We start from the raw sequence: 57,671 nt of genomic DNA, 5'->3' as shown, positions 1-57,671 counted from the left end.
TAAGGCGAGCAAGCTGAATATCAGCTTGCTCGCCTTTTTTTGTTGTCGTTAGCGCGACTATCGAACCGATTCAAGCTGTCTTCTTCTTTGACGTTTTGCTTTTCTAGCATGCAAAAGCTCATAAACCGTAGGCACCATAATCAGCGTGAAGAGAGTTGCTGAGGTCAGACCGCCGATAACTACGACAGCTAAGCCTCGAGAAACGATACTCCCTTCTTCGGCTTTGGCAAGGACAAGCGGCACCATCGCACAAATGGTTGCGACTGCAGTCATTAAGATTGGACGCATCCGGGTAGCCGCGGCTTCAAGCAAGGATTCACGAATGGTCATGTGCTCTTCATTCTGTTTCACACGGTCGATTAACACGATGGCATTCGTGACGACGATACCGATCAACATCAAGAACCCGAAGATCGAAGTTACGTCGAACGACGTTTTCGTGATCATCATACCGACAATCGCACCAACCGCTGCGAAAGGTAGGGATACCATGCTCGCAATCGGTGCGCGGAACGATTTAAACGTGATGACCATGATCAGTAGGACGATTCCAATGGAAATCCCCATGGTCATGAACAAGTCGGCAAAATCACTGGATTGCTCAGCGGAAGCTCCGCCAACGATCAAAGCAACGCCTGCTGGAAGCTTGAGATCCTTCGTATTTTTCGTGATTTCTGTGTTGATTTTAGATAATTTAGTTGAGTCTACAAGCGCTGTCACACGCAAGAATTGTTGACTATTCTTATGAAGAATCGTGTTGGACTCATTGGTTTTTTCGATCTTTGCAACCGAAGTCAACGCCGCTGGACCTGTAGCTGTCATGATTTGAATATTCGATAAGTCTGAAACAGTCGATGGATTAATCAAAGCATCTAACACGACAGGAATTTCTTTATTCTCCAGCTTCATGGAACCAATCGGTGTTGGGTTCATCAGGGAGCGGATTGTACCTGCAATTTCCTGAGGTTTAGCCAGTGCAGGATCAACTGTAATCGAATAGCCTGGTTTGGTTACATTTTGATTACTCGTGACTTTCTCAACGCCTTCGATACCTTTTATTGCCGCAATCACATCCGCAGCAGCCTGATCTAAGCTCTTGGCGGAATCGCCCGTTAAATCAACTGTAATCGCTGAACCTGTGCCGCCATCAAAGCCACCGCCACCAGCCTGCAAATCAGCATCTGGATATTTAGGCTTTTGACTAATGACTTGATCGATAAAATGCTGCGTATCCACATCTTTCTTCATGAATACTTGGAAAGTGGCAATCGTTGGAGGCGCTACACTGCCCCATTTGGCATTATCTTCGGTGTTCCCTTGTTGAAGAATAAGATGATCAAGCTCATTTTGTTCTAGCATAAATTTCTCTAATTCCATTGCTTTCTCACGTACAGTTGAAATCGGAGTTTCAGGTGTGTAGGAAAGTGTGACACTCAACTGGCTTGCCGTGGAACCGCCAACTGCACCTTTAGGCATGACGAAGTACAGAGCAATTGAACCGCCAAAAAGGATAAGGGAAACCAGAATGGAGATGAATTTATGATTCAAGCTCCAAGATAAAATGTTTCTAAGACCTTTCGACTCTTTATGCTCTTTTAATTTTGTATTGCGAAGCAACCAAGCGCTCATCACAGGCACGACAGTTAGTGCAACTAGGAGGGACGAAAGCAAGGAATACGTCACCGTTAATGCAAAAGGTAGGAGAAACGCCTGCAGCGAGCCTTTCAATAGGCCAAGAGGCAGGAACACCGCAACGGTTGTTAAGGTAGAAGCGGTAATTGCTCTAGCAACCTCACGGGTTGCATCAATGATTAATTCCTTGGAGAACTCGGCCTTCTGAGTTCTTCGGAAAATATTCTCGATAACAACGATACTATCATCGACGAGTCGACCTACGGCCACGGCGACCCCGCCTAGCGTCAAGATATTCAACGTTACGCCGGATTGGGAAAGCAGGAATAACGTTAACCCAAGTGATAAGGGAATGGAAACAATCGTAATGAACGTGGAACGAACGTTTCTTAGGAAGATCAGAATTACGATTGTTGCAAATAATGCGCCTAGTAACACTTCTCTCATCATGCTGTTAACGGAAGTGACGACGGATTCTGCTGTAGAGTAGATGACTTCTGCTGTCGCATTTGGATATTTTGTTGCGATCTCATCTGAGATTTTATCAACTTCCTTGCTGATATCAACCGCGTTGGAACTTGTGTCCTTCGTAACGACCAACGTTAGAGAGTCTTTGCCGTTAATCCGTGTCAATGTATCTTTGTTTGCGGCTACCTCAACAGTAGCAACATCCTTCAATTTAATTCCTGGCGCTACCGTTAAATTATTGAGTGTATTGAGATCATCTAGGTTCCCAACGACCTTAATGGCACTCGTTTTGCCATCGATGGGTCTTTCCCCAACATTGACGGTCACATTTTGACCCTGTAGAACCCCCATTAGAACTTGAACTGGCAATTGAGCTTTCGCTAATTTATCTTTGTCGGGGTGGATAATCACTTGAGATACAGAAGTACCACCAAGCACCACGCTAGCAAGACCTCTGATTTTCTGGAACTCAGGTAAAATTTTCTCTTGCGCAAGCTCGATATTTTGTTTGGTTATGCCATCTTTAAAATTGAGGGCTACCCACGAGAGTGGAATCATCGAAGTGTTTAAACGAATGACGAAGGGCTTTGACATGCCTGCAGGCAGAACAACCGAGGAGATCGCTTCTTGAACGCTTGCTTGGGCATCCTTCATTTTAATATCCGAATCAAATGTCATATCAATTTTCATAAAGCCGTCGGATGATGTGGAGAATACTTCCTTCTTACCGGGCACACTGGAGATAGCTTTCTCTATAGGTGTAGTTGCACTATCAAGCATGGATTTGGCATCGTAACCTTGACCGACGACCGTAACACTGATTTGTGGAAAATCTGCACTTGGCAGAAATTCCATTGGCAATTTAAAATAACTACCGATTCCTGTTCCTAAAATTAATATTACCAAAAAAATTACTGCTGCTTTGTTACTAAAAGCCCATTTCGTAAACCATGTCACACGTCTCGCTCCCTTTCATTATCTATCTCTATATTTCTCTAGTCTCAAGTATAGCAATATCAATCTTTACGCGAATATGGCTTGGGTATGGTTTCATCTCGGTCTAGAGTCTGAGAAATCCTCACTTGGATATAGAATTCCATCTTAAGTGTGTTCTATGTAAAAGGAATCATAAGTGGATGCATTTTTGATTTGAATAAAAGATATCCTTGCAGGAAATGCTACCCTTATCGTCCATAGTGTGGCGAAGATACTGAAGACGACGGGAAGTGAACGTAACGCATGTTACAAGGCAAAAAGAGGTTGATCTGGATAGCCCTCATCTGTGTGGTCTTGTTCAGTGCTTCCACAACGACTGTATTTGCGTATGGCAAAGGAGCAAAAGGGCCCGATGTCTACGCGGTCCAAGGGATGTTAAAATCTCTTGGTTACTACTCAGGACCGATTACAGGCTATTATGGTAATCAAACTCAAGCTGGGGTTAAAGCATTTCAAAGTAGATATGGTTTGGCAGTAACGGGAAATGTAGACGATCAAACCTTACAATCCATTCTCTGGGCTTATGGTAATCTGAAGATTCCGAAGAAGGTGACGCCAACGCCAACGCCTGTGCCAACACCAGCACCGACGCCATATACCCCAAGTCCAACACCTGCACCGCAGGTTCCATCAACGTCAGGCTTAACGGTGGAAGAGCAGCAAATGCTGGATCTTGTGAATAAAGAGCGCGCGAATGCTGGACTCTCAGCGCTTACAGCAGACCTGGAGCTCACCAAAACAGCTCGTCTCAAAAGCCAAGATATGGTGGACAACAAATATTTCTCCCATGATTCGCCGACATATGGTTCGCCATTCGATATGATGGAGAAATTCGGAATAACGTATAATGCAGCAGGGGAGAACATTGCCTGCAACCAAGGTGTTCAAGCGGCACATGAAGCACTAATGAACTCACCGGGACATAAAGCCAATATTCTGAGTAAAGATTATACGCATATTGGCATCGGCATTGTGGACGGTGGGCCTTGCGGTAAAATGTTTACCCAACAATTTATTGGTAAATAAGAAGTGATAAGGAGCTAAGCGGCGTTTGCGCTTAGCTCCTTTTGCTTTTGTAAATATGATGAGCTCCTTGGGGGATAATTGGGGACCTCTAAGTCGAAAAAATCGACTTAACCATTCCTCCGGGCGCGATTGGTCGAAAAAATCGACTTAACCGATCCCACCAGGCTTCATTGTTCTTTCGCATTTTTCACAGCTGTAATCACAATAAAAAGGGTGCCCCCGCCACATACATGGCTTTGGGGCACCCTCATTCGATTATGATATATGAATTATGTCGTTGATACAGGTTTGATGGCTTCGGTCCATTCGTTATACTTCTGAAGTGCAGTGCCTTGCTCAATCGCATGGCGGGTCATATAGATGCCTTCTTCGATGGAACCTGCTTTCTGAGAAACCCACAAACGCACAGCGCTGTTGAGCAACACCATATTTAAGTAAGGGAGTGCAGCGTCGCCGCGAAGGACGGAAAGTGCGGTTTCGGCTTGCAGTTCAGCCGTCCATTCCACAGCTGGAACCTCAACCATAAGCTCATAAATCTCAGGATCTACAATGAATAATTCACTTGTTTCCCCTTGAATAAGATAGGTTCTTGTACGTTTATCGACGCCTAAATCCTCTGACCCTTCCATACCTTGCACCACAATACCGCGAGAAACACCCAATTCAATGAGCAAATTCGTGATCTTCTCAAAAACCGTACCATGGAACACACCGACAGCCATGTAAGGAGCTTCTGTGAAGCGCAGCAGTTTCTCTGCGGTATTGAACACAGTTCTCAAACCAAGTTCTTTACGCAGCTCGCGCAGTTCACCAAGCGGAGCACACCAGCTTTCAGTCGGAGTGAACAGGAATCCTGTCCGCGCTGCAGCGGAAATCAAGGCTTCGCGTGAAGCTTCCAGCGCATTTACGCCCATCGCAGCAAGCACATCGGATAAGGTGATGCCCCATTTGGGTGGCATGCTCGGGCTGCCATGCAAGGTTGTTGGCAATCCGCAGGCTGCGAGCACGAAAGCAGTTGGCAACGTCGCAATAAACGTACGTGTGCGACCATCATACGGACCGGCACAGTCAATACTTCCTGCCATGGGATAAGTGCTTACACGCTGGCGCAACGCATTAATGAAGGCTTTGATTTCATCAGGTGATTCCATTTTAATTCGTTCTGCTACAAGAAAAGCACCGATTTGGGCTTGCGTAGCTTCACCGGTTAAAATGAGTTCGGCTGCTTGAGCAGCTTCCTCATAGGTTAAGTCTCTGGCTCCGCGTTTACCGCGGCCTACTTCTTTTAATAAGGATATCATCGTTTGCGGCCCCCTTTGTTCTGATCCTGTAGTATCTGATATACCTTGACGATGGAGGTTGCGACGTCGACCATACGCTTACGTTCATTCATAGCTTGTTTACGGAGAAAATCATAAGCTTCAGCTTCTGAGATGCCTTTGATTTCGCATAAAATTCGCTTCGCCTGATCAACCCACTTGCGTTCTTCGAGTTTAGAATGCAGTTGTTCGCGTTCTTGCTGCCACTCGGTACGTTGGAAATAATGGTTCACACCCAATATCAAAGCACAATGAATTTCCAATGGGCTCATCCTGGGGCCGATTAAGCCATCAATACCTGCATCCATTTTGCATTCATTAGAAGGAAATGTATGTGTATCACACCACCAGAACATTGGAAGACTCCGCTGTGCGAGCAAGCGTACACGCCAATCCGTTACTTGTTCAGGTCCTACCGATAATAATACCGCATCGACCTTGGGGAGGATAAAGGAAATTTCTTTCATATTAGATGTAGAATAAATGCGAAAACCTAAATCTTTCATAATTTCATCAGGCAAAGACTTATTTCCATGAATGTCTTCCGTTCGAACAGCATGTGCGGGCTCAGAGGAGGTAGCTGAGCGAGTTGACATAAACTCGTCGACCAATATGAATGATTGTAACATGGGAATACCTCCATCTTGAATTACTTTTTCATGATAAGTTCATGTTAGGTTTTGTTGCTAATTGGTATTATTATACGGCAATACTATAGCATATGCACCTAAAATTTGTCGATATGTTACTCGAATTATCATGTATAATATTTTTGTGTTATGTTTATTGACATGTCGTTGAGCGCATCGTATAATCAAGTTAAGAAATCGGCACAATGATGTGCCACCTAACGAAGGCAATGGCGCCTATCCCCTTACAAGTACGTAAATGGATAGGCTTTTTATGTTCACTTTTATGCAAGGAATAAAATAATCAATCATGCTGATCACGAAGAAGTGACGGCAGTGGCAATGAGGCCGATGAACATCCCACAATTGATGGGGTATGTTTGTCGGCCTTTTCTGTTAATGTACAGTCACACAAGGTAGGGTAGGAAAAAAAGAAGGCGAAAAGCCTCAAAAAAGGAGAGGGAATACATGGTTGATCGGAAAAGTTTTATGCAAGTGGGGCACAAAGGCTCTTTGTTCAGTTCATTCTTGTATTTCGACATGAGCTTCATGGTATGGGTTCTTTTGGGACCGCTAGCTGTCATTCTTGCCAAAGATTTTGGGTTGGATGCCGCACAGAAAGCAAACTTAGTTGCTTTACCAACTTTGGGGGGGGCGGTCCTACGACTAGTGCTTGGCGTACTTACAGATAAAATTGGTCCTAAACTAACAGGACAGATTGGACTTTCTCTTACCTTAATACCTTTATTCTGGGGATGGCAGTTCGCTAACACGATGGGAGATATGTATTTCGTAGCTCTGATGCTTGGTATTGCAGGAGCAAGCTTTGCTGCAGCACTGCCGCTCGCTAGCAGCTGGTACCCGCCGCAGTATCAAGGTTTAGCAATGGGCATTGCAGGGGCAGGAAATAGTGGAACGATCTTCGCTACTTTGTTTGCCAATCGTATAGCACAACATTATGGAGACTGGCACGTTGTTTTCGGTATTGCCATGATTCCAATCGCGATAACGCTAGTCATATTTAGTCTATTGGCAAAGGATAGTCCCAATAAACCGGCACCAAAAACGATTGCAGAGTACGGCAAAGTATTGAAGCAAAAGGATTCTTGGTTGTTCTGCATTTTCTATAGTGTAACTTTCGGTGGTTTTGTAGGAATGGCTTCTTATTTAACGATCTTCTTCAATACACAATATGGACTTTCTCCTGTACGTGCTGCAGATTTTACAACTCTTTGCGTCATCGGTGGTAGCTTCTTCCGTCCCGTTGGTGGATGGCTCGCAGATAAGCTTGGTGGAATTCGCATGTTAATGGTTCTTTACGGTGTCGTTGGTCTAATGATGGCAGGTATCTCGACACTCCCTGCACTTTCATTGACAACAGTCATGCTCTTCGTTGCTATGATGGCTTTCGGAATGGGAAATGGTTCGGTGTTCCAACTAGTGCCGCAGCGGTTCAAATCGGAAATTGGGGTAATGACAGGAATCGTAGGAGCAGCAGGGGGACTAGGTGGTTACTTCTTACCTAAAATTCTCGGAAATCTGAAGCTATCCACAGGTTCATTCACTCCAGGATTCCTGATTCTAAGTGGAATTGCACTCTCCTGTATCGTGATCATTGCAGTTGTTCAAGGGCAATGGAAACGCACATGGATTGGTGAAGGCGGAAAGGTGAAAGTAGCACCAGCAAGCATGGATACGGTTCAAGCATAAAGCAGAAGAATATCGCCGCTGGCTATATGTGGCCAGCGGCAATCTGTAAAGTTTTTGCTCATGTAGCTTGCTCATTCAGGCTGTATGGGCAAAGACGTTACGACTAGCGTCTTTGCCAGTTCAATCGAACTGCTCAAGCTCCATATCCCAATTCGTCATTTGGGGGCTTTGCTCCTAAATGACCCTTTTTTACAACTACTCAAATTCAAATGAAAGCCATAGTAAATGGATGGAAGGATGATCACAATGACAGTCAAAAAAGAGAAGTTAGTCCTGGTCGGAAACGGAATGGCGGGCGTAAACGCCGTTGAACATTTACTAAAGCTGACACCAGATAAATATGAGGTTACGATTTTCGGCAGTGAACCGCACCCCAACTACAATAGAATCTTGTTGTCATATGTGCTCTCCGGTGATTCTAAAGTCGAAGATATCGTGATACATCCCTATGAATGGTATACGAACAATAACATTACCTTATATACGAATCAAACGATCACGAACATCGACACGCTGACACAAACCGTTACAAGTGATAAAGGCATGACGGTTTCCTACGATAAATTAATTCTAGCCACCGGCTCTAATCCATTCATGATTCCTATGCCTGGTGCAGACAAAGAAGGCGTCATGGCCTACAGAACGATCCGTGATTGTGAAATCATGATTGAGTCCGCTAAAAAGTATAAAAAAGCGATTGTCATCGGCGGTGGCTTGCTTGGTTTAGAAGCAGCACGCGGATTCCTCAATCTTGGTATGAAAGTTGATGTCGTTCATATCGTCGATACGATTATGGAACGCCAGCTGGATCGTACGGCTTCCAAAATGCTGCAAGCTGCTCTCGAAGAGCAAGGCATTAACTTCTTGCTTGAGAAGCAATCGGCAGAAATTATAGGTGACAAGCGTGTGACGGGCTTGAAGTTCAAGGATGGCTCTGTTGCTGAAGCGGATCTGATTGTTATGGCAGTAGGCATCAGGCCGAATGTGGCGCTTGCGAAAGAATCCGGCATCGAATGCAATCCTGGGATTATCGTCAATGATTATTTGCAAACGAACGTTCCGAATGTGTACGCCGTTGGTGAATGTGCGATGCACAGAGGGATTGCCTATGGTCTAGTAGCGCCGCTCTATGAGCAAGGTGCCGTACTGGCGAAGCATTTGGCTGGCGTAGAAACGGGCCCGTATGAAGGATCCATTTTGTATACGAAGCTCAAAGTATCTGGTGTTGATGTATTTTCTGGTGGTAAATTCGTGGATGCCGAAGGAACCAAAGCGATTCGCATTCATGATGAGTTCACAGGTGTTTATAAGAAAGTCGTGATTCAGGACAATAAAATTATCGGAGCTGTGCTCTTTGGCGATACGGCTGATGGCACGAGACTGATGCAAATGATCCGTGAAGAAACGGACATTAGTGGGATGGCGAAAACGGCGATTCTGACGGATGGTTCGAGTGGCGGTGGTGGAGCGGCTTCCGGCGTAGCGGATATGAAAGATGATGCAATTATTTGTGGATGTAATGGTGTCACGAAAGGGACGATTTGTTCTGCGATTAAGGATCAAGGCTTAACAACGGTTGATGAAGTGAAAAACTGTACAACAGCGTCTCGTTCCTGTGGAGGATGTAAGCCGTTAGTTAGTGATCTACTGGCCTTTACCCTAGGCGCTTCTTATGACAAAAATGCTGCAAAAGAAACAATCTGTGGTTGTACGACGCATACGCGTGATGAAGTCGTTACTGCGATTCGGGAAAAAGGATTATCTCATGTGCGTGAAGTGATGAACGTGCTTGAATGGAAAAATGAAGAGGGCTGCTCCAAGTGCCGTCCAGCATTGAATTATTATTTGGGTATGATCAGTCCTGAAACGTATAAAGATGACAGCACGTCTCGTTTCGTCAATGAACGTATGCATGCCAATATTCAAAAGGATGGTACGTACTCCGTTGTTCCGCGGATCTATGGCGGTGTTACGAATCCAACGGAGCTCAAGCGCATTGCAGAGGTTGCAGAACAATTCAACGTTCCAACAGTGAAATTTACCGGAGGACAACGACTCGACTTACTAGGTGTGAAAAAAGAAGACCTGACCGCGATGTGGGAAGCTTTGGATATGCCATCGGGTTACGCCTACGGGAAAGCCTTACGGACAGTCAAAACATGTGTCGGCGAAACCTTCTGCCGCTTCGGTACTGGGGATGCAATGGGTGTCGGTATCGAACTGGAGAAACGGTTCGAGCGTCTAAATACGCCGGCCAAAGTGAAACTTGCAGTATCGGGCTGCCCGCGAAATTGCGCAGAATCAGGCATTAAAGATTTAGGTGTCGTGTCCGTCGATGGTGGCTGGGAGTTATATGCTGGAGGCAACGGTGGCGTCAAGGTTCGCGTTGGCGATCTGCTAAGTACAATCAAGACGGAACAAGAGATTATTGAATATACCGAAGCGTATTTGCAATATTACCGTGAGACAGGGAAATACGGTGAGCGCACGAGTGAGTGGGTACACCGTCTAGGCATCGAACATATCCGTGATGTTGTCGAGAATGAAGCTGAGCGTAAACAATTGTGTGAACGTATGGATCTGGCGCTTTCAGTTACCCAAGATCCATGGAAACAAGCCATTGATAGCAAGAAAATCCAACGTGATCTCTATGAGGTTGTTGAGCTGAAGTAGTAATAGAGAGATAAACCGGGAGGAGCAGAGAACATGATAACACAAAATGAGCAAATGATTTGGGTGCAAGCCGTTTCCTACGAGGATTTAGCATTTAATACGGGGAAGACGATTCGATATCAAGGAGAAGAGGTTGCCCTATTCAAATTGAAAAGCGGGAAGCTTCAAGCGATTCAGAATCGTTGTCCGCATAAAGAAGGCGTTCTTGCCGAAGGCATTGTCTGTGATGACCATGTATTCTGCCCCATGCATGATCGCAAGATCCATTTGCCTTCCGGACTCGTGCAAGCTCCTGATACTGGCTGTGTGAAAACGTACCTCACCAAAGTGGATGATGGAACGGTCTACATCGGGTTTCCGATTGGTAAGGAAATGGCGAGTTAATTCTTTTTCTTCTATAAAAGAGATTGATCAGCGGGGGTGGGGTGCGTGAAATCAGCACTGGTCACATTATTGGATGAACAACCCTCCTCCCATTGTTGCTTTTGCAGTATGCAGTGTGGATTGGAGATCTTACCAAGTGAGAAGACAGAAGTGCTCACGATTAAACCGAGCGCGAATTTCCCTGTTGCGACAGGCCGACTATGTCAGAAAGGTTTAAACGCATTGGAGCATGTCGTTCATTCGGAACGCATTCTGGAGCCGCTTCATAGGGAGATAGTTAGAGTAGGTCAGTGGCAGCCTGTGTCTTGGACGCATGCGTATTCGGATATTGCGAAGAGGATTCAAGCTTTGCAGGCTGAACATGGGCGTGATGCCATCGGCGTCTATGGTGGCGGATCCTTAACGAATGAAGTAAGTTACTTACTTGGTAAGTTTACGCGAGTGGCTCTGAGGTCAAAATATATTGATTATAATGGCCGTTATTGTATGTCATCGGCTGCTGCGGCGAGTAATCAAGCCTTCGGTATCGATCGTGGAATGACGATGCCTTTATCGGAAATTCCCAATGCGAAATATATCATTCTAGCTGGCACGAATATTGCGGAGTGCCAACCTACGATGATGCCCTATCTATTAGAAGCAAAGAAAAAAGGCGCAGTGATCGTCACGATCGATCCTCGCAATACGATGACCTCCAAAACAGCAGATATTCATGTTCGTCTTCAGCCAGGCTTCGACTCCGTATTCATCAATGGACTTCTTCATGTGATGATTGAGGAGAACCTCGTTGATCAGAAGTTCATTCAATCGCGTACGAGTGGCTTCGAACAAGTGAAAGAAGCTGTCAAATCCTTCACACCGGCTCGCGTTGAGTATTTAACAGGCGTACTTGAAGCTGTAATTCGTACAATTGCACGTGGCTTTGCGAAGGCGGAGACGGGTATCGTACTCACTGCAAGAGGTTTGGAGCAGCAAGTGAATGGCGTTGAAAACACACTCAATTACATTAACTTGGCGCTGCTCACGGGGAAAATAGGGCGTTCAGGCTGCGGCTATGGGGCTGTGACCGGTCAAGCGAATGGTCAAGGAGGTCGCGAGCATGGGCAAAAAGCCGACCAACTCCCAGGCTATCGCTTGATCGAAGATCCTGCTGCGCGTGAGCATGTGGCGAAGGTATGGGGCATCGATCCAAGCGAGCTGCCAGGTAAAGGTGTTTCTGCCTATGAGCTGCTGCAAAAAATCGATGAAGGTGAAATAAAAGCTTTGATCGTGTTGGGATCCAATCCGCTCGTTTCCAGTCCAAATAATAAGATGGTAGAGCGTGCTTTACAAAAGCTAGATTTACTTGTAGTTGTTGATATGTTTGAGACCGAAACCGCGCGGTATGCGCATTATATTCTGCCAGCATCCTCCTTCGCTGAGGCAGAAGGCACCATGACCAACCTCGAGGGGCGCGTGTTCCATCGGAGGAAGGCTATGGAGCTGCCGGGAAATTGTAAGCTGGATTATAACATCATTAGTGAACTTGCTGAAGCGCTAGGACGAGGCGCATACTTTCAATATGCGGGTATTGAAGATGTGTTTCGAGAACTAGCTGCAGCTACGGCAGGTGGCAAAGCCGATTATAGTGGTATCACCTATGAGCGCCTTCAAAAGGAGAAAGGGATCTTCTGGCCTTGTGGGACGGCTGACCATCCAGGAACACCGCAATTATTCCAAGATCGTTTCCATCATGCGGATGGCAAAGCCAAATTATTCGGTATTCAACCCAAAATGCCAGCAGAGCCAATTGATTCCGACTATCCTTTCGTGCTCACAACGGGTCGTCTAGCTAATCATTACTTAAGCGGTGCTCAGACGCGTCGAACCGAAGCATTAAATAAGAAGGCACCCGTTCCGGTTGCCGAGATTCATCCCTCTTTGGCCAAACGAATTGGCCTAAGCCTAGAACAGAAAATCCGGATCACGAGCCGGCGTGGCTCACTTGTTTGTCAAGTTAAGGTCACCGAGGGCATCCAACCACGTACCGTCTTCGTTCCTTTCCATTGGGGCGACGAGCATTCGATCAACGTGTTGACGAATGATGCCTTGGATCCAACAAGCCGGATGCCGGAGTTCAAAATTTGCGCAGTGAAGGTTGAGCGAGTTGAATAGATAGGTTGAACCACCCCAGTTGGCTGCAACTGGGGTGGTTTTTGTTTGGTGAGGTAATTCCCAACCCAACCCCGACCCAACCCAACCCGACCCGACCCAACCCAACCCAACCCAACCCAACCCAACCCAACCCCGACCCCACGTCGCCTGCTCGCAGACAAGTAACTCTCCAACCTCTGCACACAAAACTAATTAACTGGATTTTGTACATCTAATTTTACTCAAAACACGCTGAAATTGAATTTAGATGGATTTTTTGTACGTAATTTAGTTGATATTGGCGATATCGAGAATAATGGGGTGAATTAACTACATTTTTTCCATCTAATTGGAATTCCGGTTGAAATATCAAGAAATAACTGTATTGAATCCAGTTAATGTCTGGTTTGCATAAGCTACTCACTGCCCAAAAGTATTCCGCCTATTTTTCTCTAGATACCGCACCATTGACAACAGCCCTTCATAAACTAATTTTGACTGTATCCCTTAACCTTGTAATTCCCAATACCCGAGCAAGGAGGGGTGACACACATCCATGGGCAGCGACCACAAAAACAAATTTTTACTTACGAACCGCGAACGCGAAGTATTCGAACTCTTAGTGCAGGACAAAACGACAAAGGATATCGCACAGCAGCTTTTCATAAGTGAAAAGACTGTGAGGAATCATATATCGAACGTCATGCAAAAGCTGAACGTAAAGGGTCGTTCACAAGCGGTTGTAGAACTGATTAAGCTTGGGGAATTAAAGATCTGATTCCGTCAGCAAAGGGATCCATGTAAGCCACCCACCCTCCTTCGGAGGGAAACGGGGGCTTTTATGTTTGTAATGAATTGTATTTTTGAGTTTCCACGCTAGGCGTGGTAAGCTGAAATGAGATAAATTTGAAACCGAGAGGAGCTGCTTCGGATGTTCAGGCGTGATTATTTGATGCGACAGATTGAACAATTGACGGTGGTGCTGCATCGGATTCTTTTTAATAAGGAACATATCCCGATTGAAGATGCGCAGAGACAGTTAGATGAAGCTAGTCGTCATTTATTGGGTTTGAATATTCGTTCCCTCCAGTCTTTGTCCAGTAAGGATATTCTGGAATTGCTATCCTACCAAGGGAGCATCGATACGGCGAAGGCGTTAGTGATTAGTGATATGTTTGTGGGGCAAGGGGACTTGCTTCACCAGCATGAGGAGGAAGGCGAGGCCTATTGGGCGTATCTGAAATCCTTGGATCTGCTTTTGCATTTGTCTCTCTCGGATGAAGTTGAGTCCGAGGATGAGGTCAATCAGGAAATTGCCACTCGCTTGGCCCAGAGCTTGGATCATCTGAAAGGCTGGGAAATCCCAGAAGGTACTCAAAGACTGCTATTCTCACATTATGAGAAGCAGGACAATTATGCGAAGGTTGAAGATGTTTTATTTCATTATATGGAAGACCATCCGGAGAAGTTAGAGTTACCGTCACAAGGTCTTATTTTTTACGAAAAGCTGTTGCAGGTAGAGGACGAGCGATTGATGGCTGGAAATTTTAGTAAGGAAGAAGCGATTGAGGGTTTGCGGATTATGAAGATGAGACTGCACTTATAACATTATTTAATTATAAAGCTGAAGGTGTTGAACAAAATGGCGTGGTACCAAGAAAGTTTTGGGAATGACTATTTACTGGTTTATAAACATAGAGACATGCAGGGCGCTTATCATGAAGTGAAAAAAATGGTGAATTGGTTGGAATTGAAGCAAGGTGCACGTCTGTTGGATCTCTGTTGCGGGATGGGACGGCATTCGATGGCGCTTTCGGAGTTTGGTTATACGGTAACTGGTGTTGATTTGTCGAACGTGCTGCTTCAGGAAGCGGCCAAGCTGGGTGGAGAAGGGCATGTGACATGGATTCACGGAGATATGCGGGAGGTTCCGCTTAATGAGCCGTTTGATGCGGTTGTGAATTTGTTTACGTCGTTTGGTTACTTTGATGAAGATGAACAGAATGAGAAGGTGCTTCATGAAATGCATCGGCTGTTAAAAAAGGAAGGTCGATTCATTATCGATTTTCTGAATCCAGTCTATGTGAAGGCGAGTTTGGTCACGCAATCGGAACGAAACGAAGATGATCTGACCATCCGCGAGACGAGAGTGATCGAAGAAGGCTGTGTGCGCAAGCGGATCGTGGTATCCCAAAAGGGTGAACCGGACCGGCATTATTTGGAGCAGGTGAAGTTGTATGAGCGACCTGTATTTGAAGCCATGTTGCAAAAAGCTGGTCTACATATCGATCATGTCTATGGGGGCTATGAAGGGCAGGACTATTCGCCTGAAACTTCGAGTCGGATGATTTTTGTTGGACATAAGGAAGGATGACAACTCGGATATGAACGTCGTGACCGTACATACAGACGAAATTACACAAGTGAAGGTGCCGTTGCCATTTCCCTTGCGTTGGGTGAATGCCTACTTGATTCGCGGCAGCAATGGGTACACCGTGATAGATCCAGGGTTGCATACCCCGGAAGCTGAGGCGCTCTGGCTGCAGGTGCTGCAGGAGCAAGGGATTTCGTTTGAGGACGTAGAACAAATCGTGCTCACCCACCACCATCCCGACCACTACGGGATGGCCGGCTGGTTCCAGGAGCGCACGGGCGCGCCGGTTCTCCTATCGGAGACCGGATACGCGCAGGTGCAGCTCCTGTGGGGCCCGGAGCAGCCGATGTCGCCGCTGCTCCTAGAGCTTTTCGCCCGGCATGGCTTCCACGAAGCCGGGCTGGAAGAGATGACGAAGCACATGGTGAGCTTCGTCGAGTTGGTTTCCCCGCAGCCGCAGGTTACCCTGCTGCGTGAAGGGCCTGTGCGCCTCGGCGACCGCGTCTACGAAGCCATCGAGACCCCCGGCCATGCCGCGGGTCATCTCGTCTTCTACGACGCTGAGGCGCAGGTGATGTTTTGCGGCGATCACGTCCTGCCGCAAATATCGCCGAACGTTTCCTTCCTCCCGCAGGTGGAAGAAAACCCGCTCGGCGCATACCTGAGCAGCCTGCAGGAGATCGGTAGGCTGCCGGTTGTGATGGCTTACCCCGGGCACCGGGAGCCATGGCAGGGCTTTGGCGCACGCGCAGAGGAGCTCGTGCGGCATCACCATGAGCGGCTCGCGATCATGGAAGGTCAGCTTAGCGCGCCGCAGAGCGCTTATGAGGTGTGCCGGGCGACGTTCGGCGACCGGCTGAGCGTTCACCAGCTCCGTTTCGCGCTGTCGGAGACGATCGCGCACTTGATCCTGCTGGAGGCCGAAGGCCGCATCCAGCAGGTGGATCCGCAGGCAGATCGCGTGTACTACGTCGCGATATCCAAATAACGAAAAACCCTCCAACAATGGATTTAGTTGGAGGGTTTTTCTGTTATGTGTATCTTTACATCACATGCAGTCTTACTTCAACGGCTTACTATACGTCGGCGTATGGTTATGTGCTAACCGACCACAAGCTGCCGCCACAATACCGCATACCATATCATCGATAAAAGTATTGCATTTGCCATCCGCGTGATCACTATCGAGCTGCTCGATAATACCGATTTTTGCTTTATCCAAATATCCGAAATTCGTCAATGCAATGGTCCCGTACATGAGAGGGACGGCAGTTGCGATGCTTTCATCTACGCCGAAAAGACCTTCATCCATCCCCACAATGTGATTGTATTGCGGATTGAATTCTTTGGCTTCCACAGCCGTATCAATTTTGATCGCGAGCTGGAGCGCATGAAAGGTTTGCTGCTTGCGAAGGACGGCGAGAATATGCTCTTCACAGAGACTTCGTGGCATATCAGGATTGTAAGGGCGCTGCAGTTGATCAAGAATCTCAACCATATCATCTAGCAATACACCCCGTGCCTCGAGCATTTGCAGATTGCGCTTGGTGTAATCGACTTTCACGCTATCCGAAATAATCACACTGGCGGTTGATGCGACAATCGCACAAATCCCCTTGGAGATGAAGGATTTCGGTCTTTTGGTCGGGAAAAAGAAGCGGAATTTACAGTCGATGAAGCCGAAAAGCGATATCGCGCCGCTGCCATATAGACCGCAAATCGACATCGCGATGGTGCGGTGAACATTATATGCAGGATCTTTCATGCTAGCTAGCAACTCTGCATCATGTTTGACCTTCTTCTGAAGCTCCATCAGGGTGGACATGACATTGAACGTTTCAGTTTTACTTAAAACACCTAGTAGGGTGGTTGTAATTAAGTCGGTAGGGATCTTCTTAATGCCTTTTATTTCAACGAGCAATCTTGCAACGGCTTCCTCGATGACAGCTTGTGGATAATGGCTGAAAACCTCTTCTCGAAATTCATTGAAAATGAGGGTCTTTTCCTTCAAAAATGTTCTCATGACAAGCACCTCCTTGTTCAAATATCAGAAAGTATTTGTTGCATTTGATAAGTAGCCGTTTATTTTGGGTTTACGCTGGTATTCAGTATAACATATGAGTTTGAATTGACGAAGAATGGTAACGGAAGCCTCGATTCCTGTTTTTTTATGTTTTACAAAAAGGTGGACAAAAAGTAGTTATAAATCGGACAAAGCCTCGTATACATAATAATACGAAAAAGCTTCGTACAGGCCATGCGAATAGCAAAACTCGAAGGAGGAAATAAGCAAATGAAACATCAACATTGGATTCGTTCAGCCGCTTTAGCGGGGGTGATTGTTCTGCTGACCACGGGATGTTCGATTTTGGGCTCCGGAAAGAAGAGTGACATCGATGCACCTCCGACAACGGGTGCAGAGGTAGACGTGAAGACGACTTCAGCTGCGGTTACAGTCGACATGTCCGAAGATATTACATCACAGATGACCGTTTATGTGAAAGATGGCAAAGGCTTTGTCACACCGTTAAGTCTAGCATTGCCTAAGACACTCTCTGTTGCTAAGACAACGTTAGAGTACATGGTGGACGGTGGACCAGAAGCGAGTCAGCTGCCTTCAGGGTTCCAAGCCCTTCTACCTAAGGGGACTAAGGTCATTAGCTTAAATGTGAAATCGGACAAAAGCGCCACGGTTGATTTCTCCAAGGAGTTCCTCAATTACGATGTAAAAGATGAGCGCAAGCTTCTTGAGGCCATTACGTGGAACTTAACGAACTTCCCTACGATTGATAAGGTTCAGCTGCGTGTGGATGGCAAGGATTTGAAAGAGATGCCAAAAGGCAAGACACCACTTGATGCACCATTGGCACGTACGATGGGGATTAATTTGGAGAAAGCAGAGGATACCGAATTTGGTCAAGCGACACCGGTAACTCTTTATTTCTTAAACCAAAACGATCAAAATTACAAATATTATGTCCCTGTAACTCGTCTCATTAAGAGAACGGATGATGTTGCTAAGGCTGTTGTCGAGCAATTAATTAAAGGTCCTGATCAGAAGAAGGGACTTGCTGCTGTCTTAAACGCAACAACAGAGCTGAAGAGCATTAAGCCAGGCGAGGGTCTAATCACTGTGGACTTCTCCAACAAGTTGCTGGGTACTGATCAGAAAGCTTCAGCCGATGCTCTGCAATCTGTCATCTTGTCTTTAACCGAGAATACGACGTTTAAACAGGTGCAAATTAAAGTGGATGGTGCTGTGAAAATTACGTCGACGGATAATCAAAACTACAGCAAGCCTGTCCTGAGACCAGCGCATATTAATCCAGCGAAGCTCTAAAAATATACGTTAATTACACACTACTAGGTTACCCCGCTTTTTTAAAACAGGGGAGTGACCTAGTAGTTTTTTGATTATTTTTCTAATCACATGCCCTAGGATGCTTTTCCTTGACGAGTTTGTTACAATGGGGCGTAAGGATTAGAGCTTGAGATGTATCTACAGGAGGAGAAAGACATTTATGAGAATTGGTGGAAGAACGGATCAAGAACTGCGACCTATGCAAATAACCCCTCATTATATAAAACACGCAGAAGGCTCGGTCCTCATTGAGGTCGGGGATACGAAAGTCATTTGTACGGCTACGATTGAAGAACGTGTTCCCCCTTTTATGAAAGGACAAGGAAAAGGTTGGGTCACAGCGGAGTATTCGATGCTGCCGCGGGCTACGCAGGTTCGAAATCAGCGTGAAGCGGCAAAAGGTAAGCTCGGTGGACGTACGATGGAAATTCAACGTCTAATCGGTCGAGCTCTGCGTTCTGTTGTCAGTTTGGAAGCGCTAGGCGAAAGATCCATTACACTGGACTGCGATGTTATTCAAGCAGATGGCGGCACGCGCACAGCATCAATCACTGGTGCTTTCGTGGCGATGGCGTTTGCAATCAACAAGCTTGCCAATGATAAAAACTTAGCCAAGTTCCCGATCACCGACTTCCTTGCTGCTGTCAGTGTAGGCGTTATTGGTGATACGCCGAAGCTGGATCTTAATTACGAAGAGGATTCCAAAGCGAAGGTTGATATGAACGTGGTAATGACAGGCCAAGGTCAATTCGTTGAAGTCCAAGGAACGGGTGAGGATGCGCCTTTTTCCCGTAAGGAGCTGGATGAATTACTGGCGCTTGCAGAAGCAGGGATTAACACCATGATCGAAGTACAATCAGGTGTGCTAGGACCGATCGCAGATCGTATTCGAGGTGCTCAGCATGCGGCTACAAAGTAATTTTGTCGTCATTGCAACGCGTAACGAAGGCAAGGTGAAGGAGTTCGCCAAGCTTTTTGGAGCCAAAGGTTATAAGGTTCGCAGTTTGGCGGATTACACGGATTTACCGGAAATCGTTGAGAGTGGGAAAACCTTTGCTGAGAACGCACGGATCAAGGCGCAGATCATCTCTGCGCATCTTCATGTACCTGTACTCGCGGACGATTCTGGATTGTGCGTAACGGCTTTAGGCGGAGAACCTGGTGTGTTTTCGGCTCGCTACGCGGGAGAGAACGCAACAGATGCAGACAATAACGCGAGGCTTCTACAAGCCTTGCGTGAGTTGAAGGATCGAATTGAGCTGACTGCAGGGGAGGGGCATCCTCCGATATTAAGCGAGGCTTCCTACGTATGTGCGCTCACGCTGATTGATCCCGTGGCGAATGAAGTGATCGAGGCCGAGGATGTTTGCCAAGGTTTTATCCTTCATGAAGAGCGCGGCGAAAGTGGCTTTGGGTACGATCCATTGTTCTATATTCCATCACTGGGTCGAACGATGGCCGAGCTAACGATGGAAGAGAAGAATGAAATGAGTCACCGCGCCAAAGCTTTGCGTATGTTCCTTGACCAGCTTCCAGATCAAACGAACTGAAACACAGCAAGACCTGCAACCACGTGAATGCGTGGAAGCAGGTCTTCTTTTTTGAGTGCTTTGTAGTTACCGAATCGATATTTTATAAGTTCGGAGCCAAGTGTCTACTTGCGCTAAATAAGCGAATAGCTGAGGACCTGTCATTAACTGACCGAACCATGGAAGATCGAAATCATTGGAGTCTGAGCTTGCGAGTGCGCGGATCTTTTTGACGTCGATGAAAGGCAAGATAGGGGATGAGGGATCATCTAGAATTTCCAGTACCCATTTTCTCACTGCTGTTAAATAGTTCGGGTTGTGTGTTTTCGGATATGGACTTTTCTTCCGTGTTAGGACATCTTCAGGTAATACACCTCGTAATGCTTGACGCAAGATTCCTTTTTCCCGATCCCCCGAAGTTTTGATTTCCCAAGGAATGTTCCACACGTATTCAACTAAGCGGTGATCACAGAACGGGACGCGTACCTCGAGGCCAACAGCCATACTCATACGATCCTTACGATCAAGCAATGTGGGCATGAAACGCGTTATGTTCAAATAGGACATTTCCCGCATCCGATTCTGCTGCTTCGTTTCCCCAGCCAAACGTGGTACCTCGCTTAAGGCTTGCTGGTATCGATTACTTACATACTCGACGGGCTTAATCCAATCAACGAAGTCTGGCGCGAGAAGGTCGACCCGATTAGCTAGCTTGAGTGACCATGGGAACGTGTTCGCTTCCAGTGCATCTGAATTGTGGAACCAGGGGTATCCACCGAATATTTCGTCAGCAGCTTCACCTGAGATCGCAACGGTAGCTTCTTTTTTGATTTCTCGGCAAAATAAATATAAAGATCCATCGACATCGGCCATCCCTGGTGTATCGCGAGCTAGTACGGCGGTCTTCAGGGATTCCACAAGTTCTGGTGTATCAAATTCAATATAATGATGCTCAGTACCTAAGTGGTCAGTCATCCTTTTTATCCAAGGTGCATCTGAGTTCGGTTGGAATAGATTCGCTTTGAAATGCTTGTCGTTATCCTTGTAGTCCACAGAGAAGGTGTGAAGGGATCCTTGCCCACTTTCTTTGTAGTGCGTCGCAGCAAGCGCGGTAAGTGCGCTAGAGTCAAGCCCGCCTGAAAGAAGCGTACAGATGGGAACGTCCGAGACGAGCTGACGCTCGGAAGTATCTCGGAGCAATTGTTGAACTTGCGCGGCTGTAGCAGGGATATCGTCCGGATGTTGATGGCTTTCGAGCTTCCAATACGTGCGAATGGATAATCCATTACGATCAAAAATAGCAAATTGACCAGGCTTTAGCTCTGACATGTTGCGATAAATCCCATGTCCAGGCGTCCTAGCCGGTCCGACAGCGAATATTTCAGCAAAGCCTTCAGCACCAACTTCCGCTTTGAAATCAGGGTGGGCTAGAATCGCTTTAGGTTCAGAGCCGAATAATAATACACTATCCTGATGGGAATAAAAAAGAGGCTTAACGCCGAGTCTATCCCGCACTAGGGTCAGTGACTGCTCTTGGTCGTTCCAAGCGGCGAAAGCAAAGATGCCATTCAGGCGGTCAATACAAGCTTTCCCCCACTCCATAAAGGCAACCAACAGGACTTCGGTATCACACGTTGTGCGAAATTGATGACCGCGGAGCTCAAGCTCCTTTTTCAATTCAGGGGCATTATAGAGTTCGCCGTTATATACGATGGTATACGTATAGTCGCCTTGTTTGCGTACCATAGGCTGAGCGCCGTTCTCAGGATCCATGACACTAAGACGTCGATGTCCAAGGGCACAATGCTGTGAAATCCAGGTACCTGAAGCATCAGGTCCACGCAGGTGGAGCGTTTCCGTCATATTTTCTAGAATGGACGGGTACCCGGTCAAGTCTTTCCGCCAATCTATCCAACCCGTTATTCCGCACATAGACGTTCCTTCCTTTCTTTTGAAGAGAGCATAATGATAAAGGGTATGCAATTAGAAAGTATTAAATGTCTGTCCAGCAGCCGGGGGAGCAAGCGGGACGGCGGATTTTGTGTGGAAGGTGTTTAAATTTCGAACGTCCGTGACATTCTAAAGGGGTAATGCCATTCTTTCTTCAGGAGGCGAGTGCTCATGGATAGTCATTTCATTAGCAAGCTGCACGAGAAGCAGAGGAAAGCCGAGAAGAACAAAAGGACACAAGGTGACGGTCATACAGGCAAGAATTTGCCTCATAAGATGCACTAACGTCGTTTGGCATGAGCAAGAGCCTGTAGGAATGAATTCCTACAGGCTCTATGTTTTCTTTTTTCAGACAGTCCCTGCCTAGTTGGAGAAGTTCACCAGCATATTCAATGCGGAAACCCTCCATACTAGTATAGCTTTCATTCTATGAATTGAAGGAGCTGCTACTATGGGTAAAAAGAAGAGTATGATGCAGAAAACGCAAAGTGCAATCGATCACTCGAAGCAATCATCACGTATTCAATCGAATCTTGATTCAACGGAGCCAGGTCATCATCAACCGAACAGACCCTCTGTGTAAGCAGATGACCGAAACAACACCCTTGCAGCGCACGCAGCAAGGGTGTTGTTTCATCTTATTCCTTTTAGAAAACAAAAAAAAGACCGCGATTTCTCGCGGTCCTTTTTCTTACTTGACGTCCCAGGAGGGATTCGAACCCCCGACCGCACGCTTAGAAGGCGTGTGCTCTATCCAGCTGAGCTACTGAGACCTATGACACTTCTTACCGCCTGGACGTGATCCGTTTGGCGAAGCAAGAGTTATAATATCATATCGATTTATGGGAAGTCAACACTTATTTAAATATTTATTTTTGCAATCATTTGGATGATGGAGTAAACTGGCACAAGCGAGACCACGAACAGAGGTGATCCCTATGTCAGACCCTACTTTAGAGAATGTTATCCTTTTTCCTAAAACAGAGAAGTTCTATGAAGACGAGCTAACCAAGCTGTTACGCTCCGAGCAATATAAAGAAGCACTTGAAATGCTTACTTTTCTTCTGCAGTTTCCCAATGTCGATACGGATAAGTCTGACCAATGGGAAGCCCTGCGACACTGGCTGCTCACCATGTTTCCGGAAACAATGTTTTCGTCATCAGAGACAGTGGAAGAAGATTCGGAGGAAGAATCCGACTTATTGCGGCAATATATTCACGATAAAGCAGCATCAGATGATGGCGCTTTTGTGATGAAGCTTCAAACCATGCTTCAAGAAGGAACGCTGGAGGAACAAGTCAGCGCCTTGGAACAGCTTGCTTTTATCGAGCAATCTGAGGTTAGTCAATTCGTGAAAAATTGGCTATGCGAAAGGCCTAGACACCCGCATCTCCAATTTAAAGCTTTGCAGACGTTGAAACAAATGGGGGAACATGGGCTTATTGAGTATCCCAAGAATGGTAAAACGGTGCTCGTCGAGATCGATGAAACGCCTCTTACGGCGGAGGATTTTCCATTACGAATTCGTGATATGATTCGTAGAGTCGGGGACATTAGTGAAATAAGCCAGCCTGACTTTGTGTACTTTGCGACCCAGACTTGGCAGGAATTTCTTGCCTATGCGTATGGTACTTCGATTTACACTGAGCTACTTAGGACAGAAGAAAGTGCGGTAGACGTGTGGGCCTCCGCGCTGCATGCGATTTTGCAAGACAAATTGTTTGGTACGGTTGATAAAGAAGAGTTGTTAGAAACCTATGGAATCGTGGATGCCATGACGTTGCAATGGAAGCGGGCACACAATGTTTTAACCGCATTTGTAAAGCAATTTAACCCCGATCCTAGTTAAGAACAAAGCTCGCTTGAAATGAAAATGTTATATGGTATAATAGAATGGTTATAATGAGCTTAACGTGAAAAATATATGTCATGGTACATTTTTGGAGGGGAAGGCATAAAATGAAAGCAAGTTGGGAAAAAATAGAGAAGAACGTTGGCGTTCTTGAAGTTGAAGTTGGGGCAGAGCGAGTTGCAGATGCTTTGGATAAAGCATTTAAAAAGGTATCAGCGAAAGTGAATGTTCCAGGATTCCGTAAAGGGAAAGTGCCTCGTTCAATCTTTGAAGCTAAATTCGGTGTTGAAAGCTTGTATCAAGATGCACTAGATATCATTTTGCCAGAGGTTTACGTAGAAGCGATTGAAGAGGTTAAAATCGAGCCTGTTGATCGTCCTGAAGTAGATGTTGAGCAATTTGGTAAAGGTCAAGTCTTGAAATTCAAAGCTAAAGTAACAGTTAAGCCTGAAGTAACGCTTGGCGATTACAAAGGTATCGAAGTAGAAGCGGTTAACGCTGCTGTTTCTGAAGAAGAATTGAATGAAGAGCTTGCACGTTTGCAACAACGTCATGCTGAATTGGTTGTTCTTGAAGAAGGACAAGCTGCTAACGGCGATGTCGTTATCATCGATTTCGAAGGATTCGTTGATGAAGTAGCATTCGAAGGCGGTAAAGCGGAGAAGTACTCCCTTGAGCTTGGATCCAACTCCTTTATCCCAGGTTTTGAAGAGCAACTAGTAGGTCTTGGTAAAGGCGAAGAGAAAGACGTTAACGTTAGCTTCCCTGAAAACTACCACTCCGAAGATCTGAAAGGCAAAGCAGCTGTGTTTAAAGTGAAACTTCACGATATCAAACGCAAAAACCTGCCTGAGCTTGATGATGAGTTTGCAAAAGACGTAAGTGAGTTCGATACACTTGTTGAGTACAAAGAAGAGCTTCAAAAACGTATGCAAGAGCGTAAAGAAAAAGATTCCGAAGCTGCACTTGAAACTGCAGTTGTTGAGAAAGCTGCTGCTAACGCAGAAGTTGAAATTCCAGGTTCGATGGTTGAAGCTGAACTTGATATCATGGTGAAAGAATTCGAAAGACGTCTTCGCTCCCAAGGCATGACGCTTGAGATCTACTACCAGTTCTCCGGTCAAAACGAGAGCGCATTGAAAGAACAAATGAAAGAAGATGCTGACAAGCGTGTTCGTAACAACCTTGTTCTTGAAGCTATCGCAGCTGCAGAAAAAATCACAGTTTCCACGGAAGAAGTTGACGCGGAACTTGAGAAGTATGCACCGTCTTACCAAAAATCAACAGCTGAACTTCGTGAGCTGTTTGCTTCCAACGGATCTCTTGAAGGTCTTAGCAACGATCTAGTAATCAGAAAAACGGTTGATTTCTTGCTTCAAAATAGCAAGCATGTTTCCGCAGCCGTGTAAATAAGGTAAGTAAAGGCACGTACGCAAGCAACGTGCCTTTCTTCTACCCTAATTTACGACTAATTGCCTTAGTACATACGTATTACCGCTTACATAGCTGATTTCAGAAAAATGACATTGTTGCCCAATCGTGTTAAACTGTAAGTGAATCTCAAGTGAGAGAACATGGCGCTTGCCGCAAAAGGAGTTGGTACAATGAGTCTTATTCCTATGGTTGTAGAACAAGAGGCTCGTGGGGAACGTTCCTACGATATCTACTCGCGTTTACTTAAGGACCGCATAATCTTCATCGGGACCGCTATTGATGACGATGTGGCTAATTTGGTCATTGCCCAGCTGCTCTTTTTATCCGCCCAGGACCCTGAAAAAGATATTCACTTATATATCAACTCACCTGGTGGGTCTGTTACGGCTGGAATGGGTATCTTCGATACCATGCAGTTTATTAAACCGGATGTATCTACGATCTGTGTAGGTATGGCCGCAAGTATGGGTTCTTTGCTTTTGACAGCAGGAGCCAAAGGTAAGCGATACGCGCTGCCAAATGCAGAAGTAATGATTCACCAACCGCTCGGCGGTGTTAGAGGTCAAGCAACCGATATCAAAATCCATGCGGATTGGATTATCAAGACCAAGCATAAACTCAACCAGATTTACGTGGACCGAACGGGACAGCCGCTTGAAAAGATCGAAAGAGACACCGACCGGGATAACTTTATGAGCGCTGATGAAGCGAAGGCATACGGGTTAATCGACGAGGTTATCACTCGAAACGACTTGAAATAAAGGAGTGATCCCATGTTTAAATTTAACGATGAAAAAGGCCAACTCAAATGTTCCTTTTGTGGAAAATCCCAGGACCAAGTTCGTAAACTTGTTGCCGGACCGGGAGTTTACATTTGTGATGAATGTATAGAGCTTTGCACGGAGATTGTGGAAGAAGAATTAGGGCATGAAGAAGAGTTGGATCTGAAGGATGTTCCGAAACCAAAGGAAATTCGCAATATTTTGGATCAATATGTCATTGGTCAAGAACAAGCGAAGAAGTCATTGGCTGTTGCGGTTTATAACCACTACAAGCGGATCAACTCTCAGAACAAGCTTGAAGATGTTGAACTACAAAAAAGTAATATCGTCCTTCTAGGACCAACAGGTAGTGGTAAAACACTTCTTGCGCAAACCCTTGCGAAAATTTTGAATGTGCCATTTGCAATTGCGGATGCAACTTCCTTAACAGAAGCTGGTTATGTGGGTGAAGATGTTGAGAACATCTTGCTCAAACTGATCCAAGCTGCTGATTATGATGTTGAAAAAGCAGAGCGGGGCATCATCTATATTGATGAGATTGATAAAGTTGCACGTAAATCCGAGAATCCATCCATTACACGTGATGTTTCCGGTGAAGGCGTACAACAAGCTCTTCTCAAAATTCTTGAAGGCACAGTAGCTTCCGTACCTCCACAAGGTGGTCGTAAGCATCCGCATCAAGAATTCATTCAAATCGACACGACAAATATCCTATTTATTTGTGGTGGAGCTTTTGACGGATTAGAGCAAATTATCAAACGCAGAATCGGTAAAAAAGTCATTGGCTTTAGCACAGATGGCGCGAAAGTTGATTTGAAACCAGGTGAGTACCTTTCCATGGTTCTTCCAGAGGATCTATTGAGATTCGGTTTAATTCCCGAATTCGTAGGTCGTTTACCGGTCATTTCAACGCTAGAGCCGCTTGATGAGGCAGCTCTCGTGCGTATTCTTTCCGAGCCTAAGAATGCGCTCGTGAAGCAGTACCAGAAGATGCTCGAGATGGATAACGTTTCGCTTGAATTTGACGCAGAAGCACTTGATGCGATTGCCAAAGAAGCGATTAAACGGAACACCGGTGCTCGTGGCTTAAGAGCCATCATTGAAAGCATTATGCTTGATGTGATGTTTGAAGTTCCTTCAAGAACGGATGTATCTTCTTGTGTCGTTTCCAAAGAAACGGTACAAAACAAGATCACACCAGTTCTGACTACCAAAGAGGGCGCACAGCCATCGGGTAAGAAAAAAGAAGAAAGTGCTTAACGCACAATTTCATAAATGATCACACAGCCTCCAATCCAATTTCCATTTCTGGGAATCGGAGCGGAGGATGTTTGGTGTCATGGGGAGAGAAACCAAAATGTTCCATAGAAGAGATACCAGAGCCGTTCGGGTAGGTGATTTAACGATCGGTGGCAGTAACGAAGTGATTATGCAAAGCATGTGTACAACGAAAACAGCTGATGTCAAAGCGACAGTAGCAGAAATTCTTCGCCTAGAAGAAGCTGGATGCCAGCTTGTGCGTGTGACGGTAAACAATAAAGAAGCCGCTGAAGCGATCAAAGAAATTAAGAAGCAAATTCATATTCCACTCGTCTCTGACATCCATTTTGATCATCGTTTGGCGTTGGCTGCGATTGAGAATGGGATCGATAAAGTACGTATTAATCCAGGTAATATTGGTCGCCGTGAGAAAGTCGAAGCGGTCGTTAAAGCATGTAAAGAACGCGGTATCCCGATTCGTATTGGGGTTAACGCAGGCTCCCTTGAGAATCATCTTCTTGAAAAGTATGGATACCCAACGCCTGAAGCTATGGTAGAAAGCGCTTTGTTCCATATCAACATTTTGGAAGAACTCGATTTCCATGATATCATCGTGTCCTTGAAAGCATCTGATGTCCCAATGGCCATTGCTGCGTATTCACAAGCTGCGAAGGCATTTAACTATCCACTTCATCTCGGGATTACAGAGGCCGGGACGCTCTTTACAGGGGCGGTGAAAAGCGCTGCGGGGATTGGGACTTTGCTTAATATGGGAATTGGTAATACACTTCGTATTTCTTTGAGTGCTGACCCGGTAGAAGAGATCAAGGTAGCGAGAGAGCTGCTCAAGACGTTTGGCTTGATTACGAACGCCGCGACGTTAGTATCGTGCCCGACTTGCGGTCGCTTAGATATCGACTTGTTCTCGATTGCTAATGAAGTTGAGGACTACATTGCCAAAATTAAAGTGCCGATCAAGGTATCTGTTTTGGGCTGTGCCGTAAATGGACCTGGTGAGGCGAGAGAAGCCGACATTGGCATTGCAGGGGCGCGTGGTGAAGGCATGTTGTTCCGTTACGGAGAAATGATTCGGAAGGTTCCTGAAGCTGAACTACTCAGTGAGCTGAAAAAGGAAATTGATATCATTGTGGCTTCTTATGAACAGACTGGGGTTATTCCTGGACGCAAGCAGCACTAAATAAATACATCGATAATAAAACCGTTAAAGAACTCTCTATGGAGTCTTTAACGGTTTTTTTGTATGCCTATGTGTATACGCATATTTGATGAGGAAGAGAAGCATAATGAGTAAAACTGGAAAGCATGCTCAATTGTCAGTATGTCTTTCTAAAGCAATAGCTGATGCTTACGAAGCCAGTTTTCTGACGAAAACTTTAGGAGGAGAAGAGGATGAAGATGTTTCCAGCGTTTGCATTATGTCGACAGGTGGCTCTTACCCTTATAGCGGGGACTATTTTGATTGCTAATCCAGGGTTGACAGCAGCAGAACCAGGTTTAAACTTACAGCAGCCCACTGGAGCTGTTACGAAGAAGGTAGCCATTGTCATTGATGACTTCGGCAATAACATGGAGGGGACAGCGGAGATGCTAAAGCTGCCCATTCCTTTCACAGTGGCTGTTATGCCCTTCTTGCCTTCAACGAAGCAAGATGCGCAGCTAGCCCATGACAGAGGACTTGAGGTCATCCTTCACCTCCCGATGGAGCCCGTAAGAGGGAAGAAGAGCTGGTTGGGTCCAGGAGCAATCACTACGGACTTGTCCAGTGAAGAAATCCACAAACGAATCATTGCGGCAATTGATGATGTTCCTTATGCCATAGGTATTAATAATCATATGGGTTCCAAGGCGACCGCGGACGAAAGAGTGATGAAAATCCTCATTGAGATTTGCAAAGAACGAAATCTCATATTACTGGATAGTCGAACGACTCCGAAGAGCTTAATTGGCAAGATTGCAGATTCACGCGGCGTACCGCATGCAGACAATCAGCTTTTCTTCGATGATTTGTATACCTATAGTCATATTAATAAGCAAATGGTCAAGCTGAAGAAATTAATACATGACAAAGATGAAGTGATTGCCATTGGGCATGTCGGGCCTCCCGGGAAGAAAACAGCTCATGTCATTCATGAGGCGATTCCAAGTATTCAAAAGGAAGCCACCTTTGTCCCCATTTCACAAATGGTCAAATAAACTACTTGGGATGCGTCATCGAGAAATATTGATCGACGGCATGTGTAATCGCTTTGGCAAGCTTGGCTTGGTGATGGCTGTCGTTTAAAAGCTTGCGATCCGCCTTATTTGATAAAAATCCGAGTTCAACAATGACGGAAGGGCATTTTGTAAACTTGAGTACATAATACTTTTTGCCAAGTACAGGGAGCTCTTCCGTACCATAAACTCTATTCAAATTGTCTTGCAGCAAACTGGCTATCAGAATACTGTCAGATTGATTTTGATAAATGACGAGTGGCCCGCGTGTGTTCGATTTCTTGGACCAATTGATATGCAGGCTGAGCATCATTTTCGGATTAATGGTATTGGCTAGACCGGAACGCTGTGCGAGATCTTTTCTGTGCCTACCTCCATATGACCATCTATTATCATCACTTAACGCATAATCCTCGGTGCGGTTTATGATAACACGATAACCTTTTTTAACAAGTGCTTTATACGTCTTTTTGGCGATAGCTAGATTCATATCTTTTTCTTCGTATTTACCAATCATGGTCCCGCTGTCGATTCCACCATGTCCTACGTCGAGAATAATGTCTGCGGTCGGAAGAAGAGGATCGTTACTAGCAGCCGCAGATATCTGCGAGTTAGGCGCACAAACAAATAGCGCAAGTACGATAATCAACAGGTATTGCTTCAAATCCCGCCACATCCTTTTTGCAAGAATAACTACCCTTATCCTTCTTCCGTAAGGAGGCAATCATACGTGATGCAAAAGTTTGCATAGATTGGATTAACCTTCTTTTACACGGGAATAATGGAAATTAGCAAAGGCAGATAGGCTAGAAATAAACGTAACTAATCGAAGATGACGTGTTTAAGGAGGTTCAACACATGAGTTTAAGTATCATTCTAATGGTCATTCAAGTGTTTTTTGCAGTTGTAATCGGGTTGTATTTCTGGAATTTACTGCGAAATCAACAGACGAACAAGTCTGCAGTGGATAGAGAGTCTAGGAAAGAATTGGAGAAATTACGTAAGTTGCGATCCATTTCATTAACCAAACCTTTATCTGAGAAAACAAGGCCTTCTTCTATGCAGGACATCGTTGGCCAAATTGAAGGGTTGAAGGCTCTGAAAGCGGCACTGTGTGGTCCCAATCCTCAACATGTGCTTATTTACGGTCCTCCAGGCGTTGGGAAAACAGCTGCTGCGCGCGTCATATTAGAAGAAGCGAAGAAGAATCAAGAGTCTCCATTTCGGCCTGACTCGAAGTTTACAGAGATAGATGCTACGACTGCCCGTTTTGATGAGCGTGGCATCGCTGACCCGTTGATTGGTTCCGTTCATGATCCTATTTATCAAGGTGCAGGAGCGATGGGCGTTGCCGGGATTCCTCAGCCTAAACCAGGTGCTGTTACGAAGGCGCATGGCGGGATTTTGTTTATCGATGAAATCGGTGAATTGCATCCGACGCAAATGAACAAATTATTAAAGGTGCTCGAAGACCGTAAAGTATTCTTGGAAAGTGCGTATTATAGCTCCGAGGATGCGAATATTCCAGGGTATATTCACGATATATTTCAGAATGGACTACCGGCAGATTTTCGTTTAGTTGGAGCGACAACACGCACACCAAGCGAAATCCCTCCGGCCATTCGTTCGCGTTGTTTGGAAATTTTCTTCCGACCGCTTCTGCCAGATGAGGTAGGAGAAATTGCACGGAAAGCTCTTGATAAAATTGGCTTCAAAAAATGTGAAGATGCGATCGATGTTGTGACGAGATATGCAACGAACGGTCGTGAGGCTGTGAATGTCATTCAATTGGCCGCGGGTATTGCTTTAACCGATAAGCGGGATGCGATTACCGCAGCAGACATTGAATGGGTTGTGAATTCTTCACAAATCCCGCCAAGACCAGAACGAAAAGTGCCAGCTCAACCACAAATAGGCTTCGTCAATGGTCTAGCTGTCTACGGCCCTAATTTGGGTACACTACTCGAGATTGAAGTTACGGCTATTCCAATTGCTGTTGCAGGTACAGGGAAATTCAATATTACAGGAGTCGTTGATGAAGAAGAAATGGGTGGCGGCTCCCGGACCATTCGTCGTAAAAGCATGGCCCGAGGTTCGGTTGAAAATGTGTTGACTGTGCTTCGGAAGTTAGGTTTTAATACGTCGGATTATGATCTGCATATTAATTTTCCTGGTGGTGTGCCGATCGACGGACCATCCGCAGGTATTTCGATGGCTACGGCGATTGCCTCTGCCATACATAAAATACCTGTAGATAACAAATTAGCAATGACAGGTGAAATGAGTATTCATGGGAAAGTTAAGCCCGTTGGCGGTGTTGTGGCCAAAGTGGAGGCGGCTTTCCAAGCTGGAGCTACTCGAGTCATCATTCCAAAAGAGAATTGGCAGGCGCTGTTTGTTGATTTACCTGGTGTTGAAGTTGTCGCAGCCGAAACAATTGAGGAAGTACTTTCAGCTGCACTCGGCATTGAGCTTCTTGATAATGTGATTCCATTACCTTTTGCTATGGAGAGAACTATTCCAGCTACAACTTTACCCATTCTACATGCCAATTCACAGCATACAATTGACTCTTAAAGGGAGGCTTTCCGTTATCTGACATGACGCGTCAGCTCTCAATTGGTGTTTTGTTTAGAGTTTTGTTAAAATGTAAAGGGCAACGTAGGGATAAAATCCCACATAGACAAGGTGAGACTTTGGACTTAAGGTTCAAGGATCCCTATTATTGGAGGTGCAGAGGATGGGGCCTGGAAAAATGAAGGTGCGCAGATTGCCGTTATTGCCTCTTAGGGGACTGCTAGTTTATCCGAGCATGGTTCTACACCTGGATGTAGGGCGAGAAAAATCGGTGAAAGCACTCGAGCGGGCGATGGTGGATGACAGCATGATTCTCCTCTGCTCTCAATCAGAGATCAACATAGAAGAACCAACAAAAGAGGATATTTATCGCATCGGAACCATCGCTAAAGTGCGGCAAATGCTCAAATTACCGAATGGTACGATTCGTGTTCTAGTAGAAGGCGTATTACGTGCTGAAATTGTAGAGTATTTGACGAATGACGAGTATTACGAGGTCACCGTAAAGGAATTGCCGGAGCAAGAAATTTCAGATCCTGAGATAGATGCTTTGATGCGAAGTGTGCTAAGTCAATTTGAGCATTATATCAATTTATCCAAGAAAGTGACGCCAGAAACACTTGCCGCGGTATCCGATATTGATGAGCCTGGGCGCTTGGCAGATGTGATTTGTAGTCATTTATCGCTGAAAATCAAAGATAAACAAGATATTCTCGAGACCGTTGATGTACGTGAACGGCTCGAGAAAATGCTTAATATTTTGAATAATGAGCGAGAAGTGCTCGAACTCGAACGCAAGATCAGCCAGCGTGTGAAGAAGCAAATGGAGAAAACCCAGAAGGAATATTATCTCCGTGAGCAGATGAAGGCGATTCAGAAGGAGCTAGGGGATAAAGAAGGTCGCGCAGGCGAAGTTGATGAATTACGCAATCAGCTAGCTGAAACCGAGCTTCCGGATAAGGTTCGCGAGAAGGTCGAGAAAGAGATTGATCGGCTCGAGAAGATGCCTGCAACCTCTGCGGAAGGCGGCATCATTCGCAATTACATCGATTGGTTGCTGGGGCTTCCATGGCATAAGCAGACGGATGACGATTTAGATCTAGATAAAGCAGAAGAGATTCTGAATGAAGATCATTTCGGCCTTGAGAAGCCGAAGGAGCGCGTTCTGGAATACTTAGCTGTACAGAAGCTAGTCAAGAAGCTTAAGGGTCCTATCTTGTGTCTAGTGGGTCCTCCTGGGGTAGGTAAAACCTCGATTGCTCGTTCCATAGCAAGATCAATGGGAAGACAATTTATTCGTATCTCACTTGGCGGCGTAAGAGACGAAGCTGAAATTCGCGGTCATCGTCGTACTTACGTTGGCGCTATGCCTGGTAGAATCATTCAAGGAATGAAGAATGCAGGTGCGAACAATCCGGTTTTCTTGTTAGACGAAATAGACAAGATGGCGATGGATTTCCGCGGAGATCCTGCCTCAGCCTTACTTGAAGTATTGGATCCCGAACAAAATAGCACTTTTAGTGATCATTTCATTGAAGTTCCTTTTGACTTATCCAACGTAATGTTTGTGACCACGGCGAATGCTGTGCATAATATTCCTCGTCCTCTGTTAGATCGGATGGAGGTTCTATATATTCCAGGTTATACGGAGATTGAGAAGCTCCAAATTGCCAAGAAATATTTACTTCCGAAGCAGAAACGTGACCACGGTCTTGAAGAAGAACAGCTTGTTGTTGATGAGGCTGCTTTGATGAAGATTGTGCGCGAATATACGCGAGAAGCAGGCGTACGTAATCTAGAACAACAAGTTGCAGGAATGAATCGTAAAGCAGCCAAAAAGATCGTATCGAACCCTGAAACACCTGTTCATGTAACAGTAGACAACTTGAGTGACTTTTTAGGTCCTGTTAAGTTTAAATATAATGTTGCTGAAGAGAAGGATCAGATTGGTGCAGTTACAGGTCTTGCTTGGACGGAAGTAGGGGGAGATACACTCGTCATCGAGGTATCTGTGTTGCCTGGTACTGGCAAGTTAACCTTGACGGGTAAGCTAGGTGATGTAATGAAGGAATCTGCACAAGCGGCTTTCAGTTATACACGTTCGCGAGCTGAAGTCCTTGGCATTGCTCCAGATTTCCATGAGAAAAATGATGTGCATATTCACATTCCTGAAGGTGCGATTCCGAAGGATGGTCCATCTGCTGGTATTACGATGGCTACTGCATTAATCTCCGCTTTGACGAACATCCCAGTCTCACGCTTAGTAGCAATGACTGGTGAAGTAACGCTTCGCGGCCGCGTGCTACCTATCGGCGGCTTGAAGGAAAAGGCGCTAGCTGCACATCGTGCAGGTATTCGTACAATCCTCTTACCTCAAGACAACGAGAAAGATATTATCGAAATTCCAGAAAGTGTCCGTGCAGAGATGACATTCATCCCTGTCAGTCACATGGATCAAGTGCTGGAACATGCGCTTATCAAAAATAAGCCGACGGCTAACGTCGGATCGACTTAGAAAGTAGTTGAACATTCATGAAAGTCAATCAAGCTGAGTTTATCATCAGTGCGGTTGGACCTAGCCAATATCCAGAGGATGCCTTGCCAGAGATAGCGCTGGCAGGGCGTTCTAATGTCGGGAAATCGTCACTCATTAACTGTTTGATTTCTCGTAAAAACTTAGCTAGAACCAGTTCTCAACCGGGCAAAACACAAACTCTTAACTATTATAAAGTGAATCAGGACTTATATTTTGTTGATCTTCCCGGATATGGCTACGCGAAGGTATCCAAAACCAAGCGTGAGCAATGGGGCAAATTTATTGAAAGCTATTTATTGAATCGGGAGCCTTTGCGCCTTGTGATGCAGCTAGTCGATCTGAGACATCCGCCATCCAAAGATGATCAAGCGATGTACGAATGGCTTCGCCACATGGATGTACCTGTTCTTGTCGTTGCGACCAAAGCGGACAAGATTCCTAAAAGCAAATGGCCCAAACATTTGAAGATTGTACGTGAAACATTAGGGATGGATAAAGGAGTTCAACCGCTTATGTTCTCTTCCGAGCTAGGGCTTGGCAAAGATGAACTGTGGGGAATTCTAGAGCAAGCGATTGCTTATGGCGAGCCGGAGCCTCAAACCGACGAAGGTCTTACCGCTGTAACCGATCCGCAACCGTCCTAATCACAGGGCGGTTTTTTGCGTATTTTTGAGGAAAGCGTTCAAAGATAGAGGAAATCAAAAAGAAGCATACGGGAAAGCGAGGTAATCTGGGGGAAATTTAATGGCATTCCAGTTTATCAAGCTTTTTTCAGAATATTTGGCTGATTATCATGAATTGCTGGCAGGAATAATCGCAACTCTTGTAGTATAATAATAAACAAGGTAATAGTTAATGGCTTGAAAACAAAGAATCGAGGGATTTTTATGGCACAAAGGTTAGCGACTGAATATGTCAAAACCTGCCTCCAGTTAACAGAAGCCGATATGTTGAAGTTTTTTCAAATGTTTGTGGACCATCAAGTGACACTGCAAGTCAAAGTTTTGGAAAACGGGAATCAAGAAGTTGTTTTTCAAGATGGCGAAGGTCAAGAAATCGTCCTTTCATTTGAAAAGAAATCGGGCCTATATGAATGCACAGGATCCTGCAGATTAAGTAATACCTTATTAGCTAATTTAATGCGTAAAGCAGTATCGGAATTCAAAGGCAGCGCGAAAGTCAACCGAATTTATCCTAGTTATACAATGGTTTATTACTATGAACGCGGAACTGTTGTGAAGATCGAGGAAATCAAAGGTCAACTCTTAACGATTGTTTACGAGCACAAAGATACCATTGGTCTTATGCAGATGATGTTCCAGAAGAGAGAAGTTGAGCAAGAAATTGAAATGATCTATGATCAAATCAATCATCTTCTTGATATGCGTAACATGCTGCAGGCAAGGGATGAACACCAACAGATCGACATTCGCCTCAATGAGCTAACACATCGTTTGTTCGTTTTGGAGGCATAATCACCCATACATGACATAATTGTGGAGACCCATTTTTGGGTCTCTCTTTGTTTTGAAGCACAAGCGACGGCTTTGCGACATAATTTAGATATGGCGTCGATGTGACAGTTAGCGTTTAGCTAAAAAAAACTATTGCATTTCTCGTCGATAGATGTTATTTTTATTCTCGTTGAAACAATATAGGAACCAGGATTCACTCAGGACATTGAATGTTGCGAGAGATTATACCCTCGGGAAGTGAATGACGTAGGTCCTAGCGGATGAAATTTTTTTCACACATTTTATTCCTAGGAAGGGGGAACCGAAAGATGGAAACAGAATACTCAACTTTCGGAAGACACGTTGCTGTTGATACTTGGGGGGTAGATTTTGAACTTCTGAACAATGCAGAATGGCTGCAAGCTCAGATGGTTGAAGCTGCCGAGGTATGTGGAGCAACTGTTTTATCTGTACAATCCAAGCAATTCGAACCACAAGGAGCAACAGTTCTTGTTATGTTGTCCGAGAGTCATCTCTCCATTCATACTTATCCTGAGAGAGGTTTTGCCGCACTTGATTGTTATACATGTGGTGAGACAGTCGACCCTCAATTAGCAATCGACTTTATGGTGTCCGTACTAAAACCAGAAACGTTCTATGCGAAGAAACTTGTTCGCGGAATGGGTGAACTACAAGTAGAAACTCCTGAAATAAAGCAAGCAGAGCTTGTTAAATAAAATTCTGCAAATTGATAATAACGATAACCACGGAGAAATCCGTGGTTATTTGTTTGTTCAGATACCCATACAATGATATTGGTGATACATGTCCAGTTCACTTGGAGTGGGGGGAAGATGCTTGAAGCAGAAATTAATTAGAAAAACAGTGCTCTATGTTTTTGTACTCTTTCTGATCGTTTGGCCTATATATCAACTTAGCCAAATGTTAGGTCATCATAAGGATAAAGAAGACCATGATGCAACGCATTTACTCTTTCAAGTATCTTTATTTCAAATGGAAATCGTGAAGAGCAGCTTGGAAGAAGCCTCATTGAGTAAAAGCACAAAAGAGTTGGATCCAGTGAAACAAGCGTTGTATTCAGCCGAATACACACATGAGCGACTTATTTTAGCTGCTGGAGGAAGTGAGGAGTTAAGTTCGCTTAACTTCATGACCCAATTAAGCCAATACATACAAAGGTTACAGCTTGGGGGCGTCAGAGCCTTAAAGCCGGATGAAACGTTAACATTGAAAGAAACCCAGAAGCAATTCAGCGAAGTGTATGAGATATATGAGAAAATGATGGCGTCCAACGGCGATATCATCTCGTCTCAGAATGAAGAATTATCGAAACTAGATCGGGATATGACCACCTTTTTAAGAAAAAAAGGTCTGCAATAGGGGATTCTGCCTGGATTCTGTCTGGATGAGGTATAGAGGAGCAAAGAGCTGTTAAAACTAACGAACAGACCCAAAGCATTCATAATTTATTCAAATATTTTGTCGGAATGTCGGTATTGCTGTGCTATAATGATTCTAAATAAAACGAAAGGCAGGTGGTAACGTTGCATATTATCGCAGTTGGTTTGAATTATCGGACAGCCCCGGTAGAAATTCGTGAAAAGTTTGCGTTCTCAGATCAAGATTTACCCAAGGCAATCGCTGAATTGAAAGAGACGAAAAGTATTCTTGAATGTGTTATTGTTGCCACCTGCAATCGCACCGAAATTTATGCCGTCGTGGATCGACCTCAATTGTGCAGTCATTACTTGACGCATTTCCTTGAGCGTTGGTTTCATGTGAAGAAGGATGAGTTCCAGAAGCATTTATATACGTATGAGAATGACAAAGCAAATGAGCATTTGTTCCGTGTAACAACCGGGCTTGATTCGATGGTCATTGGGGAAACTCAGATTCTCGGACAAGTAAGGGATGCTTTTTTAGCATCTCAACAATTGAAAGCAACAGGCTCTTATTTCAACACGTTGTTTAAACAAGCAATCACACTTGCTAAGAAAGCACATTCGGAAACGGGCATTAGTAATAACCCAGTCTCCATTAGCTATGCAGCCGTAGAACTCGGAAAACGGATTTTCGGAAGCTATGTGAACAAGACGGTTATGATTATTGGTGCAGGTAAGATGAGTGAGTTGACCGTGAAGCATCTCTATGCGAATGGTGCAAACAAAGTTATCGTTGTGAATCGCACGTTGGAGAGAGCTATGGATTTAGCGGGTAAATTCAATGGTGTGGCCAGCACACTAGAGGAAATGTCGAAATATTTACCCGAAGTAGATATCATTATTAGTTCAACGGGTGCACCAGGCTATGTTTTGACGAAGAAAGATATTCAGACATATGTGCAAAAAAGAAAATCACGCCCCCTCTTTATGATGGATATCGCAGTTCCGCGGGATCTGGATCCTGAGATTAGCGGCTTGCCGAACGTGTTCCTGTATGATATCGATGATTTGGAACATATTGTCGATAAACATTTGCAGGAGAGAAAGAAAGAAGCGGCTAAGATTGAAGTTATGATCAATTCGGAAATTGCCGCCTTTGACCAATGGACGAAGACACTTGGCGTAAGCCCATTGATTAGTGCGCTACAAACGAAAGCGAATCAAATTCACGAAGAAACCATGGAGAACATGCTGAACAAGCTGACAGATCTGGATGAACGTGAAATTAAGGTGATTCGCAAATTAACCAAAAGTATCGTGAATCAAGTATTGCGCGATCCGATTCTACGGATTAAAGAAATGGCTGGCGAGCGTCATGGCGATGATGCCCTCGAAATTTTCACCAAGCTTTTCGCATTAGAAGATACGCTAAAACAACAAGAACAGGCAGATCAAATAGCACAAGAGCTAGAGTCCGGATTTAACAAAGTGGAAAATAAACAAACAATGGACGAGAAACTGTCCGTTCGTGGTTTACAGAATGCGGATGTTCTAGCCCCATCTTGATATATAAGATCGTAAACGAACTCGCCCTAATGGGAGAAGTAGAAGTCGTTTATCTCAATTAAAAGGCGCTAACCGCCTAGGAGAGGTGCCATGGTTACAAGCAGCTGGTTGTTTGATGCGATGATTTATATGTATGCCCTGAGCCTACTGTTTTACTTTTCGGATTTCGCGAATGCGAGCCGGAGCGCGAAACGGATGGGGACGGGGCTGCTTTTGTTTGTATGGGTTTTGCAAACCGCTTACTTGGCTATCAGTTTATATGGTCATTTAACGGAATGGGCTTTCGTTCGGTCAGATGTACTGTTCATGTTTTCATGGCTTCTAGTCACGATATCACTCATAATCAACCGCTTTTTCCGTATTGAATTGTTTGTGTTCTTTGTGAATGTGCTTGGTTTTGCAATTCTGGCACTGAATATCTTTGGAAACCCGAATGTAATGCCGATTAAATCCAATTGGGACATCAATGATGAGCTATTATTCATTCATATTTCGTTAGCTATTGGCAGTTATGCCGCATTTTCGATTGCCGCCATTTTTTCAGGGATGTACATATTTTTACATACAAGGTTGAAGAGTAAGAATTTCTCTCAGGCTGTCATGAGGCTGCCGTCGCTTGAGAAAATTGAGCATTATACGTATTTGTCGGTCATTATTGGAGGGCCGCTGCTTCTGATGGCTTTGAGTCTTGGCGTGGTGTGGGTCGTGCTCGAAGGCAACCAAAATCTTCTCTATGATCCTAAAGTAATCAATTCTTTCTTCGTGTTAGCCGCATACGCGTTTTACTTATTTCAACATAAATCCATGCGGATTTCGGGGAATAAGCTAGCTGTTTGGAATCTGGCAGCTTTCTGTATCGTCGTGTTGAATTTTGTTGTTTCGAACCTTGTCTCTGATTTTCATGGGTGGATATGGAGCTAAATAGTTGGCAGCATCCTTACCCAATTATGATGCATTTAGCGGGGCGACGGTGTCTGATTGTCGGCGGAGGTCCGATTGCGGAACGGAAATTACGTTCGTTGCTTGGGGCAGGGGCAGAAGTGACAGTTGTCAGTCCGGCATTCACGACGGGTATTCTAGAGCTTGAGTTTCAACCGAATGTGATCGTGAAGAGACAGTCCTATGATCCAGCGATATGGACAGCTCATGACGAAGCACGCTTTGCCTTAGTCATCGCGGCAACGAATGATGCGCTTGTTAATAGGCAGATCGCACAAGATGCGAATGGATATGGCAGCCTAGTCAATATTGTTGATCAACCAGAGATAAGTTCATTTATTTTACCTTCTGTCGTTCGTCGAGGTAAGCTGGTGATTACGGTTTCTACAGGAGGAGCAAGCCCTTCGGCAGCACGTAAAATTGCCAAAGAGCTCGACAATGCCTATGGTGATGAGTACGAAATCTATTTGGATTTTCTCACCGATACGCGCTTGTTGATTCAGAACCATGTGAAGAATAAAGAAGCTAGGCAACGCTTATTTAAAGAAATGTTGGCCTGGGATCTCATGCCATTAATTCGTGAAGATACTTTTGAAGACTGGAAACAGAAGTTTTACATCGCATTACATAGCGCCGCTTGGATGCAAACGCAAGAGCAGGGAGAAAGTGAACTGCCTTCTTGGTCTTTCATCAATGAGATTGGGCAGCACGTATAGGAGGCGGAGACGAATGAAAACGATTATTGTAGGGACAAGACAGAGTGCCTTGGCACTCACTCAAACAGGACAAGCCGTGGAGCTCTTGAAACAGCTTGCGAAAGAGCATGGCATCGAATGTCAATTTGAAATTAAGAAAATTGTAACGAAGGGCGATCGTATTCTGGACGTCACGTTATCCAAAGTCGGAGGCAAGGGCTTGTTCGTTAAGGAAATCGAACAGGCGCTGACAGACGGCGAGATTGATATCGCCGTTCATAGCATGAAGGACATGCCTTTCGAGTTGCCGGAAGGCCTCATTGTAGGCGCGATTCCCAAGCGCGAGGATGCGCGTGATGCGCTGATCACGCGTGGCGGCAGTTCGCTGGACGAGCTGCCGCAGGGCGCGCTCGTCGGCACAAGCTCGCTGCGCCGTGCTAGTCAGCTGCAGCACTACCGCCCAGACCTCCGGATCGAGTCGATCCGGGGCAACATTGATTCGAGGCTGCGCAAGCTCGAAGAAGAGAACTTCGATGCGATTATGCTTGCCGCCGCCGGTTTGCACCGGATAGGCTGGCAAGATCGCATAAGCAGCTACTTGCCGCCCGAGGTATGTCTCCCTGCCGTAGGGCAGGGAGCGCTGTGCATCGAGTGCCGCGGCAACGACACCTTCGTGCTGGACTTGCTGGGCAAGTTCCAGCATGAGCCAACGGCGCTCGCGGTGCGAGCGGAGCGGGCTTTCCTCGGCAGACTCAACGGAGGCTGCCAGGTGCCGCTCGGCGCTTACGCGAGCGTGAACGAGACAAGCAGCGGGGACGCCCCGCTGCTGACCCTGACAGGCATGGTTGGGACGCCGGATGGCGTTACCATGCTGAAGGAAACAGCTTCCGGGACTGATCCGGAAGCGTTGGGTGCGCTAGTTGCGGATATGCTCATCGCACAAGGAGCTGAAAAGATTCTAGCTGAGGTGAGGGAGTGATTGCTATGAACAAAGGAAGAGTTTTTCTTGTTGGAGCGGGTCCAGGGGATCCTAAGCTCATCTCGGTACGCGGGATGGAAGCGATCCAAAGAGCAGATGTCATCGTGTATGATCGACTGGCGAATCCACGCTTATTGAAACATCGCAGACCGGAAGCAGAACTCATCTTTGTTGGCAAGCTGCCAGATAAACATATATTAAAGCAAGAAGAAATCAATCAGTTGCTTGTGGATTTAGCCTTACAAGGGAAGGTTGTTACACGTCTTAAAGGTGGAGATCCAAGTGTTTTCGGGCGTGTAGGGGAAGAAGCGGAGCTACTGGCCGATCATGGTATAACCTATGACATTATCCCAGGAATCACCTCTTCCATTGCCGTTCCAGCTTATGCGGGTATTCCTGTTACTCATCGTGATTTCACATCGTCTGTTGCGATTGTAACAGGCCATGAGTACCCGAACAAAACTTACTCCAGCCTGAACTGGGAGCATCTAGCCAAAGCGATTGGCACGATGGTATTCCTGATGGGTGTTGCCAATCTGGAGCAAATATGTCGCGAATTGATTCGTTGCGGGAAGCCGCCAGAAATGCCAGTCGCTCTAGTAAGATGGGGAACGTGGGCGGATCAAGAGACGATTACAGGTACACTTGCAGATATCACAGAAAAAGTAAGAGCAGCGAACTTTAAATCTCCAGCCGTCATTATTGTAGGTGAGGTAGTTAAGCTTCGTGAGAAGCTCGCTTGGCTGGAGAAGAAGCCGCTGTTTGGTAAACGCGTGCTCGTTACGAGAGCGCGCAGCCAAGCAAGTGAGCTTGTGGATCTGATCGATGATTTAGGCGGAGAGCCTGTAGAATTCCCGGTTATCCGGCTGCAACCGCCAAGTCGGCCTGAAGCACAACAGGAACTTGATCTCGCTCTCAACAGGCTGCAGGAATTTGACTGGATTTTACTAACGAGCGCGAATGGCGTTGAATTCTTCTTCCGCAGAATGCGTGAGCTGCATATTGATGTCCGCAAAATGGGGAATGCGCGTATTGCTGCCGTAGGTCCTAAGACGGCTGAAGCGCTCGCTGAGCGTGGAATCATCGCAGACGTCCTACCAGCTAAGTTCCAAGGGGAAGGCATCCTAGATGCCATTCAAGGGGATTTGAACGCTGGTCAGAAGGTGTTATTGCCGACAGCAGACTTGGCACGTGATTATTTACCTTCCAAACTGAAGGAGCTAGGTCTCGAAGTGACGGAAGTGGATGTATATGAGAATGTGCTTACTACCGATGACGGAGATGAGATCATTCACCTTTTACAAAATCAAAGCATTCATATTATAACTTTTACAAGTTCATCTACTGTTACAAATTTACTCGAAGCGCTGAAGCAGCTCGGCACGGAAGATCCGCTATCGTTGCTGCAAGGTGTAGAGATCGCAGTGATTGGTCCCAAAACGGCAGAAACCGTTATTGGGGCGGGTCTGTCGATTACATATATGGCTAAAGAAGCGACAGTGGCTTCTTTGGTACAAAGCATGATTCAAGGAGGCGGAAATCCATCATGAGTTTTCCAATCGTTCGTAACCGCCGCTTACGCGGTAATGCAGCCATTCGTAATCTTGTTCGTGAGAATCAAGTAACGGTTAATGATGTCGTTCAACCGATATTTGTTACTCATGGTACAAATGTAAAATCAGAAATTGCCTCTATGCCGGGTGTGTACCATTTCTCACTAGATCGCGTGAAAGAAGAAATCGATGAAATCACGCAATTGGGCATCCAAGCAATTCTCTTGTTCGGTGTACCCGATTATAAAGATGCAACCGGAACATCCGCATTTATGGATGACGGCATCGTTCAGCAAGCAACGCGTTTTATTAAAGAGCTCAACCCTAATTTGTTGATTATCGCAGATACGTGCTTATGTCAATTTACCGATACAGGTCATTGTGGCGTCATTCATCACCACCCGATCACAGGGCAAGCGGATGTCGCGAACGATCCATCTCTGGAACTGCTCGTTCGTACAGCTGTGTCACAAGCCAAAGCAGGTGCTGATATTATCGCACCTTCCAATATGATGGATGGCTATGTACAAGCGATTCGCTCTGGATTGGATGAAGCTGGTTACGAGAACACGCCGATCATGGCCTATTCGGTTAAATATGCATCAGCTTACTACGGCCCTTTCCGTGATGCTGCGCATTCTACACCGCAGTTCGGCGATCGGAAAACCTATCAAATGGATCCGGCTAATGGCCGTGAAGCTCTTCGTGAAGCAGCAAGTGACGTTGTCGAGGGCGCTGATTTCCTAATGGTGAAGCCAGCACTCGCTTATATGGATATTATCCGCATGTTGAAGGATAATTTCGATTTGCCAGTTGTCGCTTACAATGTGAGCGCAGAGTATGCCATGGTGAAAGCTGCTGCTCAGCAAGGCTGGGTGAATGAAGAAGCGATTGTGATGGAAACGATGACAAGCTTCAAACGTGCGGGAGCTGACATTATCCTGACATATTTCGCCAAAGATATAGCTCGCTACTTGCAAAAGTAAGGTGATCGTGAACCATTTGTCCTCTGTGATCTATAACGGAGTTCGGGTGGTTCTTTTTGTCATACTTTTGTCGCAATAGGTAAGCTTACGTTGGTTGTGAGAGGGGTATAATTAGGGCATAATGGATGAGAATAGATGGAAACAAGAGGAAGGTGCCTCATGAGTTATAACGATAATTTTATTAAAGCATGCCGGAAAGAACAGGTTGATACGCTGCCCGTGTGGTATATGCGTCAAGCAGGTCGTTACGACCCCGATTACCGTAAAATCAAGGAAAAGTACTCTTTGCTCGAAATTTGTCAACAACCAGAGCTTGCAGCTGAAGTAACGATGATGCCGATCAAAAAACTTGGCGTAGATGCCGCGATTTTGTACTCGGATATCATGAATCCCGTAGCTTCGCTTGGTGTTGATTTTGATATTGTCAAAGATATCGGTCCAGTGATACATACGCCGGTTCGTACAGCACAAGATGTTGAACGACTTCGTCCGATTGATGTGGAGAAGGATTTGTCCCACATCCTTCAAACGATTCGTATTTTAGATAAAGAATTAGAAGTTCCACTGATTTCGTTCGCAGGAGCCCCTTTTACAATTGCTAGCTATTTGATTGAAGGCAGACCTTCCAAGAGCTATATCCGCACCAAGACAATGATGTATTCGGAGCCAACCGTCTGGTTCGCGTTAATGGATAAGCTTGGGGATATGGTCATCACGTATCTACGTGCGCATATCGCCAATGGGGCGAAAGCAGTACAAGTATTTGATAGCTGGGTGGGTGCACTCTCTCCAGCCGATTTCGACGTCTATGTACGGCCTACGATGATGCGAATCTTCAAGGAGCTGTCCGATTTAAAGGAACCGAAAATTTATTTCCCAGGCGTCAGCTCGGGTGAATTATTGCCGTATTTGACGACGATTCAAGCAGATGTGATTGGCTTGGACTGGCGGGTACCGATTTCTGTGGGTCGTGAACGACTTCAGAACCGATATGCGGTACAAGGAAACCTGGATCCTTACATTTTAACAGCGCCGATGTCCGTGATTGAAGCGCAAGCAAAAGCGATCATGGATGAAGGGATGAAGCAGCCGGGGTTCATTTTCAACTTAGGACACGGCCTATTCCCAGAAGCATCGCTGGAGAAATTGAAAGAATTAACAACATTCGTTCATGCCTATTCTCATTCCGTTTTAACCCAGCAAGCAGGAAAGAGTGGTGTTTAATATGAGCCAAAAGCGAATTGGTGTGTTAGTCATGTCGTACGGTACGCCGGAAAGCTTGGATCAAGTTGAAGCGTACTACACACATATTAGACGTGGTCATCCGCCGACGCCTGAGCAATTACATGAATTAACGACGCGTTATGAGGCCATTGTTGGTGGCTTCTTCCCGCTGCGTGAAAATACGAATAAACAAGTAAAAGGACTCGAAGCTACACTTCGTCAAGAGCATCCTGAGCTTGAATTCATCTGCTACCAAGGTCTTAAGCACGCTCAGCCCTATGTAGAAGACGGCGTTGAGCAAATGGCTAAGGACGGCATCACAGAGGCTGTCGGGATCGTTCTAGCGCCTCACTACTCGACGATGAGTGTCGGTGGCTACGTGAAGAGAGCGAAGGATAAAGGGGAAGAACTAGGTCTTAAGATGACTTTCGTTCTGGATTATCACCTCCATGGGAAGCTGTTGGATGCTTTACAGACACGGGTAGAGGCCGCTTTGGGGAAATTTGCTGAAGCCGATCGTGATCAAGTGCGCGTTATCTTTACAGCACACAGCTTGCCAGAGAAAATTCTGGAGATGAAGGATCCATATCCAGATCAATTGTTGGCTACCTCCAAAGCACTAGCAGACAGGGTCGGTCTAACGAACTGGCAGTTTGGATGGCAAAGTGCAGGACAGACGGCGATGCCGTGGTTAGGTCCGGATATTTTGGACGTTATGCGTACAATTAAGCAAGAAGAGGGCGTAGATAAAATTCTACTCTGTCCAATCGGGTTCGTTTCCGATCATTTGGAGGTTCTGTACGATATCGATATTGAAGCACAAGCGCTCGCGAAAGAGCTGGGTGTTCATTTGGAACGGACAGCTTCGCTCAATACTGATCCCCTTTATATGGAAACCTTAAGTGATGTTGTGTACAAGAAATGGCAAGAGGCAGCGAGTTCGCAATGAGTAACCAAGTGCCTCATTATTTGATTATTGGCGGGGGTATTACGGGGCTAAGTGCTGCTTTTTATTTGAAAAAGCGGTTGGAAACTGAAAACGACGGAGGTGCCCCCTTTCGTATTTCTGTCGTCGAGAAATCACCGTCATTTGGCGGGAAAATTCATACCGTTGTACGTGACGGTTTTGTCATTGAAAAGGGGCCTGATTCCTTCCTTGCGCGTAAACGTCCCATTATTGATTTGGCGTATGATCTTGGCTTAGAGAACGAGCTGACTGGCACGAATCCGAAAGCCAAGAAAACCTACATTGTTCGTGGGAGAAAGCTGCATCGCATGCCTCCGGGCTTGGTTCTAGGGATTCCGACGCAAATGACGCCTTTTATGAAGACGGGTCTTATTTCACCGCTCGGCAAGCTTCGCGCCGCTATGGACTTGATTTTGCCGAAGCGGGATATGGACGCAGATGAGTCGCTTGGGCATTTTCTGGAGCGCCGATTAGGCAAGGAAGTGCTAGAACGCATTGTAGAGCCGCTGCTTGCAGGGATTTACGCGGGGGATACGTATAAGTTGAGCTTGAAGTCCACGTTCCCGCAGTTTCGGGCTATGGAGCAGAAGAACCGAAGCTTGATTCTGGGCATGATGGCTAGTCGCAAAAATGTGACCGAGGAAAGCGCGCATTTGCCTGCGGCTGTTCGCAATTCGGTATTTGTAACGTTTAAGCGAGGGTTGCAATCGTTAGTGAATGGTTTAGTAGACGCTTTAAGTACGGTGGATTTACGTGCGGGTGTTGGTATTGTCTCTGTGCGCAGTGTAGCGGAGGGACAAACAGAGGTTGTCTTCGAGGATGGTCAGCGTGAGATTGTTGACGGGGTCATTGTGACGACGCCAACGTTTCAAGCGGCGAAGCTGCTCTCAGAGCTGCCGGCAGCTAGTAAGCTAGCGAAGATCGATTACATCTCCGTAGCCAATGTGATTATGGCGTTCGAACGTAAAGATATTCCATTTGAGCTGGATGCCTCTGGTTTCCTAGTTCCCAAGCATGAGGGCTATACCATTACAGCTTGTACGTTAACCTCAGCGAAGTGGCTGCATGCTGCCCCTGAAGGCAAGGTGCTGCTGCGTTGTTATATTGGTCGTTCTGGTGAACAAGAATGGCCGGCATGGTCCGATGAGCAATTAATAAGCAAAGCGCGACAGGATATCAAAGATCTCCTTGGGATCACGGCTGAACCCGGATTCGCTGAGGTAACAAGGTTGATGCATTCCATGCCGCAATACCCTGTTGGGCATTTAGAGGAGATCGCTGATTTCAAAAAAGCACTTCTAACAGCCATGCCGCGCGTCGTGGTTACGGGCGCAGGGTTCCATGGTGTCGGTCTGCCCGATTGTATACGGCAAGGCAAAGAGGCGGCGAATCAGCTTGCTGAGATTGTCCTTGCATCCAAGCTCCAAGATGCTGCTGTAAAAGTGATATAATCAACGGAGCTTGGTTAACTCTAATGTGAATTCAGAGGCAGAGATGCTTAGGATTTTCTTCTCTTCGAGATCACGAATGACTTGCATGAGGGTTGATTTCTGAACACCTGCAAGTTGCGAGATTTCATCATAGTTCAGGACAAGCTTAATGACGATTGTGGTGCCTTTACGTAGACCATGCGAGTTCGCCATTTTGATTAACGTTTTGATAACCCGTGTTCTTGCATCTAGGAAGGTCAGATCAAAGACTTGTTGATTCGTATCGCGCAGACGATTACTGAGTTCTTGCATGATTCCTAGGCTAATGTCAAAATGATTACGAAGCAATTCAAGGAAGCTATTGCCGGTTATCGTAAGAAGTGTGCATTCTTCTAAGGTTTGAGCCGAGGCAGACCGGGGTTTGCCATCAATGAGGGACAGCTCCCCGAAGCTTTCGCTGGATTTGCAGATCGAAAGTATTTTCTCCTCACCTGCCTGGCTTGTTGTGTAGATTTTAACGGAACCGCTAAGAACCATATAGAAGACAGAGCCGATTTCTTTCTCTTGAAATAAAATCGTACCTGTTTTATAAGTACGTCTTGTACATATTTCAACAAGGGCGTTCAATTGATGCTCGTTTAGTTGGGCAAATAAAGGAACTTTCTTGATAAGCTCTAGCATAGGTTGTACCGCCTTTGTAGGTAGTTATTGGTAGGTGTGACCTCATTTTATCACAAGATCACGTCATTGGGGGCTAAATAATGGGAAATTCGAGCAGAATCGACAAACGATCAGCAGCCGCTTTTCAAGAATCAAGAAAGCTGATTCCTGGAGGTGTGAACAGTCCAGTTCGCGCTTTCAAATCGGTTGGCTTAACACCGTTATTCATGGAGAGCGGATCTGGCTCGCGGGTAACGGATATTGACGGGAATACGTTTATTGACTACGTAGGTTCATGGGGACCTCTTATCGTGGGGCATGCGCATCCCAAGGTTTTGGAAGCAATCCACGCAACAGCTATAAAGGGGACAAGCTTTGGAGCACCGACGTTGCTCGAAACCGAGATGGCGAAGCTTGTCATTGAACGTGTACCCTCCATCGATATGGTTCGCATGGTTAATTCGGGGACTGAAGCAACCATGAGTGCGTTGCGACTGGCACGCGGGTTCACGAAGCGAGATAAAATCGTCAAATTCGAAGGAAGCTACCACGGGCATGCAGATGCCTTGCTGATTAAGGCTGGGTCTGGGGTTGCTACGCTTGGATTGCCAGATAGTCCTGGAGTACCGAGCAGTGTTGCATCTAACACGATTACAGTCCCTTATAATGACTTGGATTCGGTGAAGCTGGTTTTTGAAAAGTTTGGTGAAGAAATCGCCGCGCTTATCGTTGAACCTATTGCAGGGAATATGGGGGTTGTTCCTCCAGCGACAGGCTTCTTGCAAGGTCTACGAGACATTACCAAGCAATATGGCTCATTGCTGATTTTCGATGAGGTTATGACGGGATTCCGCGTGCATAAGAACTGTGCACAGGGGTTATACGGTGTAACACCTGATTTAACTTGCCTAGGTAAAGTTATCGGCGGCGGGCTTCCAGTAGGTGCATATGGCGGTCGCTTAGACATCATGGAACAAATGGCTCCTGCGGGTCCGATTTACCAAGCAGGTACGCTATCTGGTAACCCACTTGCCATGGCGGCTGGTTATGCAACGCTATCCTTACTAGGCGAGCCGAATGTGTATGAGGAGCTTGAGCGCAAGTCGGCTAGACTAGAAGCAGGCTTCACTGCGAATGCGGCTGAGTTCGGTATATCTAGCACAATTAATCGTGTAGGTTCGATGGTTTGTCCATTCTTCACGGAGACGTCTGTGACGAATTATGAGACAGCCAAAACATCAGACCTTGGTCGATTTAATGCCTATTTCGGTCATCTGCTGGATCTGGGTGTTTCTGTTGCACCTTCGCAGTTTGAGGGCATGTTCGTGTCTACTGCGCATTCTGATGCGGATATTGAAACGACGATCGAGGCTCATCGCGAAGCATTGAAACGATTATAAAATAAGGGGCTGCCCTCCGTAGAAATTTCTACGTGAGAGCAGCCCCTATTCATATTAGTTAGGTTTAACTGTTGGTGATGTGGATGTTGATGCGTTTGGTGAAGTCTCCGTACCATTCGTAGCTGGCTTCGGTGTAGGACTCGGCGTAGGCGACGTTGTTGCGGGCGTCGTTGGCTTCGTAGTACCACCAACGGGATTGGTATTCCCACTACTTGGCGTTGGTGTTGGTGTTGGAGTTGCTGTAGGGTTGCCTGTAGTTGTTGGTGTAGGGCTAGTTGTATTCGTCGGTGTACCAGATGATGGCTTATCAGTCGTGTTAGGTTTAGTCGAATTGGTACTTGAAGGCGAAGATGAACCGCCAACCTTACCTGGTTCCGTCGAATTTTCTGATTTTGGAGATGGTGTAGGTGTTGCTTTCGGCGTTGGTGTAGGTAATTTACCTTGTGCCTTTAGTTCTGCTTGTTCTTTCAGGAATTCAGGGTGAGTAGAAGCACCGCCTGCATCAATCGTCGTCAAACCAGCCCACACGTTCTTCACTTCGACTTTCTCAGGATGATCGAACACTAAGAAAGCTGAAGGTAAACGACGCTCGCCATAACGGCTAGATGGTTTTGTAATGAGTGCATTATTATAAACCATTTCAGAAGATGCTCCACCGTCAAGGAATCCGGCATTGATTACGTCGTCTTCTAAGAATAAATCCTGTACTTCTTTCAGTGTAGCTCCGACACTTGAAGTTTGACGGCCATCGATAACGATAAAGATAACCGTGCCGTCTGCTTTTTGGCCAACCGCTGTACGCGGTGCACGTCCCCAACCGCCATCACCGCTAGTAATTAGCGGTTTGCCATTTGCGATAACTCGCGGATAGAAGGAAACTGCTTCCGAGACACCTAGTTTCAATAAATCGTTAATCGTATACTTACCGATAATGAGAGTTCCTTCTTTAGTGAAACCGACGATTTGTTGTGGGTTGCTTCCCTCTTGGTCGGTATAAAGGATTTCACCACCGGACATAATAGCACCAATTGGGGCAAATCCGTTTCCAAGGCCGTCAGGATCATTGAATCCTCCGCCGTTGACACCTGCGACAGCTCCAGTTCTCTCTACCATGGCTGTAATTCGTTCGCCTTCACCTTGCTTGGCAGGAACGACAACACGAATAGAACGTGGGTCATATACATACATCCGTTTACCCTTCCAAAGGGTGCCAGAAATGTCTTCAACTTTGACCAGACTCTCAATAGGTCGATTCGTATTGAACTGAACAGCTTCAATATCTTGTTTCTCGATCGAGTTGACTTCAGTTAAATTTTGCATCTCAAGAACCATCTGATCTCTGCGCTGTGCGCCTACGAAAATCCATGCCCAGTCACGATGTTGCGTTGTGATGACCGTTTTGGCCAAATACTCACGAATGTAAGTCCCTGGCGGGGTTAGAAATAAAAAGGTCGAACTTAAAAATGTACATACTGCTATAACAAGTAAAGTCCGCTTCAGCCAACTATAATTTCGAAAATGATTTGCAATTGAACTACCCAAGGTAAACCTCTCCTGCTCTATTAATAAATTGATAGAAAATGTCGAAAAAAAACAATACAAGACTAATAGTATCATATTTTTGCATGCAAATGGTAATGGTAATTGTTAAAATAAAGTGTACATAATCCCTCTTCCTTAAGGAGCTCGTTCTTATTATGAAACGTTATTACTTTTTTGACTTTCCGATCGATCTTATGGCGATTGTTTTTGTGTTTCTACTAATACTCCTAGCAATCTTTCTATCTTTTCGTAAAGGCATGAAATCATGATTACTTGGTCGCGCGATGGAGAGTGGCTGGAGCTACCGCTTCCGAATGAGCATTGGAAACCGCTAAAACCGGGCGCTGTTGAAGAATTAGCGGCTTATTTGCCGGTGCCTCGCAAATTTTTTCTGCGATTAGCTTCCCAGGGACTTATCCACACAGAAAATAATAAGGTTCGGCTAAAGGTGTTTCCTCAGGAAAAGGCAGCGTTTAAACCTGAGTCTTATGCATTAGACGTTTTATTTGAGGATGAGTTCACTTTAGTTGTAAACAAGCCAGCAGGGATGTCTGTTCATCCGGCCGAAGTTGGTCAAAGAGGAACGCTGGCTTCCGCCGTAGCTCATTATTATGAAGCGTCTGGACAAGCTTGCGGAATTCGGCATATTCACCGTCTAGATCAAGATACGACAGGCGTTATACTTTATGCCAAAAATGAATGGGCGCATGTCCTATTGGATGAAGCTATGCGGGAGAAACAAATTGATAGACGCTATGTTGCGCTAGCTAAGGGGATTTTCAAAGAGAAGGAAGGATGGATTGATGAACCGATCGGCAAGGACCGTCATCAGCCTGGGAAACGAAGAGTGGCCCCCAACGGGGATCAGGCACTTACGCATTATCGTGTCCTTCAACAAATGAAAACAGGGGCACTTGTGGAAGTGGAGTTGGAGACGGGCAGAACACATCAAATTCGGGTCCATCTTAGCCACTTAGGGCATCCATTAGTTGGTGATACTTTATATGGAGGTTCTTCACGTTTGTTTCAGCGACAAGCCCTTCATGGAGAAAGACTTCTATTTAAGCATCCGATTACGCAAAATGAGGTCGTTGTTCATGCACCTTATCCACTAGATTTCAAGTTATTATTGGAACAGATGTCCGTGAATTGAAAAATGTAGTCATGCCTGGCCTCCTTGACCCATATACTTTTAGAGACAATCAAGTATATCACCCAACAATTCGGAGCTGATTGCTGTTTCGAGTTAACGGAAGGGAGGATTCATTCGGTGTCTGAACAACAACCTGGATTACGCTTTGATATTTATGAACGTGTGCATTTGCAGGAGAATTTGGCGGCTATACAAGAATTGAATGAAGTAGAATTGCTTCCGCATATTCAAGTAATAACGCTGGATGATCAAGCGATCTTAAAGGGGAATTTACTACTTACGGGTAACTACTTTAGTGAAGAAGGCGGCAGCCCTCGCACACTTGAGCATTTGATTCCTGTCGAAATCACGTTGCCTTTGAATCGCATCCATCGTGTCGAAGATATTCAGGTGGAGATCGAGAATTTTGATATCGACCTTTTATCGGCACGCAGCTTGAATGTAACAGGCGTTCTTTCCTTGCAGGGTGTAGAAATGGTATCTGTGCCGCCGGAAAACTGGCGGGAGGAAGAAGAGGTTACTTTTGTCCATCAAATTGAGTATCCACGCTCCGAGCCCATCATGCCGTATGCACAAGCACCTTTTGCTACACCAGCGCCGATAGCTCAAGAACCGCAGGTGCAACAAGTGATTCAACCACCGCCAACGCCAGTCCTTCCTACACCATTACCAACGCCAGCACCAACGTTGATTGCAGCTGCACCAGAACCAACGATTGTTGCGGCTCAGCCAGAAACCTATTCGGGGGATGACACGGTAGGTATAGAGGTGGAACAAATCGAGTTGAAGGTGACCCCGCATGCGGATAGTACCGTCGTTACGGAGGAGAAAAAGGAGCTTAAAGTTGCTTTTGGCAAGAAAGCGACTGACGCTGTGGAGGTTAACCCGTATGGCATCAAATCGCTATTATCTAAGGCAGGCTCGTATCTTTCCGACAAGCGGATTGCGGAAGCTGAGGCGCAAGCGGCTCTTGAGGCGGAATCGCGGGTAGATGCGGTAGAGTGGCGGCGTTTATTTCTTCAGAGCCGATCGGAGTCGCAAGAGTTCAGGAAGCTCAAACTATGTATCGTCCAGAAGGAAGACACCTTAGAAACAATAGCGAAGCGCTATCAGCTGACAACGCGTGAGATTCAATTGATGAATCGATTAGGCGATCAGGATATTGTAGTGGGTCAAGTTATTTATTTGCCCAAATAACTACCGATACATAGGCAAGAGCCTCTGGCTGCTGAGAGCAGCTGGGGGCTCTTATGTTTGCGTTATGAGTATGGCACATAAGTAGTGGAGGTCAATTTGAAATACACAGCCTTTATAGTAACAACTTCTCCTTACTGCGTATAAGTTCCACCGTTTCACCCAATACTAGAAAATAATCCTTATAACATGGGCCGAAATTATTGACTATATGTCGATAATTCGATATCATATAGTGTAAATCATTTTCAAACCAACATATGGAATTGCAAAGATAGGGAGTAGTAGTCGGAACGCCCTTCAGAGAGTGGAACTGCAGCGCTGAGAGGTTCCTCAGGATACATCCGATCGAAGTCGCCCTGGAGCAGTAAATGTGAGTGCAATCGTCGAGTTTTCGTTTCTCGCCTGCATTAGCATTTTCCGGTCGCAGCCGTTATCTGTTTTAAGTGTCATGTTATTTGCTATTGGGGCAAGTATCATGAAATGAAGGTGGTACCACGGAAGCTATACCTTTCGTCCTTTTTTGGGCGAAAGGTTTTTTTGTGTTTATAACAACTAGCCAGATATGGAGGTACTCTTATGACCGAAACCAAATTGCAAACAGAAATGCCTACCACGTATGACCCGAAAGAAGCGGAGCGTAAATGGTACGACTACTGGATCAAGAATGAATTTTTCAAAGCGGGCAACCGTCCTGATGCGGAAACCTATACAATTGTGATACCGCCTCCGAACGTAACAGGTATGCTGCACATCGGGCATGCACTAGATTTTACACTGCAAGATATTCTTATTCGTACGAAGCGTATGCAGGGCTTCGACACGCTATGGCTGCCAGGTTCTGACCATGCGGGTATTGCGACACAAACGCGTGTAGAGCAGAAGCTTCGCGAACAAGGACAAACGCGCTATGATCTTGGGCGTGAGAAATTCTTGGAGAAGGTCTGGGAGTGGAAAGAATTATATGCCGATACGATTCGTGAGCAATGGGCCAAAATGGGCTTTTCTCTCGATTACTCGCGTGAACGCTTCACACTGGACGAAGGACTCTCGCAAGCGGTTCGTGAAGTTTTCGTAAGCTTGTACGAAAAAGGTCTGATTTATCGCGGCAACTATATCATTAACTGGGATCCAGCGGCACGTACGGCGCTTTCTGATATTGAAGTAGAATACAAAGAAGTACAAGGTGCGCTGTACCATTTGAAATATGAAACAACAGACGGTTCAGGCTCAATCGTAGTTGCTACGACACGTCCTGAAACGATGCTTGGTGATACAGCGGTTGCTGTTCATCCGAAGGATGAGCGCTATAAGCACCTCATCGGGAAATCCTTGCTGCTTCCGATTGTGAATCGTGAGATTCCGATTATTGCAGACGACTATGTTGAAAAAGAGTTCGGAAGCGGCGCGGTAAAAATTACGCCTGCGCATGATCCGAACGACTTTGAAGTAGGAAAGCGTCACAATTTGCCGCAAATTCTAGTTATGGACGAAACAGGTACCATGAACGCGAATGCAGGCCCGTACCAAGGTCAAGACCGTTTCGAGTGTCGTAAGCAAATCGTAGCAGATTTGAAAGAACAAGGTGTTCTGATCAAAATCGAAGAGCACGTTCACCAAGTAGGGCACAGCGAACGCAGTGGTGCTGTTATCGAGCCGTACTTATCAACGCAATGGTTCGTGAAAATGCAGCCGCTTGCTGATCAAGCGATTGAAGCGCAAAAATCAGGCAATGGCGTTAATTTTGTACCCGATCGTTTCGAGAAAACATACCTGAACTGGATTGAAAATGTACGTGACTGGTGTATTTCACGTCAACTATGGTGGGGACACCGAATTCCTGCGTGGCATTGTGCGGATTGCGGTCAAGTCACCGTAGCTCGCGAGGATGCGACAGCTTGCTCCCATTGTCAAAGTGCGAATCTTAACCAAGATAACGATGTACTGGATACATGGTTCAGTTCAGCGCTATGGCCTTTCTCCACATTAGGTTGGCCGAATGATTCCGAAGACATGAAGCGTTTCTATCCGACGAGTGTACTCGTTACGGGCTATGACATCATTTACTTCTGGGTCGCTCGTATGATTTTCCAAGGTCTCGAATTTACGGACCAAATTCCGTTCAAAGATGTGCTTATGCATGGTCTTGTTCGTGATTCTGAAGGCCGCAAAATGTCCAAATCCCTTGGAAACGGTGTTGATCCATTAGAAGTTATCGAGAAATACGGCGCAGATGCGATGCGTTATATGATTTCTACGAGCAGCACGCCGGGTCAAGATTTGCGCTTCCGTTGGGAGCGGGTCGAGCAAGCTCGTAATTTTGCCAATAAGATTTGGAACGCATCCCGATTTGCTTTAATGAATTTGGAAGGCGTAACCGCTGCGGATATCGATTTGACGGGTCAACTTGGTACAGCGGATCGTTGGATTTTACATCGTTTGAACGAGACGGTTCGTGACGTTACTCGTCTGATCGACAGCTACGAATTCGGTGAAACAGGACGTTTACTTTATAACTTCATCTGGGATGATCTCTGTGATTGGTACATTGAGTTTAGTAAACTGAGCCTATATGGTACGGATGCAGCAGCGAAGAAACAGACGCAATCGGTTCTAGCTTATGTACTAGACCAAACGCAGCGTTTGATTCATCCGTTCATGCCGTTCATCTCGGAAGAGATCTGGCAGCATTTGCCGCATGTGGGGGATACGATTACACTGGCGGCTTGGCCGACAGAGAACGCAGCCTTCGAAGCGCCTGATGCGATTCGTGAGATGGAGCTTTTGATGGAAGCGATTCGTTCGGTTCGTAATATCCGAGCAGAAGTGAATGTGCCGATGAGTAAGAAAGTAGAGCTTCTGATTAAACCGGCTAGTGCAGAGACACAGGACATTCTTCGCAAAAATGAGGAGTACCTGAAACGCTTCTGCAACACGTCACTGCTTGAAATTGACCTTACAATGGCAGCGCCAGACAAAGCAATGACGGCCATTATTACAGGTGCCGAGCTGTATCTGCCTTTAGCAGGCTTGATCGATATCACGCAAGAGCTTGCACGCTTGGATAAAGAGTTGCAATCCTTACACGGTGAGGTTGAGCGCATCGAGAAAAAGCTGGGCAATGAAGGCTTTGTAGCTAAGGCACCAGCGAAGGTTATCGAAGAAGAGAAAGCCAAGCTTGCTGATTATGCAGACAAACGAGATAAAGTTATCGCTCGATTAGCGGAGTTAAAGTCATAAAGAACGCAAATTATACGAATGCCTATGTTCGTCTACAAGGTGATTCATATAGTAAAAGAGGATGAGAACAATGGATGAAATCAAGAACACTGCGGGTGAGTTCCAAACCGCACAGGAAGCCATTGATTGGATCGTTGGACGGATGGAGAAGCTCGGCATGAAGCCGGGCCTCCAACGTATGCATCTGCTCATGGAGAAGCTTGGTCACCCTGAACGCAGGCTGAAGTTCATTCATGTGGCCGGAACGAATGGAAAGGGCTCAACATGTGCTTACTTAGCTTCCGTGCTTCAAGCTTGCGGCTATGATGTAGGCACGTTTACGTCGCCTTATCTGGTGAGATACACGAACCGCATTCAAGTAAATGGCGCCGACATTGAGGATAAAGTTCTACTTCGCTTAGTGAATGACATGAAGCCGATTGTCGATG

The 57,671-nt window shown here is 45.8% G+C and carries 48 protein-coding genes, 1 tRNA gene and 1 other annotated feature (1 of these 50 only partly in view); of the genes, 40 read left to right on the top strand and 9 right to left on the bottom strand.

The genetic code is table 11. The annotated features are described in order from the left end of the window. Nucleotides 1–57: 57 nt before the first annotated feature. Nucleotides 58–3,057, bottom strand: a complete 3,000-nt coding sequence (locus AC58QG_RS29790; protein WP_497365684.1) for an efflux RND transporter permease subunit — start codon at nucleotides 3,055–3,057, stop codon at nucleotides 58–60. A gap of 282 nt (nucleotides 3,058–3,339) precedes the next feature. Here AC58QG_RS29790 and AC58QG_RS29785 point away from each other — a divergent pair, with 282 nt between their 5' ends. Then, nucleotides 3,340–4,122, top strand: a complete 783-nt coding sequence (locus AC58QG_RS29785; protein ID WP_497365683.1) for a peptidoglycan-binding protein — start codon at nucleotides 3,340–3,342, stop codon at nucleotides 4,120–4,122. 269 nt (nucleotides 4,123–4,391) lie between these two features. Here AC58QG_RS29785 and AC58QG_RS29780 read toward each other — a convergent pair whose 3' ends face one another. Next, nucleotides 4,392–5,423 carry an anthranilate phosphoribosyltransferase gene (locus AC58QG_RS29780; protein WP_497365682.1) on the bottom strand — a complete coding sequence of 344 codons (1,032 nt, stop codon included), beginning with the start codon at nucleotides 5,421–5,423 and terminating at the stop codon, nucleotides 4,392–4,394. Further along, nucleotides 5,420–6,070, bottom strand: a complete 651-nt coding sequence (locus AC58QG_RS29775; protein WP_497365681.1) for an ANTAR domain-containing response regulator — start codon at nucleotides 6,068–6,070, stop codon at nucleotides 5,420–5,422. Before AC58QG_RS29775 ends, AC58QG_RS29780 begins: the two co-directional genes overlap by 4 nt. 468 nt (nucleotides 6,071–6,538) lie before the next feature. Here AC58QG_RS29775 and AC58QG_RS29770 point away from each other — a divergent pair, with 468 nt between their 5' ends. The 8 genes from AC58QG_RS29770 (at nucleotide 6,539) to AC58QG_RS29735 (ending at nucleotide 16,332) form a co-directional block, all read left to right on the top strand. Next, a complete protein-coding gene (locus tag AC58QG_RS29770; protein WP_497365680.1) occupies nucleotides 6,539–7,780 on the top strand; it encodes a nitrate/nitrite transporter in 1,242 nt (413 codons plus the stop codon). 246 nt (nucleotides 7,781–8,026) lie between these two features. Further along, nucleotides 8,027–10,453 (top strand): nitrite reductase large subunit NirB, encoded by a 2,427-nt coding sequence (gene nirB, locus AC58QG_RS29765; RefSeq protein ID WP_497365679.1) that lies wholly within the window; start codon nucleotides 8,027–8,029, stop codon nucleotides 10,451–10,453. A 33-nt stretch (nucleotides 10,454–10,486) separates the two neighbouring features. Then, entirely contained in the window at nucleotides 10,487–10,837 is a 351-nt protein-coding gene (gene nirD / locus AC58QG_RS29760; RefSeq protein WP_497365678.1) for a nitrite reductase small subunit NirD, read from the top strand. Between the two features lie 45 nt (nucleotides 10,838–10,882). Beyond that, nucleotides 10,883–12,991 (top strand): molybdopterin oxidoreductase family protein, encoded by a 2,109-nt coding sequence (locus tag AC58QG_RS29755; protein WP_497365677.1) that lies wholly within the window; start codon nucleotides 10,883–10,885, stop codon nucleotides 12,989–12,991. Between the two features lie 535 nt (nucleotides 12,992–13,526). Then, a complete protein-coding gene (locus AC58QG_RS29750) occupies nucleotides 13,527–13,748 on the top strand; it encodes a helix-turn-helix domain-containing protein (protein ID WP_028556998.1) in 222 nt (73 codons plus the stop codon). A gap of 153 nt (nucleotides 13,749–13,901) precedes the next feature. Further along, nucleotides 13,902–14,576 carry a DUF6483 family protein gene (locus tag AC58QG_RS29745; protein WP_497365676.1) on the top strand — a complete coding sequence of 225 codons (675 nt, stop codon included), beginning with the start codon at nucleotides 13,902–13,904 and terminating at the stop codon, nucleotides 14,574–14,576. 36 nt (nucleotides 14,577–14,612) lie between these two features. Beyond that, a complete protein-coding gene (locus AC58QG_RS29740) occupies nucleotides 14,613–15,344 on the top strand; it encodes a class I SAM-dependent methyltransferase (RefSeq protein WP_497365675.1) in 732 nt (243 codons plus the stop codon). Nucleotides 15,345–15,354: 10 nt separating this feature from the next. Then, nucleotides 15,355–16,332, top strand: coding sequence for an MBL fold metallo-hydrolase (locus AC58QG_RS29735; RefSeq protein WP_497365674.1), 978 nt, complete (start codon nucleotides 15,355–15,357; stop codon nucleotides 16,330–16,332). 72 nt (nucleotides 16,333–16,404) lie between these two features. Here AC58QG_RS29735 and AC58QG_RS29730 read toward each other — a convergent pair whose 3' ends face one another. Then, on the bottom strand, nucleotides 16,405–17,367 hold the full coding sequence (locus AC58QG_RS29730) for a phosphatidylglycerophosphatase A family protein (RefSeq protein ID WP_497365673.1): 963 nt from the start codon (nucleotides 17,365–17,367) through the stop codon (nucleotides 16,405–16,407). 270 nt (nucleotides 17,368–17,637) lie between these two features. On the opposite strand from AC58QG_RS29730, the gene AC58QG_RS29725 reads away from it, so the two are divergent. The 3 genes from AC58QG_RS29725 to rdgB all read left to right on the top strand — a co-directional run bounded on the left by AC58QG_RS29725 (nucleotide 17,638) and on the right by rdgB (nucleotide 20,255). Further along, nucleotides 17,638–18,684: a GerMN domain-containing protein gene (locus AC58QG_RS29725; RefSeq protein ID WP_497365672.1), complete on the top strand. Its 1,047-nt coding sequence runs from the start codon at nucleotides 17,638–17,640 to the stop codon at nucleotides 18,682–18,684. A 181-nt stretch (nucleotides 18,685–18,865) separates the two neighbouring features. Next, complete coding sequence (gene rph, locus AC58QG_RS29720) at nucleotides 18,866–19,624, top strand: ribonuclease PH (RefSeq protein WP_497365671.1); 759 nt, start codon at nucleotides 18,866–18,868, stop codon at nucleotides 19,622–19,624. Next, nucleotides 19,608–20,255 carry an RdgB/HAM1 family non-canonical purine NTP pyrophosphatase gene (rdgB, locus tag AC58QG_RS29715; RefSeq protein ID WP_497365670.1) on the top strand — a complete coding sequence of 216 codons (648 nt, stop codon included), beginning with the start codon at nucleotides 19,608–19,610 and terminating at the stop codon, nucleotides 20,253–20,255. Before rph ends, rdgB begins: the two co-directional genes overlap by 17 nt. A gap of 66 nt (nucleotides 20,256–20,321) precedes the next feature. Here the strand turns inward: rdgB and asnB are convergent, their stop codons facing one another. Next, the gene (asnB, locus tag AC58QG_RS29710; protein WP_497365669.1) at nucleotides 20,322–22,166 is read right to left on the bottom strand and encodes an asparagine synthase (glutamine-hydrolyzing); all 1,845 of its coding nucleotides are present in this window, start codon (nucleotides 22,164–22,166) and stop codon (nucleotides 20,322–20,324) included. A gap of 189 nt (nucleotides 22,167–22,355) precedes the next feature. Between asnB and AC58QG_RS29705 the strand changes: the two genes are divergently transcribed. Both AC58QG_RS29705 and AC58QG_RS29700 read left to right on the top strand, forming a co-directional pair. Then, entirely contained in the window at nucleotides 22,356–22,469 is a 114-nt protein-coding gene (locus AC58QG_RS29705; protein ID WP_082595252.1) for a DUF4023 family protein, read from the top strand. A gap of 166 nt (nucleotides 22,470–22,635) precedes the next feature. After that, the gene (locus AC58QG_RS29700; RefSeq protein WP_268796183.1) at nucleotides 22,636–22,767 is read left to right on the top strand and encodes a hypothetical protein; all 132 of its coding nucleotides are present in this window, start codon (nucleotides 22,636–22,638) and stop codon (nucleotides 22,765–22,767) included. 116 nt (nucleotides 22,768–22,883) lie between these two features. Here the strand turns inward: AC58QG_RS29700 and AC58QG_RS29695 are convergent. After that, nucleotides 22,884–22,957: transfer RNA gene (locus AC58QG_RS29695), tRNA-Arg, on the bottom strand. Between the two features lie 165 nt (nucleotides 22,958–23,122). On the opposite strand from AC58QG_RS29695, the gene AC58QG_RS29690 reads away from it, so the two are divergent. The 6 genes from AC58QG_RS29690 (at nucleotide 23,123) to AC58QG_RS29665 (ending at nucleotide 29,727) form a co-directional block, all read left to right on the top strand. After that, nucleotides 23,123–24,034 (top strand): hypothetical protein, encoded by a 912-nt coding sequence (locus tag AC58QG_RS29690; protein ID WP_497365668.1) that lies wholly within the window; start codon nucleotides 23,123–23,125, stop codon nucleotides 24,032–24,034. Between the two features lie 110 nt (nucleotides 24,035–24,144). Next, entirely contained in the window at nucleotides 24,145–25,446 is a 1,302-nt protein-coding gene (tig, locus tag AC58QG_RS29685) for a trigger factor (protein WP_497365667.1), read from the top strand. Nucleotides 25,447–25,641: 195 nt separating this feature from the next. After that, the gene (gene clpP / locus AC58QG_RS29680; protein ID WP_065851718.1) at nucleotides 25,642–26,232 is read left to right on the top strand and encodes an ATP-dependent Clp endopeptidase proteolytic subunit ClpP; all 591 of its coding nucleotides are present in this window, start codon (nucleotides 25,642–25,644) and stop codon (nucleotides 26,230–26,232) included. A 12-nt stretch (nucleotides 26,233–26,244) separates the two neighbouring features. Further along, complete coding sequence (clpX, locus tag AC58QG_RS29675) at nucleotides 26,245–27,513, top strand: ATP-dependent protease ATP-binding subunit ClpX (protein WP_310501456.1); 1,269 nt, start codon at nucleotides 26,245–26,247, stop codon at nucleotides 27,511–27,513. Nucleotides 27,514–27,610: 97 nt separating this feature from the next. Continuing rightward, nucleotides 27,611–28,711: a flavodoxin-dependent (E)-4-hydroxy-3-methylbut-2-enyl-diphosphate synthase gene (gene ispG / locus AC58QG_RS29670; protein ID WP_497269068.1), complete on the top strand. Its 1,101-nt coding sequence runs from the start codon at nucleotides 27,611–27,613 to the stop codon at nucleotides 28,709–28,711. 218 nt (nucleotides 28,712–28,929) lie between these two features. Then, on the top strand, nucleotides 28,930–29,727 hold the full coding sequence (locus AC58QG_RS29665) for a divergent polysaccharide deacetylase family protein (RefSeq protein ID WP_497365732.1): 798 nt from the start codon (nucleotides 28,930–28,932) through the stop codon (nucleotides 29,725–29,727). A 1-nt stretch (nucleotide 29,728) separates the two neighbouring features. Here AC58QG_RS29665 and AC58QG_RS29660 read toward each other — a convergent pair whose 3' ends face one another. Then, nucleotides 29,729–30,409 carry an N-acetylmuramoyl-L-alanine amidase family protein gene (locus AC58QG_RS29660; RefSeq protein WP_497365666.1) on the bottom strand — a complete coding sequence of 227 codons (681 nt, stop codon included), beginning with the start codon at nucleotides 30,407–30,409 and terminating at the stop codon, nucleotides 29,729–29,731. A 194-nt stretch (nucleotides 30,410–30,603) separates the two neighbouring features. Here AC58QG_RS29660 and lonB point away from each other — a divergent pair, with 194 nt between their 5' ends. From lonB to hemG, 15 genes are all read left to right on the top strand, one after another. After that, on the top strand, nucleotides 30,604–32,322 hold the full coding sequence (lonB, locus tag AC58QG_RS29655) for an ATP-dependent protease LonB (protein ID WP_497365665.1): 1,719 nt from the start codon (nucleotides 30,604–30,606) through the stop codon (nucleotides 32,320–32,322). Nucleotides 32,323–32,485: 163 nt separating this feature from the next. Continuing rightward, the gene (gene lon, locus AC58QG_RS29650) at nucleotides 32,486–34,837 is read left to right on the top strand and encodes an endopeptidase La (protein WP_497365664.1); all 2,352 of its coding nucleotides are present in this window, start codon (nucleotides 32,486–32,488) and stop codon (nucleotides 34,835–34,837) included. A 17-nt stretch (nucleotides 34,838–34,854) separates the two neighbouring features. Next, nucleotides 34,855–35,502, top strand: coding sequence for a ribosome biogenesis GTP-binding protein YihA/YsxC (gene yihA, locus AC58QG_RS29645; protein WP_497365663.1), 648 nt, complete (start codon nucleotides 34,855–34,857; stop codon nucleotides 35,500–35,502). A gap of 243 nt (nucleotides 35,503–35,745) precedes the next feature. Beyond that, on the top strand, nucleotides 35,746–36,333 hold the full coding sequence (locus tag AC58QG_RS29640) for a hypothetical protein (protein ID WP_056610308.1): 588 nt from the start codon (nucleotides 35,746–35,748) through the stop codon (nucleotides 36,331–36,333). A 308-nt stretch (nucleotides 36,334–36,641) separates the two neighbouring features. Continuing rightward, a complete protein-coding gene (gene speD, locus AC58QG_RS29635) occupies nucleotides 36,642–37,049 on the top strand; it encodes an adenosylmethionine decarboxylase (RefSeq protein ID WP_056610310.1) in 408 nt (135 codons plus the stop codon). 121 nt (nucleotides 37,050–37,170) lie between these two features. Next, nucleotides 37,171–37,713: a hypothetical protein gene (locus tag AC58QG_RS29630; protein WP_497365662.1), complete on the top strand. Its 543-nt coding sequence runs from the start codon at nucleotides 37,171–37,173 to the stop codon at nucleotides 37,711–37,713. 164 nt (nucleotides 37,714–37,877) lie between these two features. After that, a complete protein-coding gene (gene hemA / locus AC58QG_RS29625; RefSeq protein ID WP_497365661.1) occupies nucleotides 37,878–39,281 on the top strand; it encodes a glutamyl-tRNA reductase in 1,404 nt (467 codons plus the stop codon). 90 nt (nucleotides 39,282–39,371) lie between these two features. After that, nucleotides 39,372–40,202, top strand: a complete 831-nt coding sequence (locus AC58QG_RS29620; RefSeq protein ID WP_497365660.1) for a cytochrome C assembly family protein — start codon at nucleotides 39,372–39,374, stop codon at nucleotides 40,200–40,202. Nucleotides 40,203–40,228: 26 nt separating this feature from the next. Further along, the gene (locus tag AC58QG_RS29615; RefSeq protein WP_497365659.1) at nucleotides 40,229–40,936 is read left to right on the top strand and encodes a precorrin-2 dehydrogenase/sirohydrochlorin ferrochelatase family protein; all 708 of its coding nucleotides are present in this window, start codon (nucleotides 40,229–40,231) and stop codon (nucleotides 40,934–40,936) included. Between the two features lie 13 nt (nucleotides 40,937–40,949). Further along, nucleotides 40,950–41,894 (top strand): hydroxymethylbilane synthase, encoded by a 945-nt coding sequence (gene hemC / locus AC58QG_RS29610; protein WP_497365658.1) that lies wholly within the window; start codon nucleotides 40,950–40,952, stop codon nucleotides 41,892–41,894. Between the two features lie 5 nt (nucleotides 41,895–41,899). Further along, a complete protein-coding gene (cobA, locus tag AC58QG_RS29605) occupies nucleotides 41,900–43,444 on the top strand; it encodes a uroporphyrinogen-III C-methyltransferase (protein WP_497365657.1) in 1,545 nt (514 codons plus the stop codon). After that, nucleotides 43,441–44,433 carry a porphobilinogen synthase gene (hemB, locus tag AC58QG_RS29600; RefSeq protein WP_497365656.1) on the top strand — a complete coding sequence of 331 codons (993 nt, stop codon included), beginning with the start codon at nucleotides 43,441–43,443 and terminating at the stop codon, nucleotides 44,431–44,433. Before cobA ends, hemB begins: the two co-directional genes overlap by 4 nt. Before the next feature lie 159 nt (nucleotides 44,434–44,592). Continuing rightward, complete coding sequence (gene hemE, locus AC58QG_RS29595; RefSeq protein ID WP_497365655.1) at nucleotides 44,593–45,657, top strand: uroporphyrinogen decarboxylase; 1,065 nt, start codon at nucleotides 44,593–44,595, stop codon at nucleotides 45,655–45,657. Nucleotide 45,658: 1 nt separating this feature from the next. After that, nucleotides 45,659–46,606: a ferrochelatase gene (gene hemH / locus AC58QG_RS29590; RefSeq protein WP_497365654.1), complete on the top strand. Its 948-nt coding sequence runs from the start codon at nucleotides 45,659–45,661 to the stop codon at nucleotides 46,604–46,606. Beyond that, nucleotides 46,603–48,075, top strand: a complete 1,473-nt coding sequence (gene hemG, locus AC58QG_RS29585) for a protoporphyrinogen oxidase (RefSeq protein ID WP_497365653.1) — start codon at nucleotides 46,603–46,605, stop codon at nucleotides 48,073–48,075. The genes hemH and hemG overlap by 4 nt, the downstream gene beginning before the upstream one ends. On the opposite strand, the gene AC58QG_RS29580 is transcribed toward hemG, so the two are convergent. Then, nucleotides 48,076–48,735, bottom strand: a complete 660-nt coding sequence (locus AC58QG_RS29580) for a Crp/Fnr family transcriptional regulator (RefSeq protein WP_497365652.1) — start codon at nucleotides 48,733–48,735, stop codon at nucleotides 48,076–48,078. An 80-nt stretch (nucleotides 48,736–48,815) separates the two neighbouring features. Between AC58QG_RS29580 and hemL the strand changes: the two genes are divergently transcribed. Next, on the top strand, nucleotides 48,816–50,114 hold the full coding sequence (gene hemL / locus AC58QG_RS29575; RefSeq protein WP_497365651.1) for a glutamate-1-semialdehyde 2,1-aminomutase: 1,299 nt from the start codon (nucleotides 48,816–48,818) through the stop codon (nucleotides 50,112–50,114). Nucleotides 50,115–50,168: 54 nt separating this feature from the next. On the opposite strand, the gene AC58QG_RS29570 is transcribed toward hemL, so the two are convergent. After that, nucleotides 50,169–51,656, bottom strand: coding sequence for a phosphodiester glycosidase family protein (locus tag AC58QG_RS29570; protein WP_497365650.1), 1,488 nt, complete (start codon nucleotides 51,654–51,656; stop codon nucleotides 50,169–50,171). Nucleotides 51,657–51,921: 265 nt separating this feature from the next. Between AC58QG_RS29570 and AC58QG_RS29565 the strand changes: the two genes are divergently transcribed. The 4 genes from AC58QG_RS29565 to AC58QG_RS29550 form a co-directional block, all read left to right on the top strand. Beyond that, complete coding sequence (locus AC58QG_RS29565) at nucleotides 51,922–52,809, top strand: RluA family pseudouridine synthase (RefSeq protein ID WP_497365649.1); 888 nt, start codon at nucleotides 51,922–51,924, stop codon at nucleotides 52,807–52,809. Between the two features lie 117 nt (nucleotides 52,810–52,926). Further along, nucleotides 52,927–54,006 carry a LysM peptidoglycan-binding domain-containing protein gene (locus tag AC58QG_RS29560; RefSeq protein ID WP_497365648.1) on the top strand — a complete coding sequence of 360 codons (1,080 nt, stop codon included), beginning with the start codon at nucleotides 52,927–52,929 and terminating at the stop codon, nucleotides 54,004–54,006. A 259-nt stretch (nucleotides 54,007–54,265) separates the two neighbouring features. Continuing rightward, nucleotides 54,266–54,527 (top strand) — a binding site (T-box leader). A gap of 55 nt (nucleotides 54,528–54,582) precedes the next feature. Continuing rightward, the gene (locus AC58QG_RS29555; protein ID WP_497365647.1) at nucleotides 54,583–57,243 is read left to right on the top strand and encodes a valine--tRNA ligase; all 2,661 of its coding nucleotides are present in this window, start codon (nucleotides 54,583–54,585) and stop codon (nucleotides 57,241–57,243) included. Between the two features lie 70 nt (nucleotides 57,244–57,313). Next, on the top strand, nucleotides 57,314–57,671 hold the 5' portion of the coding sequence (locus AC58QG_RS29550; protein WP_497365646.1) for a bifunctional folylpolyglutamate synthase/dihydrofolate synthase. The gene runs 1,016 nt beyond the window's last position; 358 of the gene's 1,374 nt are visible here — the first part of the coding sequence; its start codon is at nucleotides 57,314–57,316; its stop codon lies off the right edge, out of view.

It is taken from the genome of Paenibacillus sp. J22P169, from assembly GCF_059691995.1.
The sequence above is the reverse complement of the archived record's forward strand: the minus strand, read 5'-3'. Positions and strand labels throughout refer to the sequence as shown.

What these genes read in the sequence shown, in the direction of transcription:
- AC58QG_RS29785 (WP_497365683.1), top strand. Translation starts at nt 3,340, where the DNA reads ATGTTACAAGGCAAAAAGAGGTTGATCTGGATAGCCCTCATCTGTGTG.
- AC58QG_RS29780 (WP_497365682.1), bottom strand. Translation starts at nt 5,423, where the DNA reads ATGATATCCTTATTAAAAGAAGTAGGCCGCGGTAAACGCGGAGCCAGA.
- AC58QG_RS29775 (WP_497365681.1), bottom strand. Translation starts at nt 6,070, where the DNA reads ATGTTACAATCATTCATATTGGTCGACGAGTTTATGTCAACTCGCTCA.
- AC58QG_RS29770 (WP_497365680.1), top strand. Translation starts at nt 6,539, where the DNA reads ATGGTTGATCGGAAAAGTTTTATGCAAGTGGGGCACAAAGGCTCTTTG.
- nirB (WP_497365679.1), top strand. Translation starts at nt 8,027, where the DNA reads ATGACAGTCAAAAAAGAGAAGTTAGTCCTGGTCGGAAACGGAATGGCG.
- nirD (WP_497365678.1), top strand. Translation starts at nt 10,487, where the DNA reads ATGATAACACAAAATGAGCAAATGATTTGGGTGCAAGCCGTTTCCTAC.
- AC58QG_RS29750 (WP_028556998.1), top strand. Translation starts at nt 13,527, where the DNA reads ATGGGCAGCGACCACAAAAACAAATTTTTACTTACGAACCGCGAACGC.
- AC58QG_RS29745 (WP_497365676.1), top strand. Translation starts at nt 13,902, where the DNA reads ATGTTCAGGCGTGATTATTTGATGCGACAGATTGAACAATTGACGGTG.
- AC58QG_RS29740 (WP_497365675.1), top strand. Translation starts at nt 14,613, where the DNA reads ATGGCGTGGTACCAAGAAAGTTTTGGGAATGACTATTTACTGGTTTAT.
- AC58QG_RS29735 (WP_497365674.1), top strand. Translation starts at nt 15,355, where the DNA reads ATGAACGTCGTGACCGTACATACAGACGAAATTACACAAGTGAAGGTG.
- AC58QG_RS29730 (WP_497365673.1), bottom strand. Translation starts at nt 17,367, where the DNA reads ATGAGAACATTTTTGAAGGAAAAGACCCTCATTTTCAATGAATTTCGA.
- AC58QG_RS29725 (WP_497365672.1), top strand. Translation starts at nt 17,638, where the DNA reads ATGAAACATCAACATTGGATTCGTTCAGCCGCTTTAGCGGGGGTGATT.
- rph (WP_497365671.1), top strand. Translation starts at nt 18,866, where the DNA reads ATGAGAATTGGTGGAAGAACGGATCAAGAACTGCGACCTATGCAAATA.
- rdgB (WP_497365670.1), top strand. Translation starts at nt 19,608, where the DNA reads ATGCGGCTACAAAGTAATTTTGTCGTCATTGCAACGCGTAACGAAGGC.
- asnB (WP_497365669.1), bottom strand. Translation starts at nt 22,166, where the DNA reads ATGTGCGGAATAACGGGTTGGATAGATTGGCGGAAAGACTTGACCGGG.
- AC58QG_RS29705 (WP_082595252.1), top strand. Translation starts at nt 22,356, where the DNA reads ATGGATAGTCATTTCATTAGCAAGCTGCACGAGAAGCAGAGGAAAGCC.
- AC58QG_RS29700 (WP_268796183.1), top strand. Translation starts at nt 22,636, where the DNA reads ATGGGTAAAAAGAAGAGTATGATGCAGAAAACGCAAAGTGCAATCGAT.
- AC58QG_RS29690 (WP_497365668.1), top strand. Translation starts at nt 23,123, where the DNA reads ATGTCAGACCCTACTTTAGAGAATGTTATCCTTTTTCCTAAAACAGAG.
- tig (WP_497365667.1), top strand. Translation starts at nt 24,145, where the DNA reads ATGAAAGCAAGTTGGGAAAAAATAGAGAAGAACGTTGGCGTTCTTGAA.
- clpP (WP_065851718.1), top strand. Translation starts at nt 25,642, where the DNA reads ATGAGTCTTATTCCTATGGTTGTAGAACAAGAGGCTCGTGGGGAACGT.
- clpX (WP_310501456.1), top strand. Translation starts at nt 26,245, where the DNA reads ATGTTTAAATTTAACGATGAAAAAGGCCAACTCAAATGTTCCTTTTGT.
- ispG (WP_497269068.1), top strand. Translation starts at nt 27,611, where the DNA reads ATGTTCCATAGAAGAGATACCAGAGCCGTTCGGGTAGGTGATTTAACG.
- AC58QG_RS29665 (WP_497365732.1), top strand. Translation starts at nt 28,930, where the DNA reads ATGTTTCCAGCGTTTGCATTATGTCGACAGGTGGCTCTTACCCTTATA.
- lonB (WP_497365665.1), top strand. Translation starts at nt 30,604, where the DNA reads ATGAGTTTAAGTATCATTCTAATGGTCATTCAAGTGTTTTTTGCAGTT.
- lon (WP_497365664.1), top strand. Translation starts at nt 32,486, where the DNA reads ATGGGGCCTGGAAAAATGAAGGTGCGCAGATTGCCGTTATTGCCTCTT.
- yihA (WP_497365663.1), top strand. Translation starts at nt 34,855, where the DNA reads ATGAAAGTCAATCAAGCTGAGTTTATCATCAGTGCGGTTGGACCTAGC.
- AC58QG_RS29640 (WP_056610308.1), top strand. Translation starts at nt 35,746, where the DNA reads ATGGCACAAAGGTTAGCGACTGAATATGTCAAAACCTGCCTCCAGTTA.
- speD (WP_056610310.1), top strand. Translation starts at nt 36,642, where the DNA reads ATGGAAACAGAATACTCAACTTTCGGAAGACACGTTGCTGTTGATACT.
- AC58QG_RS29620 (WP_497365660.1), top strand. Translation starts at nt 39,372, where the DNA reads ATGGTTACAAGCAGCTGGTTGTTTGATGCGATGATTTATATGTATGCC.
- AC58QG_RS29615 (WP_497365659.1), top strand. Translation starts at nt 40,229, where the DNA reads ATGATGCATTTAGCGGGGCGACGGTGTCTGATTGTCGGCGGAGGTCCG.
- hemC (WP_497365658.1), top strand. Translation starts at nt 40,950, where the DNA reads ATGAAAACGATTATTGTAGGGACAAGACAGAGTGCCTTGGCACTCACT.
- cobA (WP_497365657.1), top strand. Translation starts at nt 41,900, where the DNA reads ATGAACAAAGGAAGAGTTTTTCTTGTTGGAGCGGGTCCAGGGGATCCT.
- hemB (WP_497365656.1), top strand. Translation starts at nt 43,441, where the DNA reads ATGAGTTTTCCAATCGTTCGTAACCGCCGCTTACGCGGTAATGCAGCC.
- hemE (WP_497365655.1), top strand. Translation starts at nt 44,593, where the DNA reads ATGAGTTATAACGATAATTTTATTAAAGCATGCCGGAAAGAACAGGTT.
- hemH (WP_497365654.1), top strand. Translation starts at nt 45,659, where the DNA reads ATGAGCCAAAAGCGAATTGGTGTGTTAGTCATGTCGTACGGTACGCCG.
- hemG (WP_497365653.1), top strand. Translation starts at nt 46,603, where the DNA reads ATGAGTAACCAAGTGCCTCATTATTTGATTATTGGCGGGGGTATTACG.
- AC58QG_RS29580 (WP_497365652.1), bottom strand. Translation starts at nt 48,735, where the DNA reads ATGCTAGAGCTTATCAAGAAAGTTCCTTTATTTGCCCAACTAAACGAG.
- hemL (WP_497365651.1), top strand. Translation starts at nt 48,816, where the DNA reads ATGGGAAATTCGAGCAGAATCGACAAACGATCAGCAGCCGCTTTTCAA.
- AC58QG_RS29565 (WP_497365649.1), top strand. Translation starts at nt 51,922, where the DNA reads ATGATTACTTGGTCGCGCGATGGAGAGTGGCTGGAGCTACCGCTTCCG.
- AC58QG_RS29555 (WP_497365647.1), top strand. Translation starts at nt 54,583, where the DNA reads ATGACCGAAACCAAATTGCAAACAGAAATGCCTACCACGTATGACCCG.